This is a genomic window from Bradyrhizobium hipponense (genome assembly GCF_008123965.1).
Taxonomy (GTDB): Bacteria; Pseudomonadota; Alphaproteobacteria; order Rhizobiales; family Xanthobacteraceae; genus Bradyrhizobium; species Bradyrhizobium hipponense.
Window position 1 is genome coordinate 1 of record NZ_VSTH01000015.1, and the last position, 57,671, is coordinate 57,671.

47 protein-coding genes and 3 pseudogenes (1 of these 50 running past the window's edge) are annotated in these 57,671 nt (G+C 64.5%); 37 read left to right on the forward strand and 13 right to left on the reverse strand.

Annotated features, from left to right (window positions below):
* A pseudogene (locus tag FXV83_RS04490) lies at positions 1–642 on the reverse strand (O-antigen ligase family protein); the annotation flags it as partial.
* Positions 643–969: 327 nt separating this feature from the next.
* Between FXV83_RS04490 and FXV83_RS04495 the strand changes: the two are divergent.
* Entirely contained in the window at positions 970–2,106 is a 1,137-nt protein-coding gene (locus FXV83_RS04495; RefSeq protein ID WP_148738001.1) for a GNAT family N-acetyltransferase, read from the forward strand.
* Positions 2,107–2,134: 28 nt separating this feature from the next.
* Here FXV83_RS04495 and FXV83_RS04500 read toward each other — a convergent pair whose 3' ends face one another.
* A complete protein-coding gene (locus FXV83_RS04500) occupies positions 2,135–3,358 on the reverse strand; it encodes an FAD-dependent oxidoreductase (protein ID WP_148738002.1) in 1,224 nt (407 codons plus the stop codon).
* A gap of 464 nt (positions 3,359–3,822) precedes the next feature.
* Here FXV83_RS04500 and FXV83_RS04505 point away from each other — a divergent pair, with 464 nt between their 5' ends.
* Entirely contained in the window at positions 3,823–5,169 is a 1,347-nt protein-coding gene (locus FXV83_RS04505; protein WP_148738003.1) for a lipopolysaccharide biosynthesis protein, read from the forward strand.
* A 57-nt stretch (positions 5,170–5,226) separates the two neighbouring features.
* Here the strand turns inward: FXV83_RS04505 and FXV83_RS04510 are convergent, their stop codons facing one another.
* Positions 5,227–7,323 carry a GumC family protein gene (locus FXV83_RS04510; RefSeq protein ID WP_148738004.1) on the reverse strand — a complete coding sequence of 699 codons (2,097 nt, stop codon included), beginning with the start codon at positions 7,321–7,323 and terminating at the stop codon, positions 5,227–5,229.
* Between the two features lie 284 nt (positions 7,324–7,607).
* On the opposite strand from FXV83_RS04510, the gene FXV83_RS04515 reads away from it, so the two are divergent.
* The 22 genes and pseudogenes from FXV83_RS04515 to FXV83_RS04620 all read left to right on the forward strand — a co-directional run bounded on the left by FXV83_RS04515 (position 7,608) and on the right by FXV83_RS04620 (position 32,805).
* Complete coding sequence (locus FXV83_RS04515; RefSeq protein WP_148738005.1) at positions 7,608–8,798, forward strand: glycosyltransferase family 4 protein; 1,191 nt, start codon at positions 7,608–7,610, stop codon at positions 8,796–8,798.
* 29 nt (positions 8,799–8,827) lie between these two features.
* Entirely contained in the window at positions 8,828–10,363 is a 1,536-nt protein-coding gene (locus FXV83_RS04520) for a glucosamine inositolphosphorylceramide transferase family protein (protein ID WP_148738006.1), read from the forward strand.
* A gap of 321 nt (positions 10,364–10,684) precedes the next feature.
* Complete coding sequence (locus FXV83_RS04525) at positions 10,685–11,935, forward strand: ABC transporter substrate-binding protein (RefSeq protein ID WP_148738007.1); 1,251 nt, start codon at positions 10,685–10,687, stop codon at positions 11,933–11,935.
* Positions 11,936–12,058: 123 nt separating this feature from the next.
* Entirely contained in the window at positions 12,059–12,886 is an 828-nt protein-coding gene (locus tag FXV83_RS04530; protein WP_148738008.1) for a helix-turn-helix domain-containing protein, read from the forward strand.
* 235 nt (positions 12,887–13,121) lie between these two features.
* A complete protein-coding gene (locus FXV83_RS04535) occupies positions 13,122–14,132 on the forward strand; it encodes a branched-chain amino acid ABC transporter permease (protein ID WP_148738009.1) in 1,011 nt (336 codons plus the stop codon).
* A 1-nt stretch (position 14,133) separates the two neighbouring features.
* Positions 14,134–15,219: a branched-chain amino acid ABC transporter permease gene (locus tag FXV83_RS04540; RefSeq protein ID WP_148738010.1), complete on the forward strand. Its 1,086-nt coding sequence runs from the start codon at positions 14,134–14,136 to the stop codon at positions 15,217–15,219.
* Positions 15,212–15,994, forward strand: coding sequence for an ABC transporter ATP-binding protein (locus FXV83_RS04545; protein WP_148738011.1), 783 nt, complete (start codon positions 15,212–15,214; stop codon positions 15,992–15,994). The genes FXV83_RS04540 and FXV83_RS04545 overlap by 8 nt, the downstream gene beginning before the upstream one ends.
* A complete protein-coding gene (locus FXV83_RS04550; RefSeq protein ID WP_148738012.1) occupies positions 15,987–18,203 on the forward strand; it encodes an ABC transporter permease in 2,217 nt (738 codons plus the stop codon). Before FXV83_RS04545 ends, FXV83_RS04550 begins: the two co-directional genes overlap by 8 nt.
* Before the next feature lie 3 nt (positions 18,204–18,206).
* Positions 18,207–19,040 carry a phosphoenolpyruvate hydrolase family protein gene (locus FXV83_RS04555; RefSeq protein WP_148738013.1) on the forward strand — a complete coding sequence of 278 codons (834 nt, stop codon included), beginning with the start codon at positions 18,207–18,209 and terminating at the stop codon, positions 19,038–19,040.
* 25 nt (positions 19,041–19,065) lie between these two features.
* Positions 19,066–21,978, forward strand: coding sequence for a flotillin family protein (locus tag FXV83_RS04560; protein ID WP_148738014.1), 2,913 nt, complete (start codon positions 19,066–19,068; stop codon positions 21,976–21,978).
* Between the two features lie 11 nt (positions 21,979–21,989).
* Entirely contained in the window at positions 21,990–22,427 is a 438-nt protein-coding gene (locus FXV83_RS04565; protein ID WP_148738015.1) for an SRPBCC family protein, read from the forward strand.
* Between the two features lie 5 nt (positions 22,428–22,432).
* Positions 22,433–22,876 (forward strand): SRPBCC family protein, encoded by a 444-nt coding sequence (locus FXV83_RS04570; RefSeq protein ID WP_148738016.1) that lies wholly within the window; start codon positions 22,433–22,435, stop codon positions 22,874–22,876.
* A gap of 2 nt (positions 22,877–22,878) precedes the next feature.
* Complete coding sequence (locus FXV83_RS04575; RefSeq protein ID WP_148738017.1) at positions 22,879–23,697, forward strand: FAD binding domain-containing protein; 819 nt, start codon at positions 22,879–22,881, stop codon at positions 23,695–23,697.
* A gap of 17 nt (positions 23,698–23,714) precedes the next feature.
* Positions 23,715–24,191: a (2Fe-2S)-binding protein gene (locus tag FXV83_RS04580; RefSeq protein WP_148738018.1), complete on the forward strand. Its 477-nt coding sequence runs from the start codon at positions 23,715–23,717 to the stop codon at positions 24,189–24,191.
* Between the two features lie 11 nt (positions 24,192–24,202).
* The gene (locus FXV83_RS04585; RefSeq protein WP_148738019.1) at positions 24,203–25,792 is read left to right on the forward strand and encodes a xanthine dehydrogenase family protein molybdopterin-binding subunit; all 1,590 of its coding nucleotides are present in this window, start codon (positions 24,203–24,205) and stop codon (positions 25,790–25,792) included.
* Positions 25,793–26,815 carry a xanthine dehydrogenase family protein molybdopterin-binding subunit gene (locus tag FXV83_RS04590; RefSeq protein WP_148738020.1) on the forward strand — a complete coding sequence of 341 codons (1,023 nt, stop codon included), beginning with the start codon at positions 25,793–25,795 and terminating at the stop codon, positions 26,813–26,815.
* 9 nt (positions 26,816–26,824) lie between these two features.
* Positions 26,825–27,706 carry an AAA family ATPase gene (locus tag FXV83_RS04595; RefSeq protein WP_148738021.1) on the forward strand — a complete coding sequence of 294 codons (882 nt, stop codon included), beginning with the start codon at positions 26,825–26,827 and terminating at the stop codon, positions 27,704–27,706.
* On the forward strand, positions 27,703–28,824 hold the full coding sequence (locus tag FXV83_RS04600; RefSeq protein WP_148738022.1) for a vWA domain-containing protein: 1,122 nt from the start codon (positions 27,703–27,705) through the stop codon (positions 28,822–28,824). The genes FXV83_RS04595 and FXV83_RS04600 overlap by 4 nt, the downstream gene beginning before the upstream one ends.
* On the forward strand, positions 28,821–29,705 hold the full coding sequence (locus FXV83_RS04605) for an amidohydrolase family protein (protein WP_148738023.1): 885 nt from the start codon (positions 28,821–28,823) through the stop codon (positions 29,703–29,705). Before FXV83_RS04600 ends, FXV83_RS04605 begins: the two co-directional genes overlap by 4 nt.
* A gap of 30 nt (positions 29,706–29,735) precedes the next feature.
* A complete protein-coding gene (locus tag FXV83_RS04610) occupies positions 29,736–30,584 on the forward strand; it encodes an MBL fold metallo-hydrolase (RefSeq protein ID WP_148738024.1) in 849 nt (282 codons plus the stop codon).
* A 20-nt stretch (positions 30,585–30,604) separates the two neighbouring features.
* Positions 30,605–32,176 (forward strand): isochorismatase family protein, encoded by a 1,572-nt coding sequence (locus tag FXV83_RS04615; RefSeq protein ID WP_148738025.1) that lies wholly within the window; start codon positions 30,605–30,607, stop codon positions 32,174–32,176.
* 3 nt (positions 32,177–32,179) lie between these two features.
* Positions 32,180–32,805, forward strand: a pseudogene (locus tag FXV83_RS04620) (FMN-dependent NADH-azoreductase).
* Positions 32,806–32,845: 40 nt separating this feature from the next.
* Here the strand turns inward: FXV83_RS04620 and FXV83_RS04625 are convergent.
* Positions 32,846–33,769, reverse strand: a complete 924-nt coding sequence (locus tag FXV83_RS04625) for a LysR family transcriptional regulator (RefSeq protein WP_148738026.1) — start codon at positions 33,767–33,769, stop codon at positions 32,846–32,848.
* A gap of 107 nt (positions 33,770–33,876) precedes the next feature.
* On the opposite strand from FXV83_RS04625, the gene FXV83_RS04630 reads away from it, so the two are divergent.
* The 12 genes from FXV83_RS04630 to FXV83_RS04690 all read left to right on the forward strand — a co-directional run bounded on the left by FXV83_RS04630 (position 33,877) and on the right by FXV83_RS04690 (position 46,498).
* Positions 33,877–34,200 (forward strand): Dabb family protein, encoded by a 324-nt coding sequence (locus FXV83_RS04630; RefSeq protein ID WP_148738027.1) that lies wholly within the window; start codon positions 33,877–33,879, stop codon positions 34,198–34,200.
* On the forward strand, positions 34,197–35,276 hold the full coding sequence (locus FXV83_RS04635; protein ID WP_148738028.1) for a maleylacetate reductase: 1,080 nt from the start codon (positions 34,197–34,199) through the stop codon (positions 35,274–35,276). The genes FXV83_RS04630 and FXV83_RS04635 overlap by 4 nt, the downstream gene beginning before the upstream one ends.
* 4 nt (positions 35,277–35,280) lie before the next feature.
* Complete coding sequence (locus FXV83_RS04640; protein WP_148738029.1) at positions 35,281–36,654, forward strand: amidohydrolase family protein; 1,374 nt, start codon at positions 35,281–35,283, stop codon at positions 36,652–36,654.
* Between the two features lie 21 nt (positions 36,655–36,675).
* The gene (locus FXV83_RS04645; RefSeq protein WP_148738030.1) at positions 36,676–37,578 is read left to right on the forward strand and encodes an NAD(P)-dependent oxidoreductase; all 903 of its coding nucleotides are present in this window, start codon (positions 36,676–36,678) and stop codon (positions 37,576–37,578) included.
* A gap of 15 nt (positions 37,579–37,593) precedes the next feature.
* The gene (locus FXV83_RS04650) at positions 37,594–38,478 is read left to right on the forward strand and encodes an intradiol ring-cleavage dioxygenase (RefSeq protein WP_148738031.1); all 885 of its coding nucleotides are present in this window, start codon (positions 37,594–37,596) and stop codon (positions 38,476–38,478) included.
* Positions 38,479–38,551: 73 nt separating this feature from the next.
* The gene (locus FXV83_RS04655) at positions 38,552–39,946 is read left to right on the forward strand and encodes an FAD-linked oxidase C-terminal domain-containing protein (RefSeq protein WP_148738032.1); all 1,395 of its coding nucleotides are present in this window, start codon (positions 38,552–38,554) and stop codon (positions 39,944–39,946) included.
* The gene (locus FXV83_RS04660; RefSeq protein ID WP_148738033.1) at positions 39,943–41,469 is read left to right on the forward strand and encodes a sugar ABC transporter ATP-binding protein; all 1,527 of its coding nucleotides are present in this window, start codon (positions 39,943–39,945) and stop codon (positions 41,467–41,469) included. The genes FXV83_RS04655 and FXV83_RS04660 overlap by 4 nt, the downstream gene beginning before the upstream one ends.
* Positions 41,462–42,412, forward strand: a complete 951-nt coding sequence (locus tag FXV83_RS04665; RefSeq protein WP_148738034.1) for an ABC transporter permease — start codon at positions 41,462–41,464, stop codon at positions 42,410–42,412. The genes FXV83_RS04660 and FXV83_RS04665 overlap by 8 nt, the downstream gene beginning before the upstream one ends.
* Positions 42,409–43,386, forward strand: coding sequence for an ABC transporter permease (locus tag FXV83_RS04670; protein ID WP_148738035.1), 978 nt, complete (start codon positions 42,409–42,411; stop codon positions 43,384–43,386). Before FXV83_RS04665 ends, FXV83_RS04670 begins: the two co-directional genes overlap by 4 nt.
* A gap of 43 nt (positions 43,387–43,429) precedes the next feature.
* Positions 43,430–44,398 (forward strand): sugar ABC transporter substrate-binding protein, encoded by a 969-nt coding sequence (locus tag FXV83_RS04675; RefSeq protein ID WP_148738036.1) that lies wholly within the window; start codon positions 43,430–43,432, stop codon positions 44,396–44,398.
* Positions 44,399–44,458: 60 nt separating this feature from the next.
* Positions 44,459–44,746 (forward strand): YciI family protein, encoded by a 288-nt coding sequence (locus FXV83_RS04680; protein ID WP_148738037.1) that lies wholly within the window; start codon positions 44,459–44,461, stop codon positions 44,744–44,746.
* A gap of 708 nt (positions 44,747–45,454) precedes the next feature.
* Positions 45,455–46,498 (forward strand): AraC family transcriptional regulator, encoded by a 1,044-nt coding sequence (locus tag FXV83_RS04690; protein WP_148738038.1) that lies wholly within the window; start codon positions 45,455–45,457, stop codon positions 46,496–46,498.
* 159 nt (positions 46,499–46,657) lie between these two features.
* On the opposite strand, the gene FXV83_RS04695 is transcribed toward FXV83_RS04690, so the two are convergent.
* The 6 genes and pseudogenes from FXV83_RS04695 to FXV83_RS04720 all read right to left on the reverse strand — a co-directional run bounded on the left by FXV83_RS04695 (position 46,658) and on the right by FXV83_RS04720 (position 53,922).
* Complete coding sequence (locus tag FXV83_RS04695; RefSeq protein ID WP_148738039.1) at positions 46,658–47,620, reverse strand: Bug family tripartite tricarboxylate transporter substrate binding protein; 963 nt, start codon at positions 47,618–47,620, stop codon at positions 46,658–46,660.
* A 210-nt stretch (positions 47,621–47,830) separates the two neighbouring features.
* Positions 47,831–49,433, reverse strand: a pseudogene (locus FXV83_RS04700) (ABC transporter ATP-binding protein).
* A complete protein-coding gene (locus FXV83_RS04705) occupies positions 49,430–50,242 on the reverse strand; it encodes an ABC transporter permease (protein ID WP_148738040.1) in 813 nt (270 codons plus the stop codon). Before FXV83_RS04705 ends, FXV83_RS04700 begins: the two are co-directional and overlap by 4 nt.
* On the reverse strand, positions 50,239–51,183 hold the full coding sequence (locus tag FXV83_RS04710; RefSeq protein WP_148738041.1) for an ABC transporter permease: 945 nt from the start codon (positions 51,181–51,183) through the stop codon (positions 50,239–50,241). The genes FXV83_RS04705 and FXV83_RS04710 overlap by 4 nt, the downstream gene beginning before the upstream one ends.
* A gap of 13 nt (positions 51,184–51,196) precedes the next feature.
* Positions 51,197–52,762 (reverse strand): ABC transporter substrate-binding protein, encoded by a 1,566-nt coding sequence (locus tag FXV83_RS04715; RefSeq protein ID WP_235939307.1) that lies wholly within the window; start codon positions 52,760–52,762, stop codon positions 51,197–51,199.
* A complete protein-coding gene (locus tag FXV83_RS04720; RefSeq protein WP_148738042.1) occupies positions 52,762–53,922 on the reverse strand; it encodes a C45 family autoproteolytic acyltransferase/hydrolase in 1,161 nt (386 codons plus the stop codon). Before FXV83_RS04720 ends, FXV83_RS04715 begins: the two co-directional genes overlap by 1 nt.
* Before the next feature lie 83 nt (positions 53,923–54,005).
* Here FXV83_RS04720 and FXV83_RS04725 point away from each other — a divergent pair, with 83 nt between their 5' ends.
* A complete protein-coding gene (locus tag FXV83_RS04725) occupies positions 54,006–54,902 on the forward strand; it encodes a GntR family transcriptional regulator (protein ID WP_235939308.1) in 897 nt (298 codons plus the stop codon).
* Positions 54,903–54,943: 41 nt separating this feature from the next.
* On the opposite strand, the gene FXV83_RS04730 is transcribed toward FXV83_RS04725, so the two are convergent.
* The 3 genes in view from FXV83_RS04730 to FXV83_RS04740 are tightly spaced (at most 19 nt apart) and all read right to left on the reverse strand, a layout consistent with a single transcriptional unit that may run on beyond the window.
* Complete coding sequence (locus tag FXV83_RS04730) at positions 54,944–55,927, reverse strand: ABC transporter ATP-binding protein (protein ID WP_148738044.1); 984 nt, start codon at positions 55,925–55,927, stop codon at positions 54,944–54,946.
* On the reverse strand, positions 55,924–56,913 hold the full coding sequence (locus FXV83_RS04735; RefSeq protein ID WP_187435656.1) for an ABC transporter ATP-binding protein: 990 nt from the start codon (positions 56,911–56,913) through the stop codon (positions 55,924–55,926). Before FXV83_RS04735 ends, FXV83_RS04730 begins: the two co-directional genes overlap by 4 nt.
* Before the next feature lie 19 nt (positions 56,914–56,932).
* Positions 56,933–57,671, reverse strand: partial view of an ABC transporter permease gene (locus FXV83_RS04740; protein WP_148738046.1) — the 3' portion only. It continues 185 nt past the right edge of the window; only the last 739 of its 924 coding nucleotides appear in the window; its start codon lies beyond the right edge, outside the window; it ends in the stop codon at positions 56,933–56,935.

A 57,671-nucleotide genomic window follows, 5' to 3' on the forward strand; every position in this document is an offset into this window, starting at 1 on the left:
CATTACGAGAAATCCCACCCACCCCTGCCCTGTCAGCTTCCGATAGCAGGCAAAAAACATCAGATACGCACTGATGAAGCCGAGCGTCTGCTTCGATTCATAGATTCCTTGCCACTGACCATTGTGCATCCAGCTCTGGTCTACCCCGATCTCGGGCACGAAGACCGCACAAAAAGCCGATGCGGCGACCAGGATGAAGAGACCGAGCGCCGTCGACCTCACGATCTCGTCGATGTCGACGCGCGTGATGAGGCAGAACGCACCGAAGGTCGTCACCATAAGCGCCGCGCTCTTCATGATCGCAGCGGCGCTGACGCTGCTCCAGAGCACGGAAATGGCGGCCAGAGCATAGAATGCCACCAGCACGATCAGGTCGGGATTGAACTGCAGCCACAGCCGTGGACGCACGAAGGCACTGGCGTAGATCAGGACGCCCCACATCAAGAGAGCGATCGCCTGTTGCAGATTGGTGAACTCCGCGGGCAGCAGCGCGGCGTTGAAAGTGCCCATCGATGCGACCACATTGACGGTGATCGAACCGCCGATGACGATCCTGGCAAGCTTTTCCACGCCGACGCCGCGCGTTGTCCAGATCGCGCTTTCGGGTACCCCGGAATTCACCTCGGTCTGCAGGCTGGCCATGATCTGACCTTCCTTAAGCACGGTTAATAAATTGCTATCGCGGATCGCGCGCCAGCTCCGCGCCCAAAAGGCTGCACGACATCAAGGATTAGGAATTCGTTAACGATACGTTTGCCATGCGATCGGGGGGCGAGACGCTTTCGGGCAGGCCGACGCCGGGTCTGGTTCAGCGCTGAAGGATCACAAAATGGGTCAAGCGACGGCGCGTAAGCCTGACTTATTAATAAAGATCGCGCCTCACTGGTGTCTGCGCCGGCACCGCCCTGCTATAAGAGCGCAGTTCAGGCCGATCGGCCTTCCCGAAATGTCTGGCGTTCCCGGTCACGTATGAACAAGGCTAGCGATACGTTCGATGTCAGCATCGATCACGAGTTCGACTTTTCGTCTCCGGAATACGTCGAGCTGTTCGACAACTCGGCCGCGACCGCGTTCCAGCATCCGCTCTGGCTGGATCGCCTCTATGCCAAGCTCGCCCTGCATGCGAGAGCGGAGCCACTGATCGTCGTTGTTCGCCGGCGCCTAACAGGCACGCTCGCGATGGTGCTGCCTTTGCTCCGGATTCGACGCGGCCCGATACGAACCGTCGAATTCGCCGACCTCCGCGTATCCGACTATTTGGCGCCGGTCTGCAGTCACGAACTGTTGTCGCAACTCCTCGAGGACGAGCATGCTTGCGCCGAGATCCGGCGCCTCATTCGGCCTTTCGATCTGCTCCGGATGACCAAGCTGCCCGATGGGCGGCTTCCGATCGAGAACCTCCTGGGGACGCCACGCCGGGTATCCATGGACACGAATGCCTATGCGACCGTTCTTCTCGCCCCGTTTGAGCACTGGCGGGCCAGCGCGATGGATCGCTCCTATCAAAAGGAGCTCGCAAAAAAGTGCCGCCAGCTTGAGAAGAAGGGCGCGCTAGTCTTCTCGTGCTGCGACGACAGCGCTTCTGCGCTCGCTACGATGGAGGTGATGAGGAAGCTTCGCGGTCCGCGGTTTCAGGCGCAGGGCGACGGAGATTTGCTACAGCGCCCCGAGTATTACGACTTCTATTCCGACGTGGCGCTCCGCGGTCTTGGCTGCTTTGTTCGACTCTACGCCATGAAGATGGACGGCAACGTGATCGCCGCCGTGCTTGGACTGTGCCATCGCGACAGCTTCCTCGTCATCATGAGCGCGTTTGACATCGCGGGATACAAGAGCCAGTCCCTTGGCGCTCTGATGTTCGAGCGTGTCGCAAGGGATTGCATCGAACGCGGCGACCGGATGCTCGATTTCACGATCGGTGACGAGCCCTACAAGAAATCGTTTGGCGGACAGCCTTCGCCGATTTGGGCGGTCACTCAGGCCGGCAGCACTGCAGGCACGATCGCCTTGTTCGCACTGAGGCAGGCGCCCTGGCTCAAAGTGGCGGCCAAGCGAATCTCGGAGTTCAGGCTGCCTGCGACCCGCACCTCGTCTCCGACGCGCTGACCAACTGAGGGATGCGGACGGGCCGCCTTCAGGCACGCAGCGCCGTACGGACGCGCCCGAGCCAGCCCGGCCGCGCCTGGTCGACCCGGTGGATGATCTTGCGCCGGAGGAAGTGCAGGCGCCGCCGCACATCCCAGCCGATGTCCCCGCGAGACGTCAGGGCCTGGCGGAAGCGCGCCATTCTCAGCGACTGCTGGTCCGCCGCAACCTTGGCCGGATCTGAATAGAACTGCGATATCTTCTCTTTGCTCATGCCCTCAGTCATGAGCCATCGCGGTGCATATTCGGTGCAAAGACGCTCGACGTCCACCAGCAGACGGGCAACGCCGGTGCCGGCAGCAGGACAGTTGGTCTGGAACGCATCGCCGATGAGCACAACGCCCGGCTGCAGGTGCCCCTCGACGATGGAAAGGTCCATCACCCAATTCTGCACTCGGTCTGTGACGAGAAAATCGCCGAGGTAACACCGCAGTCCCGGCAGCAGGCGCAGAACCGTCGCTGCCGTGTCGCGACGCAGCTCGCGCATGACCGGATCGGTTGGGTCGCGGAACATGAAGAGATTGGCCCGCATGCCGGCCGGTACCGGGAACAGGCTGAGATAGTCGATGCCGTCGGAGGCGCGCTCGCCGTAACAGGTCAGAGCGTTGAAATCGAATGGCGCGCCATCCCGGCGCGCGATGGTGAAGCCGAACGAGACCGAATGCTGCGCGGCCAACAAGCGCCGCCGGATTCCCAGTCTGTATCCGAGAACTCCCGCCATGCCCGTCGCCAGGACGACGAGGCGCGCCTGAAGGCGCCTTCCCGAGGCAAAGTCGAGATGCTGGACGTCATCGCTGCAGCTCACTGCGGTGACCTCATCAATGATCAGACTCGATGGATCGGGTATCTGACCGCGCGCCATCGCAACGAGATGGCTATAGGTGAACCCGTAAGCCTGGCCGACGCTGACGTCGACAACTTTGCCTTCCCGGATATTGAGCACGCGGTCGTATGGACAGGCCATGCTCTCGAGGCCGCGGATGAAGCCCAGCCTGCGGAACACATCGAGCTGCTGGCTGCCAATCTTTTCGACCCGGAACTCATCCGGATGCACGGCGCGCTTCTCGACCAAGGCAACGCGATGCCCTGCTCTTGCGAGGACGGCAGCCGCAAGCGATCCGGCAAGGCCTCCACCGACAATGGCGATATCCGCGACGATCATCGCAGCCCCGGTTGGCGCGATCGGCTCGGCCGCGCCGCTGTTCGCCGTCATGTCCAGCCTCCCACGGTTAACGACTGTTGCACGTGCAAGTCCCTCGCCTGATGTCGCACCATGGAGCCAAACGCGATCATTTCTCGACATCGAGGTTAATGAAGAACAGGCATGATCCAGCCTGACGAGATCTCGGCACGCACCTTGCTGGTATCGACCTTGCGAATCCGGTGTCCGGCCGCGCGGCGGTGCTTACTGGCGTGCCATTGCGCAGTTGAGCGGCCGATATCGCCTCCCGCCGGAAGCTGCGCGGCGCTGTGCCGTTGTTCGGTGAGGCGGGCCTTGCCCTATCTGGGACAACTGGAACGATGGTGTTCCACGATGATGCACCGGCGCACCGTCGCAGCGGTCACGGCCGGAAATATCCTGGAAGCCGTATATTAACACTCGCAGTCTTTTCGCGTGCTAGGCTGCCGCCGGTATCGTAACGTGTTTCCCTCGGGAAGCCGTCCCTCGTAACTTTCATGATCGAATCCATCATCCAATTCATGCGACGCGACGTGACGCGCGGTGTTGCCGGGACCATCCTCCTGAAGGTCGGCAGCGGCGCGCTTGCGTTCGCATTGTTCTCGCTGGCGGCACGAACAATGTCGCCGGATGGGTTCGGCATCTTTGCGACCTGGATTTCGCTCGCCCAGATCGCGTCGGTCGTAGGGCTGGTCGGCCAGGAATCGCTCCTTGTGCGTTTCCTGAACGAGTACCAGGTGGGCGATCGGCACGACCTCACGAAAGGTGTGCTCCTATCGAGCCTGAAGATTTCCTTCGTTGCGATGGTGATTGCAGTCGCCGCGATCGTACTGGCGGCGAACATCAGAGGCGATTGGTGGCTGCTGATACTGGCCGTGTCGGCCTATACTGCCGTGAACGCCGGGCTGATGCTCGGCAGCCAGATCGCGCGCTCGCTGGTCAGCATTCTCATGGGAGAAGGAAACAGGGAGCTCTTCTGGCGGATCGGCGTCGTCCTGTTTCTGCTTGCAGTGCTGTTCGGTCATCAACAACTCGAACCCGCCGAACTGATCGCCGTCATGACGATTGCCATGTCGGTGGGTGTGGTCGCGCAGATCATTGCGATTGCGCGAGCCCTGCCGAACCTGCGCGACACGCCGGCTCGCTCGGAGCCTTCGCGCTGGAGATCGAGTGCCCTGCATTTCTGGGTCGCATCCATCCTCGAGGTTGCAAACCAGTACTTCGACGTCATCCTGGTGTACTGGATGCTGGACCCGACGACCGCGGGAATTTATTTCGCCGCTTCGCGCCTCGCCAACATCTTCGCCATGCTGTCGGCCGCCTTGTATAGTTTCGGGGCGCGCCGGCTTCCCTCGCTATACTTCAGCAAGAACCACCAGGAATTCAAGCGGACGCTGCAGCTCATGGCGGAGGTGACCGCGCTTTGCGTGGTCAGCGGGCTCGTCATCATCTGGATTGGCGGCCCCTACCTCCTCAACCTGTTCGGGCCCCATTTCGCCGCGCAGCATTCGGTCCTGATCGTGCTCGCAATCGGCACTGCCATTCAGGCCGCTGGCGGTCCGTCCGCAGCCATCCTCCAGCTCACTGGCCATGAGCGGAAATACGTCCCGGTTGTTGCGGCGAATGTGGCGGTGCGGCTGGTTGGATTTCTTGTCCTCATTCCCTGGCTCGGGGTGCTGGGCGCAGCGATTTCAGCGACCGTGTCGCTGGCGTTCGCGACCATCGTCCTGAATTTGCTGTGCCGCCGGCTAGCCGGAGTCGATCCTTCAATTCTGGTGCTCTCGCGCGTCCCGTTCTTCAAGCGCAACGCGTACTCTGTCCGTGTAGCCGATACGACCGATTAAGGGCGCGGCTCGCGTTTGATAGCCAAGGCGCCCTGGCATCACGTTGCCGAACGAGGATCAACCAACCAGGCCCAAGGCCTCGCCCCGACGATAAGAGGCCGCCGCACTGGGAGATGCGCGATTGACCACGAGTCCGGTCGGCACGCCAACAAATCTCGATATCGCAGCCGTCGCTCTGCGCATGGCTGGTGAATCGACAGCACCTTCACGGACCACCAGGAGAACCAGATCGGCGTAAGCCGCCAGAGCCGCCGCCTCGGGTTGGAAAGCAAGAGACGTCACATGGACGACGATCAGGTCGAACTCCGAACGAATATCGTCCTCAGACAACGGCTCTGGCCTCCTGCCCGCGCCGAGAAGCATATCGACGCTGCGAAAGCCCGCGATGGTGGCGCCGTCGCCGTGCCCGTTGGCTCCGGTGGTGCCGGCACCGCCGAGATCCGGCTGCACATGGATCAGGACGCTCAGTTTTCCCGTGCTCAAAGCCCACCGGTTCAGCGAACGCGCGACGGTGTTGCCGCCGGCCATCTTCCCGACTGACATCACAAGAACGACCTTGCCCTGAGGTCCTGGCAATTTTTCCAACCTCTCGACGAGCGGACGCAGATGAGGACTGAGATCAAGTTCGGCTCCCGCGGATAGCCCGCCCTGCCAGACGTTTTTGGCGACCTCTCCAGGTGCCAGATCGGGAATACGGGCCCACACGGGAGGGCGCGGCCATAGCTCGGGCTGGCGGGGAGCCGGTTCCGGTCCGCGGATTTCCCGAACGGAGTCGCTGGATCTCCATCCCGTAGCCGCCACGGCCGCCGTCGCGGTCAGAAGCGAGCCAATCGCCAGAGCGGCGAGCAGCAAGGGCAGCGGCGGAAGGGTGGAGCGAAGCGGCGGAATGGCGGCCGAAGCAACCTTGGTCTGCGAGCTCTGCAGAAGGCGCTGCTCGTTCGTGGTCTTGGACCTCGAAAGAAACTGTTCGTAGATGTTTCGGTTGGCCTCGGCGTCGCGCTGCAGCTCCTGCAGCCGCACCAGAGCCTGACCATCGACGAGGAGCTGCGATTCAGCCGCCTTCATCTGGTTCTCCAGGGCCCTCTGCTGGTCTCGCTGTGCCTCGTATTCCGACCTTGCAGTTTCGATGCCTTTCGTCCGCTCTACCTCGATCTGTCTGTTGAGATCATTCAACTGGCTGTACGACATGACGAGATCGGGATGGCGATCGCCCAACACCGCGCGCTTTTGCGCAATTTGGTCGTTAAGCGCGGATCGCTGCGCCCGCAGGGCACTCAGGAGATCCTGCTTGGCGGGTCCTTCGACATTCGCCTTCACATCGCGCTGCGCCTGCTCGTAACGGGCTTTCGCCTCTTCAGTGCGGGCGCGCGCAGCAGCAACTTGCTGCGACAGTTCGGTCACGCGCAATTGCTGAGTCGTGGCGTCCTTGCCGGCATTGACGATCCTGTGCTCGATCTTGAATGCAGCAACGGCATCCTCGGAGGTTCGCAGGCGGTCGTTCAATGTCTTCAGCCGGCCGCCGAGCCAATCGGCGGCCTCGTCGGTCGCGTCGGTGCGCATGCGCCCCTGGCGGGCGACGAACGCCTCAGCAATGGCATTGGCATAATAGGCAGCCCGTTCCGGCCGGTTCGAGGTGAACCGGATGGCGATGACATAGGTCAGCCCGCGCCGGGAAATGTCGAGACGGTTGCGGAATCTCTCGAGCAGGCGCGCGGGGTCGGTGTGCCCCCCGGAAATGTCCGCGTCATCCCGAACCTTGAGCTGCTCGATCAGCGGCTCGAGAAAGCCGTCGGACTTGGCGACTTCAACCAGGCTTTGCAGCGCGGCACTATCCTGCCCTATGCCCGGCAGAACGTCCTGCTCCGTGGTCACGCGTTGCTCTCGGGGATCGACAACGACCAGAGCGGTCGCCGCAAATCGTACCGGAATCACCAGTAGAACGACGACGCCGAGGGCGAAGATCGCCAGAGCCAGCGTCAGGATGCGGCGGGCGTTGTCCCGAAGAAAGGAGAACGCGCCTGCGACTGTGAGCGCACCGCCATCGCGTGCGGCGGTACCACCGGCTTCACCGTTCGACCCATTTCGAGTCTGCCACGACGCGGCGATTGCGGCCGATCCGGAACTTGTCGGGTCTGCGGGGCGACCGAACGTCATGGATTCTACTCGGATTCAACTGGCGAACACTGTTCAGCGGCCTGCTCCACCGTAAATATCTATGGTTAATCAGCGGTTACCCGCCTTCTGCATGGCCATGACCAATTGGTTAACGGGATCGCTGCATTCCCGCCGAAATCGACGAATTTCCGTTGTGAAAGAGACCTGTTCGCCCAGGCTGCGCATTAACTCCGTTGCGCGCTTGTCGATGTCCACTTGAGCTTGGCGTGATAGCTATGGCTACTAGAAGGTCAACAATCCATTCCCTCATCGGGTAGGAATCCGTGCTCCGCTATCAGCCAAACGCCGAATTGGGCGAGGCAACGATGCGATCGTCGACCGCACCGTCCGTCGCGCGACCAGATAACAGCAGGCAGAAGCCGCGCGTTCTTCTCGTGCAGACCCAGGCCGAGAACGCTGGAGCCCAGGAGATATCCAGATTGCTTGGTGTCGGCCTGACTGCACGCGGCTATCAGGTCTCAAACCTCTTCTTCTTCCGCAAATCGGACTCCTTCGACGAGCCGCCGAATACGTTCTATTGCGCGTCCAGCCGCCCCGGAGATCCGCTCGCGCTGCTGCGAATGCTCTGGAGACTCGGTCGCAATATCAGGGCCATCAGGCCCGACGCTGTACTGACCTTCCAGCATTTCGGCAACGTCATCGGCGGAGGGATCTCGCGTCTCGTCAGCCGCGCCCCTGTTGTCGCCAATCAGGTTTCGTCAGCATTGTCGATGAGCTGGCCGGTCCGCGCAGCCGACATCGTGATGGGCAGCCTCGGCTTCTTCGACCACATAACGCTCAACTCGCTGGACATGCAGCGCGAGTACTCGCGCTACCCGTCGGCCTACCGGTCCCGCATGACGCATGTGGCGCACGGCTTCGACGACAAATCGATCGCGCTGCCGAAGGAAACTGCGCGACGACAATTCGATCTGCCGCAGGACAGCATACTGCTCGGCTGCGCCGCGAGGCTTCACCCGCACAAGCGGCTTGATCTGGCGATACGTCTCTTGCCCGATGAACCATCCTGGCACCTTGCACTGGCCGGCCAGGGAACCGACGAGGCACGACTGAGGCAGCTCGCGGAAGAGCTAAAAGTGTCCGACAGATTGCATTTGGTCGGCGAGATTCCGCCGCGCCGGATGGCGGACTTTCTGGCCTGCCTGGATGTGTTTGTGTTTCCCACCCAGGCCGAGACCTTCGGCCTGGCTGCGGTTGAAGCTGCTAGCGCCGGGGTTCCTTCCGTCGTCACCGATCTTCCCGTTCTGCGCGAGGTTCTGTCTTTCGAAGGAAGACCCACAGCTCTCTTCGTCGATGCCTCCGATCACGCGAAGCTGTCGGCGGCGGTATCCACGATTCTGGCAGACCAAAACCTGAGCGACGAACTGCGACAGAACGCCAAAAGCCTGAAGCTGCGCTATTCGGTAGATGCCATGGTGGAGGAATACGTCCAAATCCTCGACCAGATCATTTGATCGCGGGCGCCGGAGTAGATTATCTCGACATGATCATCGAGTTTCGCTGCGAACGTGAGCATGCGCGGCGGTGGATGTGCCGCGATGCGTTGTCGATCGACGGCCGGGATGTTCCGGTTCAAATCGCGTGGACCGCAACGGCACAGGCAAGACCCGCCGGCCTGGACGCGCTGTTCGAACTCGAGCGCCTGGTTTTGCATCGGGGCAAGCGCTGCGGCGCCGACAAGCTGAAAATCGTTCCGGACCACACGCGGCCGCCCACCGCCCCGGCTGACGTGATCGTCAACTTCACCCGTGCCCCAAGCGATCCAAACACTTCTGCCCGGCTCCTTCTCCGTCCGTTGTTCAACGGAGCCGCCGGCGAGGACGCTGCATTGTCGGCCATTCTCGCCGGCGATCTGCCGGTCATCGAAATCATCAACGAGCGCGATGGCTCGATTCTCGACCGCGGCCATCCTTCCGGAGAGATCGCGGCCGGCTTGAGCGGCGGTCTCGACACGGTCATGGCACGAACCCTGAGCATGGTAACGGCGATCCTGTCAGGAAGGCCGCGGATTTTGCCGGAACTGGCGCGCTGCGCCGGGCAAAGCATCCGCCGGCACCCCGCCGGCTACGTCGTGCGCGGATTGGCAGCATCGATCGCCAGGGAGATCTATCGCCTCTGCTGCTATGCTCCGCATTGGCACGTCGGATGGCGCTTCAATCAGGGCGCGGGCGTCTGGAATACCGGCGATCTGTCCGGGCCCGGCTGGAACGTCCTTGCAGATCCAGGGCATCGCTTCTACGCCGATCCCTTTCCGGTCAGGTGGCGCGGCAGGACGTTCGTCTTCTTCGAGGATCTCGATCACCGGGTCGGAAAAGGGATCATCTCGGCGATCGAGTTCGATGAAATGGGCCCCATCGGAGAGGTCGTACCCGTGCTGGAGGAGCTTTGGCACCTGTCCTATCCGTTCCTGATCGAGGACGACGGCGAGTTATGGATGATCCCGGAGAGCTCCACAAATCGGGACGTGGCCCTCTACAAATGCGTACGGTTTCCGGACAAGTGGGAGCGACACGCGACGCTCCTTTCAGGCATTGAGCTATCCGACGTCACGATCACGCGGCACAACGGAATGAACTATCTGTTTGCCGCCTGGCGCGACGGAACCGCCGGGTATTCGGATTCGCTGGCAATTTTCTACGCAAAGAGCCTGTTAGGCCCCTGGCTGCCGCATGCCAGCAACCCTGTCCTGATCGACCGCGCAAGCGCGCGGCCGGCAGGCAATTTCGTCACCGTCAATGAAACATTGTGGCGGCCTGTCCAGGATTGTGCAGGCGGCTACGGCGCTGCGCTCGGTCTGGCCGAGATAGTCGAACTGTCGCCGACGACATTCAAACAGATTGTTCGCCACACCCTTGGACCGGGGCCGGCGTGGCCCGGCAGGAAGTTGCACACCTTGAACCGCTGTGGCCAACTCGAAGTGATAGACGGATCGCGCGTTCAACCCAGGATCCGAGCCTTCGCAAGCAAGTTTCCATCGGCCGTTTGGTCCCCGCGAGCCAGTCCGTCGACCGTCCGCTGAAGCTCGAACCGCCGAAGGCGCATCCGGCTGATCGCATCGCTCGGCATGGGTCTTGAAGTCGACCGCCTCGTTGCCTCTTGACGCTTCCAAGACTTGTTGGGTCGGCGGCTCGGAATGTACTCCGCACGGCCATCTGCTGCACCGCGAAGCAAATTGCGCCGCAACATTCAAAATGAGACTGCCCGTCAAACCCGACGCGGCGCCCACGCGTGCGCCGCATCCGACTTCGGTTAGCCTTCTCTCAAGAAGCCGGGCGCCTTCGCGATCCACGGGCGGTTCGCCCGTTCGCATCGGCGACCCAGGGACACAGGGAGGAGTGCAATGTCAAAATGCAGTGTGGGACTGATCGCGTTAAGCAGCCTGCTTCTTTCAGGCGCGGCAATCGCGCAGGAAAAAATCAGGGTGGGTGTCACCGCGACCCTCGAAGGCACCTATACGGTGCTCGGCGAGGATGGCATGCGCGGTCATCAGACCGCGCTCAACGTGCTCGGCAAGAAGGTCGGCGACAAGGAGCTTGAATTCATCGTCGCCTCCACCGACGCGACACCGGACTCCGCGGTGCGCGCCGTGCGCAAGCTGATCGAGCAGGACAAGGTGCAGATCCTGTTGTCGCCGCTCTCCGGCGACGAGGGCATCGCGGTGAAGAACTTTGCCAAAACCCACCCCGAGCTGACCTTCGTCAATGCGGCCTCCGGCGCCCAGGAAGCCACCTATGTCGACCCCGCCCCGAACTTCTTCCGCTACAACATGGACGGCGCGCAGTGGCAGGTGGGGCTTGGCAAGTATGCCTACGAGACCAAGGGCTATCGCAAGATCGCTACCGTCGGCGAGGACTACTCCTTCATCTACACCCAGGTGTTCGGTCTGGTGCTCGAGTTCTGCGGCGCCGGCGGACAGGTCACCAACCGGCAATGGGTGCCGCTTGGCACCAAGGATTTTGCTTCCGTCATCGCGGCCCTGCCCGACGATGTCGATGCGATCTATCTGGGGCTCGGCGGTGCCGACGCAGTCAACTTCCTCAATCAGTACCAACAGGCCGGCGGCAAGGCGCATCTGATGGGCGGTTCCATCATGATCGACCAGACCATCCTGTCATCCAAAGGCAACGCCAAGAACGCCTTGATCGGCACCATCGCAGCGAGCGGCCAAGCCGACACCTGGGAGGATCCGGGCTGGCAGAAATTCGTCAAGGCGTATCAAGACGCCTTCCCGCCCAACAAGCGCTTCCCCAGCCCGTCGCTGCTCGCGACCAATTACTATGACTCGACCATGGCACTCATCCTGGCACTGCGCGAGGTTAATGGCGACCTCTCCAGCAACCAGGCCAAGTTCAAAGCGGCGCTGGCGAAGATCGAGATCGACGCTCCCAACGGCAAGATTAAGCTCGATGCCAACCGCCAGGCGATCGGCACCAACTTCGTCACCGAAGTCGTCGATGACGGCAAAGGCGCGCTGTTCAGCAAGGTCGTGAAGGTGATCCCGAACGTGAACCAGACGCTCGGCTACGATCCGGCGGTGTTCGCCAAGATCGGACTGCCGAGCCGCAGCGTCCCGGAATGTAAGAAATACTGACGCTTCCCTTCTGTCTCTCGCAACCGGGAAGCGACTTGCGGACGCGGCCGTTCTGCGCTTGCAATCTCTTCCCGGTTGTTGAACGCTCACTGAAAAGACCTGAAACATTCGGGAGGGAAAGGCATGAGCCGGGCGCTCGCCGTCTTTCACGGCCGGTTCGGTCGGGCGACGGTCTATCAGTTGAACCGCCCCTTCAACGTGCACGCACACCGCGAAGGTCATCTGATCTTCCATGTCGGCGGCCTGTCGGCATGCATCGATGTCTCCGACGGGCACTATGATCTGACTGAAAGCTCCGTCGTCGCCGTCAATCCCTGGGAGCCGCACAACTTCCTGCCGTCCGATCTCGACGGCGGCGCGATCTTCTTCGTGCTCTACGTCAATGCCGAATGGTTCGCACCCGATGCACCCGGGGCCGACCGGCTACGATTCGGCCGCACTGAGTTCAAGCGCACGGTCGCACTCGACAAGCATATCCGGCGAACCGCGGCGCTCGTGTGCGGCGCACCGTCGCTCTCAAGCCTCGACGGCGAACTGCGGCGGCTGATCGACATCTGCTACGATGAAAGTTGGCAACAGGCCGGAATCGCACGCGAGGCGCGCGCCAGCGGCGCCGTGACCGACTTCCGCGTGCGCAAATGCATCAAGCTGATGTCGGAAAGTCCGGGCGCCGAGATGGAACTCGACTCGATCGCGCGGGAATCCGGCCTGTCGCGGCCGCATTTCTACCGGCTGTTCCGCACCCAGACCGGCGTCACGCCGCATCTCTATCTCAACACGCTGATCATGGAACAGGCGCTCGAGGCTCTCGTCGCCAGCGAAGCCCCCATCGCCGACATCGGCTTCGATCTCGGGTTCTCCTCGCAGAGCGGCTTCACCCGCTTCTTCACCGCCAATGTCGGGATGGCGCCTACCGATTATCGCCGCGCCGCCAAGGTTTTACGTGCCTGACCGCGCGAAAAGATACTGACGGTCAAATGCACCAACCTCGCTCTCGCTAGGATGTGTGGAAGGCGGTGCCGAAAGAGCATCGTCAGATTCTGGGAGAATGCACGTCCATGGCGAGGCACGCAGCCTGCAAAGGCTTGTCCGAGCTCCATTCGAAGCGTGACGTCGATCAAGGTCGCTGGCGCCTGATCCATCCCTGCTCCCACTTGCGCGGCGAGGCGAGCATGGAGCAGCTATCGTGACGCGCTTCGTCGAACGCCATCCGGCCTGGGCGCTCATCGTGATCATCGCCATCGCGCTTGCGCTTTGGCTCATCTTCGCGGTGTGGCCGCCCGGCCTTGAAGACGCGATCGGCCGCAAGCGCGTGTTCCTCAATGCCGTGTTCAACGGCATCACGCTCGGCGGGCTCTACTTCCTGGTTGCGAGCGGATTCACGCTGATCTTCGGATTGATGCGCAACGTCAACCTCGCGCACGGATCGCTCTATCTGTTCGGGGGCTATGTCGGCTATGCCATCAGCGCCTCGACCGGATCGTGGATCCTCAGCTTCATCATCGCCTTCATCCTGACCGCGCTGGTCGGTGTCCTGCTTCAGGTCATCGTGTTCCGCCGCATGGAAGGCCAGGACCTGCGCCAAACCATGGTCACGATCGGGCTGTCGATCGTGTTTGCCGATCTGATGCTGTGGGCTTGCGGCGGCGACTTCTATCAGATCCAGACCCCGAACTGGCTGATCGGCCCGATCGAGCTGCCGCTGATCACCGCTATCAAATCCTCCGGCGAACCAGTCTATCTGCGCTATCCCCTGGTGCGGCTCGTGATCTTCGCCGCCTCCGTGGTGATCGGTGTCGCGATGTGGCTCGCGCTCAACCGAACGCGCATGGGCATGATCATCCGCGCCGGCGTCGATGACCGCGACATCCTTGCTGCGACCGGTGTACGCATCCAGGTCGTGTTCGTCCTCGTCTTTGCACTCGGCGCCGGGCTGGCCGGCATCGCCGGAGTGGTCGGCGGAACCTTCCAGTCGCTGTCACCGGGCGAGGACATCCGCTTCCTGCTCGCGTCCCTCGTGGTCGTGATAGTCGGCGGCATGGGCTCGATCCCGGGCGCGGCACTCGGCGCGCTGATCATCGGCCTCGCCGAGCAACTCGGCTCTGTCTACATCCCGACCTACGCGATCGTCGTGACGTTCCTGATCATGGTGGTGGTGCTGGCGCTTCGGCCGCAGGGCCTGCTTGCGAGGCGCTGAGATGTCCGTCACCCACGATACCCGCGTCCAGGTCCGGCCCGCAACAGCGCAGCGCCCGGCTCTGCGCGGATGGCCGGAGATCAACAATCCAGCGGCCTGGATCGTGGCGTCCATCCTCCTGATCATGCCGCTGATCGCCAACGGCTTCTTCCTGATCGAGATCTTTGCGACGACCTTGATCCTCGGCACCATGGCGCTGAGCCTGATGCTGCTGGCCGGCTATGCCGGCATGGTCAGCCTGATGCAGCTCACTATCGCGGGCTTTGCGGCCTACATGGTCGCGGTGTTCGGTGTAAGCGGCAATGCCAATATCAGCCTCGGCTGGCCGTGGTGGCTTGCCGTGCCGATGGCGCTCGCGCTTGCGACCATCTTCGGCACGCTCGGCGGCGCGCTCGCCGTGCGCACTGAGGGCATCTACACCATCATGATCACGCTCGCGATCGGCGCGGCCTTTTATTACTTCACCAACCAGAACTGGGCAATCTTCAACGGCCACACCGGAATCAACACCGTCGCTACGCCGCATTTCTGGGGCGTCGACTGGCGCGCCGATATTCCGTTCTATTATATCGTGCTTGCCGTCGCCGCGCTCTGCTACTTCGCCGTCGAATACGTCTCCCGCGCGCCGTTCGGCCTAACACTCCAGGGCGTCCGTGACAATCCGCGCCGCATGGCGGCGCTCGGCTTCAACGTCAACGCACACCGCGTCGCGGCCTATGCGGTCGCCTCCTTCATCGCGGCCCTCGCCGGCGTGCTCCAGGTCTGGAACTACCGCCAGATCTCGCCGGGCTCAGTCAGCGTCGGCGCCTGCATCGATGTTCTCATCATTGCCGTCGTCGGCGGCATCACGCGGCCTATTGGCCCTTACATCGGCGCACTGATCTTCGTCCTGCTGCGGACCTTCGCGCTCGATTTCCTGGTCAAGATAGGACTCGACGGCAACCGCTTCCGGCTGCTGATCGGTCTCGGCTTCCTTGCCATCGTGTTCTGGTCGTCGGACGGCGTTATCGGCCTGTGGCAACGGTGGCGCCAGAGCCAGCGACCTGCTGCGAACCGCGCGGGCGGAGGAGGACGCGGCCATGGATAGCGTCGCGCAACGCCTCTCGGCGGTCGGCGCCGGTGCCGCGCTGGAATTGCGCGGCGTGACGCGGCTGTTCGGCGCGCTCGCGGCGCTCACCGACGTCACCATCACCGTGCGTCCCGGCGAGCGGCGTGCGGTGCTCGGCTCCAACGGTGCAGGCAAGACCACGCTGTTCAATTGCATCACTGGCGACTTTCCCCCCTCCTCCGGTACCATCCGATTCTTCGGCGAAGACGTCACCCACTTCCCACCCTATGAACGCATCCGCCGCGGCCTCAGGCGGACCTATCAGATCTCCGCCCTGTTTCCCGGCCTCACCGTGCAGGACAATGTTTATCTCGCCTGCCGCGGCGTCTCGCGCGGGCGTTTTTCGTTCCTGCGTCCCGGGCAGAACGACGCGCTGATGCACGCGGCCGACAATCTCGTGCAGGCCGTCCATCTCGCGGGCGTGAAGGACCAGCCCGTCGCCGAGCTCGCCCACGGCCAGCAGCGCCAGCTCGAGATCGCGCTGGCGCTCGCCGGTGCGCCGCGCTTCGTGCTGTTCGACGAGCCGGCCGCAGGCCTTTCGCCGACCGAACGGCAGGAGCTGGTCGAGATCCTGACCTCGCTCCCGGCGCATATCGGATACATCATCATCGAGCACGACATGGACGTGGCGCTGCGCGTGGTCGAGAGCGTCACGATGATGCACAACGGCCGCATCTTCAAGGAAGGGCTGCCGCAGGAGATCGAGTCCGATCCCGAGGTGCAGGAGCTATATCTCGGAGGCGGCCATGAATGAGGTCCGCCGCGCCGCGGCCGCGCTCGAGATCCGGGGCCTCGACGTCTATTACGGCCATTCACATGCGCTGCAAGGCGTCGACCTTTCGCTCGACACCGGTGTATTCTCCGTCGTCGGCCGCAACGGCATGGGCAAGACCACGCTGTGCAAGGCGATCATGGGCCTGGTGCCGGTGAGTGGTGGCTCGATCCGCGTCCGCGGCGAGGACATCACGCGGCGGCCGCCAGCCCATATCGCGCGCCTCGGCGTCGGCTACGTGCCGCAAGGACGCCGGCTCTGGCGCTCGCTCAGTGTCGACGAACATCTGCGGCTTGCCGGCGGGATGCGGCAGGGCCCCTGGACCGTCGAGCGCATCTACGAGACGTTCCCGCGGCTCGCGGAGCGGAAGGACCACGGCGGCGGCCAGCTCTCCGGCGGCGAGCAGCAGATGCTCGCCATCTCGCGTGCGCTCCTGACCAACCCGCATCTGCTGATCATGGATGAGCCGACCGAGGGGCTTGCACCCGTCATCGTCGCCCAGGTCGAAGAGATGTTGCTGCGACTCGGTGAGGACGGCGACATGGCCGTGCTCGTGATCGAGCAGAACATCGGCGTGGCGACGACGGTCTCGCGCAATGTCGCGATCATGGTCAACGGACGCATCAACCGCATCATCGACTCGATGCGGCTTGCCGCCGACCGCGAGTTGCAGCAGCGCCTGCTGGGCGTCGGGCTCCATGCCGAGCTTACGCCTGATCTCGACGTGCCAGCTGCGAGTACCGAGACAAAATCAGCGCCGCAGCCCGCGCGGCCGAGCGGCCCAATCCGGATCTACATCTCCAACCCGACACCGCCGACACGCTGGTCCCAACCCGCCCCGATTGCCCGGATCGAAGCGGCAGCCCGCACGCTCTCGACGCAGGTCGCGCGCCTCGACGACAGCGCGCGTCGCAGGCGCGAGCCGGCGACGTCACAGCCGTCCGGGCCGCCGGTCGTGCTGGTCGTCGGCACACTCGACACCAAGGGTACCGAGCTCCGCTTCATACGCGACATCATTGCCGGCAGCGGCCTGCGCACGCGCCTCGTCGACGTCTCCACCAGCGGCAAGCAAGCCACCTGCGACGTCTCCGCGCAGGAAATCGCCCTCAATCACGGGCGCGGCGGCTCGGCCGTGTTCGGTCCCGACCGCGGCGCCGCCGTCACCGCGATGGCGGACGCGTTTGCCAACTGGCTGCGGCGCCAGGGCAATGTCGCCGCGATCATCTCGGCGGGCGGCTCGGGCGCGGCGTCGCTTGTCGCACCCGGCATGCGTATCCTGCCCGTCGGGGTGCCCAAGCTGATCGTCTCCTCTGTCGCCTCCGGCGACGTCGGCCCCTATGTCGGCCCTGCCGACATCGCCATGATGTATTCGGTCACGGACGTGCAGGGGCTCAACTCGATCTCGCGTGCGGTGCTGTCGAACGCTGCCAACGCGATCGCGGGCATGGCCAAGGCGCGCCTCGATCAGCGCGAAGCCAGGGACCGGTCTGCGGCCACCGCCCTGCCGGCGATCGGCATCACCATGTTCGGCGTGACGACGGCCGCCGTGCAGAGGATCGCGGCCGACCTGCGCGAGGAATTCGAATGCCTTGTCTTCCACGCCACCGGCGTCGGCGGCCGTTCGATGGAAAAGCTCGTCGACTCCGGCCAGATCGCGGGCGTCGTCGATCTCACCACGACCGAAATTTGCGACCTCCTGATGGGCGGCGTGTTTCCGGCAACTGAAGACCGGTTCGGCGCCATCATCCGCACCCGCGCGCCCTATGTCGGATCGGTCGGTGCGCTCGACATGGTCAATTTCGGGCCGCCCGACACCATCCCAGAGCGCTACCGCGGCCGCAAATTCCACGTCCACAATCCGCAGGTCACGTTGATGCGGACCACGGCGGAGGAGAACGAGCGCATGGGCCGCTGGATCGGCGAGCGCCTCAACCAGATGGACGGGCCGGTCCGTTTCTTCCTGCCTGAGGGCGGCGTCTCCGCACTCGATGCACCGCGCCAGCCGTTCTGGGACCCGGAGGCCGACGCCGCCCTGTTCCGCGCGCTGGACCGCACGGTGCGACAGACCGGCAGCCGCCAGCTCATCCGCGTCAAACAGAACATCAACGATCCCGAGTTCGCCTCCACCATTGTCGGCGCGTTCCGAGCCCTGTTCGGCCGCGCCGGGGCGCGCCGGCGACTAGTGAGGTGACCGATGGCCAGGTTTGAGCGCGCAGCACTCCTGAGGCGGTTCCGCGACATGGCGAAGCGCGGCGAGGCGATCGTCGGCGGCGGCGCCGGCACAGGTCTGTCCGCCAAATGCGAGGAGGCCGGCGGAGTCGATCTCATCGTCATCTACAATTCCGGCCGCTACCGCATGGCCGGGCGCGGCTCGCTCGCCGGCCTGATGCCCTATGGCGACGCCAATGCCATCGTGCTGGAGATGGCCGGCGAAGTCCTGCCCGTCGTCGCCAAGACGCCGGTGCTCGCGGGCGTCAACGGCACCGATCCATTCCGCGACATGGACGTCTTTCTCGACCAGCTCAAGGCGCTCGGCTTTGCCGGCGTGCAGAACTTCCCGACCGTCGGCCTGATCGATGGCGTCTTCCGCGCCAATCTTGAGGAGACCGGCATGTCCTATGCCCTCGAGATCGACATGATCGCCAAGGCGCGCGAGAAGGATCTGCTGACGACGCCTTACGTCTTCAGCGAGAAGGAAGCCGCCGCGATGGCGATCGCCGGCGCCGATATCATCGTCTGCCATCTCGGTCTCACCACCGGCGGCACGATTGGTGCACAGACGGCGCCCAGACTGAACGACTGCCCGGCCCAGATCGACACCTGGGCCGCCGCCGCGCTCAGCGTCAATCCGGACATTCTGGTGCTCGCCCATGGCGGCCCGATCGCCGATCCGGACGATGCCGATTTCATCATGAAAAGCACCCGTCACTGCCACGGCTTTTATGGCGCCTCCTCGATGGAGCGCCTGCCGGTCGAACGGGCGCTGACGGAGCAGGTGCGCAAGTTCAAGGCGATCGGCGCGCGATAACGCCGGAAGGTTGAAGGAGGGAAACATGTCCGGGATTCTGGTCGGTGAATTGATCCTCTGGGTGATCGTCGCGATCGTCGTGATCGTGGTCGGCGTGTACATCGTGAACTGGCTCTATCACCGCTCGTCCAAGGAGACGTCCTTCGTCCGGACCGGCTTCCTCGGTGAACGCGTCGTGATCAATGGCGGCGCCTTCGTCCTGCCGTTCATCCACGACTACACGCCCGTCAACATGAACGTGCTGCCGATGGGCGTCGTGCGCTCCAGACAGGACGCAGTGATCACCCGCGACCGCATGCGCGTCGATATCGAGGCCGATTTCTATGTCCGCGTCCAGGCGACCCGCGAAGCGGTGTCCATCGCCGCCGCCACGCTCGGCCGCCGCACCATGGAGCCGGAGCAACTTCACGCGCTCCTCGCCGGCAAATTCATCTCCGCGATCCGTTCAGTCGCCTCGGAGATGACCCTGGAGCAGATGCACGAGCAGCGCGGCGAGTATGTCGCGCGCCTCAAGGCGAACGCTGCGGAGGCCCTCGCCCAGAACGGGCTCGAGCTGGAATCGGTCGCGATCACGGACCTCGACCAGACCGATCTCGAATTCTTCAACCCCTCGAATCGCTTCGACGCCGAAGGTCTGACCCGGCTGATGGAGGACATCGAGGCCAAGCGCAAGCTGCGCAACGACATCGAGCAGGATTCGATGATCAAGATCCGCTCCCGCAACCTGGAGGCCGAGCGGCAAGCCCTCGAGATCGAACGCGAAAGCGAGACCGCGCGCCTCGAGCAGGAGCGCGACATCGAGATGCGCCGCGCCTTGCAACGCACCGAAGTCGCCCGCGAGCGGGCGCTGCGCGAGACCGAGGCCGAGCAGGCGCAAATTTCCGCCCGCGAGACCATCGAGAAGGCGCGCATCGCCAATGACCAGGCGATCGCGGAGGCCCGCATCGCCTCTGAGCGTGAGACCCGCCAGCGGGAGATAGAGCGCACCCGCATCATCGAGGAGAAAGAACTACTGGCGCGCGAGGAGATCGAGACGTCCCGGATCGCAAACCAGCGCTCGATCGACACCAGCCGTATCGCCTCGGAGCGCGAGGTGCGCCAGCGCGAGATCGAGCGGATGCGCACTGTCGAGGAAGCCGAGATCGCCGCCCGCGAGGCGATCGAGAAGGCCCGCATCCAGCAGGATCGCGCCGTGACCGACGCCCGCATCGCCAACGAGGAAGAGACACGGCGGCGCGAAATCGAGCGGACACGCGCCGTCGAGGAAGCCGAGATCGCCGCCCGCGAAGCCACCGAAAAGGCGCGCATCGCCCAAACAATGATCGTAAATGTCGAGCGCATCTCCTCCGACGAGCGCACGCGTGCTCTGGAGATCCAGCAGGTCCGCACCATCCAGGAAGCCGAGATCGAGGCGCAACGTGCCGTAGAGGCCGCCCGCATCGCCCGCGAGCGTACTCTCGCTGCCGAGCGCATCGCGGCCGAGCAGAATACGCGGCAGCTGGAAATCGAGCGCAACCAGATGCTGGAGGTCGCCGGCATCGCCGCGCGGGAGACCACCGAGGCCTCGCGTATCGCCCAGGAAGAGCGCGTCCGCTCGCTCGAAATCGCGCGCAACCGCGCTGTCGAGGAAGCCGATATTGCGGCGCGCGAAGCGATCGAGGCCGCCCGCATCGCGCAGGAGAAGGCGGTCGCGGCCGAGCGCATCCAGGCCGAGCGCGACACGCGTGCGCTCGAAATCGAGCGGACCGGCGCCTTGGAGGCGGCCGAGTTGAAGCGGCGCGACGCCATTGAGCGCCAGCGGATCGGAGTCGACCTCGCGCTCGAGGCCGAGCGGATCAACTCCTCCAAGAAGCGCGAAGTCCTCAATATCGAGCAGAAGAAGGCGATCGAGATCGCGGACGAGGACCGCGTCATCGCGCTCTCCACCAAACGTTCCGAGCGCATCGACGCCGATCGTCAGGTCAAGCAGGCCGAGATCGTTGCCCGCAAGGAAGTTGAAACCACCGACGTCTCGCGTGAGCAGGCGCTGGAGGCGGCGCGGATCGAACGCCGCCGCTCGATCGAGCAGCTCGAGGTCGCTCGCGTCCAGTCGCTTCAGGAAGCCGAGATTGCCGCACGCGAGGAGGTCGAGCGTGCCCGCATCTCCTCCGACCGCGGCCTCGACGAGGCCCGCATCGGCCGCGAGCGCGAGCTGCGCAAGCTCGAGGTCAATCGCGAGAAGGAGGTCGAGACCGCGCTGATGGAGAAGGCGATTGCGATCCACACCAAATCGCTGGAGGAATCCGCGGCCAAAGCCTCGGCCGAGGAAGCGCGGATGCGCGCCACGGAAGCCACCGAGCGCGTTATCACCGCGCGCGAGAACGAAATCGCCAAGCGCCGCAAGAGCGTCGAGATCCTCATCGCCGAGAAGCAGGCCGAGGAGACGCGGATTACGGCGGAGGCCGAGCGCGTGCGCGCGGCCGTGGAGGCGGAGGCGCAGCGGCTGCTCAATGAAGCCGAGAATGTGCTGACCGATCAGGCGCGCTACTCGCTGTTCCGCAGGAAGCTCTTGGACCGCATCGAGGGCATCGTGCGCGAGAGCGTCAAGCCGATGGAGAAGATCGAGGGCATCCGCATCCTCCAGGTCGACGGCCTCAACGGCAACGGCCATGGCGGCAATGGCGGCCGCAGCGCCACCGACGAGGTGATCGATTCGGCGCTGCGCTACCGCGTGCAGGCGCCGCTGATCGACTCCCTCCTGGCGGATATCGGCGTCGAAGGCGGCAGTCTTGCCAAAATGCCGGGCCTGATCCGCGAGGCCCGCGACATGCAGGGCATCAAGGAGTCCGCACGCAAAAGCGGCAGTGGCGGCGGCGAAAAGCCAGCCGCCTCGCCCACGCCGTCGGCAGCAGAGGGCGGCGAACCGCCGGCCGAGCGCGGTCCGCGAAAGAAGAGCTGAGGTTTAGGACTATGCCCCGCGTCTACGTCTCCACCGTCGTCAATGCGCGCAACGACCGCGTCTGGGCGCGGGTGCGCGACTTCAACGGTCTGCCGAACTGGCATCCCGCGATCGCCGAAAGCCGAATCGAGGGCGGCGAACCCTCCGACAAGATCGGTTGTGTGCGGGATTTTCGCCTGCGCAACGGCGACCGCATCCGCGAAAAACTCCTGGGTCTCTCCGATTACGACATGTTCTGCACCTACTCGATCCTGGAATCCCCGATGGGGGTGGAGAACTACGTCGCTACGCTGCGGCTCACACCGGTCACCGACGGCGACCAGACCTTTATGGAATGGACCGCCGAGTTCGACTGCGCGCCGGAGCGCGAAACGGAGCTGGTGAGCAGTATCGGCGGCGGCGTGTTCCAGGGCGGCTTTGACGCCCTCAAGCGCGTGTTCGGAGGCTGACGACCGTGCCGCATATCGTCAAAAGCACCATCCTGGACGCGCCGACCGATGCGGCATGGTCGGTGCTGCGCGATTTCAATGGCCATGATCGCTGGCATCCGGCGGTTGCGACCTCCTCGATCGAACGCGCGCAACCTTCCGACAAGATCGGCTGTGTCAGACGATTCATACTGAAGGATGGCGCCGAACTTCGCGAACAATTGCTGGCGCTGTCCGACCTCGAGCAGAGCTTCAGCTATTGCCTGCTCGATACCCCGATCCCGATGTTCAACTACGTCGCCCATGTCCGCTTGCTGCCAGTCACCGACGGCGACCGTACCTTCTGGCACTGGGAGTCGCGTTTCACCACGAAGCCCCAGGATCGGGACCGCATCATCCACATGGTCGCGGAAGATATCTACCAGGCCGGATTCGAGGCGATCCGCCGGCATCTGAAGGAGGCTGCATAGTCATGGCCGTGACCGTCAAAACTTTTGCCAGCGCCGGCGAAGCGGCCGGTGCCCTCTCTTCGGACCGAAGCGCGCGCTATCTCGGCGGCGGCACGCTGGTGATGCGCGCGCTGAACGAGGGCGACGTCTCGATCTCGACCGTGGTCCGCGCCAGCGACCGGGCGCTGACCCGGATCGACCCATCGGGCCCGCGCATCACGCTGGGCGCCGGCGTGACCTTCGCACGCATCCTCGCCGAACGTGACCTTGCCTTCCTGCACGCCGCGGCGCGCTCGATCGGAGGCCCCGCAGTGCGCAACATGGGCACGGTGGGCGGTAATCTCTTTGCTCCAAACCCCTACGGCGATTTCACCGTCGCGCTGCTCGCGCTCGATGCAACCGTCGCGGTGCAAGGCAGCTTTGGCGCACGCGATATTCCGATCGAGGAGTTCCTGCAATCGCGCGAGCGGCAGGCCGGGACACTGGTGCTGTCAGTGTCCTGCACGCGGCCGGCGAGCAATGAGGCGTTCCGTTATCGCAAGATTGCCCGCATCAAGCCGAAGGGCGGCTCCGTCATTACGATAGCCGCGCATCTGCCGATCTCGGGCGGCCGCATCGCCGGCGCGCGCATCGCACTCGGCTCGATGGCGCCGACGCAAATCCGGGCTCGCGCCGCCGAGCGCGCGCTGGAAGGGCGCTCGCTGGATGCCGCGACGATCAGCGCGGCGGCTTCGGCGGCTGCTGAAGGAACATCGCCGTCCGACAACGCGCTTGGCAGCGCCTGGTATCGCCGCGAGATCGTTGGCGTGCATCTGCGTCGCCTGCTGTCCGGCCAGGAATAAACAGGGAATAGACCGTCATGTCCAAGATACCCCTGCAATTTCGTCACAATGGCCGCGATGTCGCGATCTTCGTCGACGGCGGCACCAATCTCCTGGTCGCGCTGCGCGAGCTGATCGGCGACATGACGCCCAAATTTGGTTGCGGCCAGGGCGGCTGCGGCACCTGCAGCGTGCTGATCGATGGTGAGCTTCACCTGTCCTGCCTGACACTGGCCGAAACTGTCGCTGGCCGCTCGATCGAAACGCTCGACGGCATGAAGCAGGGCCCGAACCTGCATCCGCTACAGCGCGCCTTCGCCGACAACTTTGCCGCCCAATGCGGCTATTGCACCCCGGGCATGCTGATGGCCGCGAAAGCGTTGCTCGACCGCAACCCCTCCCCAAGCCGCGAGGAGGTCGTCGAGGCGATCTCCGGCAACATCTGCCGCTGCACCGGCTACGAGCCAATCGTCAACGCCATCCTCGCCGCCGCGGGCGGCCGGGCCAGCGCCTAAGGATGTAAACCATGCTGGAACTGCGCAAGGACATTTTCGCCGACGAGCGCGACGATAACTTAAAGGAGATCGGCAAGGGCACGCAGCGTCAGGATATGCTCGGCCACGTCACGGGCACGTCGAGCTATTTCAACGACCACAAGCTCCAGGGCATGCTGCACCTGAAGGTGGTCCGCTCGACGCAGGCGCATGCCAGGATTCGCCGCATCGATATCACGGAGGCCGAGCGTTCGTCCGGCGTGCGCCGGATCATCCGCGGCGCCGACGTGCCGCGCAACCTCAACACGCTTCTGAGCCTGATCAATTTCGGCAAGGACGACGAGCCCTCGCTGGCGGTCGACAAGGTCCGCTACAAAGGCGAGCCGATCGTCGCCATCGTCGCCGACAGCGAGCGCGAAGCCTTTGAGGCCATAGCCAAGGTCAAGGTCGACTACGAGCCACTGCCAGCCGTGTTCGACGTCGAGGATGCGCTGAAGCCCGGCGCGCCCGTGGTCAACGAGACCTATCCCAAGAACACCTTCACCTATCACGAGACTTATGATCACCAGAAGCTTCGCTTCGGCGATGCCGACGCCGCACTTGCAACGGCCGATCACGTGCTGGAGCAGCGCTACCAGATGTCGCCGATCGAGCATGCGCCGACCGAAACCAACGGCGCGATCGCGGCCCCCGACACCAATGGCCGCTATGTCGTCTACACCTCGACGCAGGCGCTGTTCTTCTCGGTCGACACCTGCGCCAAGATCCTGGACGTTCCCTCCAACACCTTCCACTTCATCGGCGGCACCGTCGGTGGCGGTTTTGGCGGCAAGGTGGATACACTGACGGAGCCGCTCGCGATTCTCGGCGCGATGCTGACCGGCCGACCCGTGCGCTACGTGTTCGGCCGCGAGGAGGAAATGCAATACGGTCCGCCCCGCGGCGCCGAACGCATCTACATCAAGGACGGCGTGATGCGCGACGGCCGCGTAATCGCGCGAAAGATCCGCGCCTATTTCGACAGCGGCGCCTATACCCGTCTGTCGAGCTACGCCGCCGTGAAATGCGCCGCGCACCTGCCGGGGCCCTACACCATCCCGAACGTCTATGGCGACGTCTACTGCGTCTTCACCAACCGCACGCCGGCAACCGCGATGCGCGGCTTCGGCGTCACTGCGATGGATTTTGCGATCGAGTGCCAGATGGACAAGCTCGCGAACCTCGTTGGCATGGACCCGATGGAATTTCGCATCCTCAATGCCTACCGCGACGGCGACATGAAGGCGCACCGTCGCGAGGCCAAGAACACCGCGCTGATCGAGTGCGTCCAGGTCGCCGCCGAAAAGGCAAAATGGCCGATCCGCGACGAGTTCAAGCGCGCCTCATCGCGCAAGGACGGCGGTGGCAGCCGCGCAATCATCCCGCCGACGCCGGCCGATAGCCGTGCGCGACCGACCGCGCCCGTGCAGCAGCGCACGACCTACGATCGCGCGCCAGCTGCCACCTCCCGCGAACCGCCGCGAGAGCCGCCACCGCCGGCGCCACCACCTCCACCGCGGCCGTCTGCGCCCTCGCATGGCGCGACCCGCTTCTCCTCCGTCTTCGGCACCAGGAGGCGCTAGATGACCCGGCATCGCGGACGCGGCATGGCGTCGATCAACTATCCCATCGGCATGAATCTCGGCGGCGACCCGAGCCAGGCGCTGGTGCACTCCAACCCCAGCGGCAAGTTCACGGTGGCACTGTCGTCGATCGATCTCGGCCAGGGCATGAAGTCGGTGACCCGGCAGATCTGCGCGGAAACGCTAGGCGTGCCCGTGGAGGACGTCTATGTCGACACCGCAGATTCCGACACCGGCCCGCACTGCATGGGCTCGTTCGCCTCGCGCGGCACCCATCGCGTTGGCAATGCCGTGATGGCGGCGGCGCGCGAGGCGCGCGGCGTGATGATGGAGGCAGCCGCCGAGGAACTCGAGGTCAACGCCTCCGATCTCGATACCGACGGGCGCGGCAACATCCACGTCAAGGGCGCGCCGCATCGCTCGATTTCGACCAAGGACGTCGCGATTGCCGCACAGTTCAAGCAGGGCAAGACCATTTCGGGTCGCGGCATCTTCCTGGTGCCGCTGTCGAATGTCGATCCCGAAACCGGCGAGATGTCGCCTGCAACCTGCTACGCCCATGCCTGCCTCGTTGCCGAGGTCGACGTCGACGACGAGACCGGCGAGGTGGCGATGGTCCGCATGGATTCTGCCTATGAGCTCGGTCGCGCGCTCAATCCGCGTCTGGTCGAGCAGCAGCTGGTCGGCGGTGCCTGGATGGGGATCAGCCATGCGCTGTATGAGACACCGGAGCCATATTATCCCGATCCCGTTCACGGTCCCCGCGACTTCGTCGAATATCTGATGCCGGGCCCCGGCGACATCTGCCCGCACGACATCGCCGTGCTGGAGCGCCCCGCTCCCGACGGCCCGTTCGGCGCCAAGGGCCCAGGCGAAATGTGCGCCAATCCGGTGCTGCCGGCCGTCGCCAACGCGATCTTCAACGCCGTCGGCGTGCGGATCGACGACTTGCCGATCACACCCGAAAAGGTGCTGCGCGCGATCAAGGCCCAGGGCGGCGCGCGGCCGCAGTCGCGCCGCTGAGGATTTGCGATGGCGATCCGCAGCAACATCGTCGGCATCGACAGCCCGGAGGCGTTGGAGAAGGCGCTGCGGGCGGCCTATTACCTCGCCGACGAGGGGCTGGCGACCGCAGCCTATCTTGGGCTGGCGCTCGGCAAGCCCCTGCTGCTCGAAGGCGCGCCCGGCGTCGGCAAGACCGAGGCCGCGAAGGCCATTGCCGCCGTGCTCGGCCGCCGGTTGATCCGCCTGCAATGCTATGAGGGCATCGACGCCTCCGCCGCACTCTACGAATGGAATTATCCGCGTCAGATGCTTGCGATCCGCCAGGCCGGCGACGACAGCATCGACATCTATGGCGAGACGTTTCTGATCGAGCGCCCGATGCTGGCCGCGCTGCGCGCGCCCGATTCCACCGTCCTGCTGATCGATGAGATCGACCGTTCCGACCAGGAATTCGAGGCCTTCCTGCTCGAGTTCCTCTCCGACTTCCAGATCTCCATCCCAGAGCGCGGCACGGTGCGCGCCGTCGAGCGACCGGTCGTGGTGCTCACCTCGAACCGGACGCGCGACCTGCACGAGGCCTTGCGCCGGCGCTGCGTGTACCACTGGATCGACTATCCCACGGAAGAGCGCGAGGCGCGCATCGTGATGCTGCGGGCCTCGAGCGTCGCCGAGGCAACCGCGCGGGCCGTCGTCGCCGCCGTCGGGAAATTGCGGCGCGAACCGCTCACCAAGGCGCCGGGCATCGCCGAAGCCGTTGACTGGGCCGAGGCGGCGACCCTGCTGCACAAGGGTGGCGCGCGCTGGCCGGACGCGTTCAAGCGCTCGATCGGCGTGGCGCTCAAGGACGAGGAGGATCTGCATTTCATCTCGCCGCGGCTCGACGCAATGCTCGCGGAGGCGACCGCATGAGCACCGAGTCAGAGCTCCCGCGCGCCGCCCGTATCTTCGTCTCCTTCGTCGCGCTGCTGCGCGCCAACGGCTTTGCGATCGCGCCGGAGCAGACCACCGCCTATCTCGCCGCGATCGAGCTGCTCGGCCCGCGCGACCTCAACGACATCCGGCAGTCGGCGCTGGCGACCCTCGCCCCGCCACCTGAGCGTCGCACCACCTTCGACCGGCTGTTCGATCTGCATTTCCGCGGCAGCGAGGCGATCGAGCATGCCGATGACGGCGAAGACGACGAGACCATCCGTCTCCAGGAGGAGGGCCGCGGCGACGAGGAGCCCCTGCTCTCCGACGAGGCCAACGAGTCAGGGCTGGCCGCGAGCCGAAGCGAGGCACTGGTCGGGCGTCGTTTCGCCCAGCCCTCCGCGACCGATGCGCTTCGGCGCTTCACGCGCGAGGCCCCAAGGCGCCTGCCGAAGCGGCGCGGCCACCGGCGCATGCGCGCCCGTCGCGGACCGTTTGCCGATCTCCGCCGTACCTTGCGCGACTCCGTCCGCAGCGACGGCGAGATCCTGCGGCTCGGACATCTGAAGCGCAGGCAACGCCCGCGAAAAATCCTGCTGCTGATCGACGTCTCGGGCTCGATGAAGAGCCGCACCGAGGAGAACATGAAGTTCGCACATGCGCTGGTGCAGTCCGCGCCAGGTGTCGAGGTCTTCACCTTCGGCACGCGGCTCACCCGCGTCACCCGCCCGCTGCGGCTGAAACGGCGGGAGCAGGCGCTGAATGCAGCCGCACACCTCGTCAGCGACTGGGACGGCGGCACCCGCATCGGCGACGCACTGCAAGCCTTCCTCGCGGTGCCGCGGTTCGGTGCCTATGCACGTGGGGCGGCCGTGGTCGTCATCTCGGACGGCCTCGAGCGCGGCGATTGCGATGCCTTGCGCGATGCCGTGGCCAAATTGTCGCGGCGCGCCTGGCGCGTCAGCTGGCTGACACCGCTCGCGAGGGGTCCGGGCTTCCGCCCGCAAACCGAGGCGCTGGTCGCGATCGAGCGGTTCGTCGATGATCTCGTGGACGGCGGAACGAGCGCGTTGATCGTCACGCATGTCCTGTCACTCGGACGAAGGAGAGTTGCGTGATCGATATCGTCGATGGCCACCATCATATCTGGCGGCAGACCGACCTGCCCTGGCTGACCGGCCCGATGCAGCCCCGCATCTTCGGACCCTATGAGCCGATTCGGCGCGACTATCCGATCCAGGAATATCTCGGCGACCTGAAAGATACTGGCGTCACACGATCGGTCTACGTCCAAACCAACTGGGCCAATGACCGTTTCGAGGACGAAGCCGCCTGGGTGCAGCGGACGGCCGACGAGCACGGCTGGCCGCATGCAATCGTCGCCTACGCCAACTTCGCAGTCGACGACGTCCGTTCGCAGCTTGATCGCCTGAAGCGCTACCCGCTGGTGCGCGGCGTGCGCATGCAGCTGCACTGGCACGAAAATCCGCTCTACCGCTTTGCCGCCCGGCCTGACCTCTGCGTCGATCCCATGGTCCGCCGCAACGTCGCGCGCCTTGCCGACTATGGCTGGAGTTTCGATCTGCAGGTGTTCACGCCGCAAATGCCGGATGCCGCACAGTTGGCCGAGGCGTGTCCCGCGGTGACGTTCGTCCTCCAGCATGCCGGCATGCTGGAGGATCTCTCGCCTGCGGGGCGCGCCGCCTGGCGCGCTGGGATGGCCCGGCTTGCGGCATGCCCGAACGTGGTCTCCAAACTCTCCGGTCTCGGCACCTTCATCCATCGCAACGATGCGGCACATATCGCCGCCGTTCTGACCGACACCGTCGCGATCTTCGGCGCCGAGCGCTGCCTGTTCGGCTCCAATTTCCCGATCGAGAAATTGTGGACCAGCTATCGCGACCTCGTCGATGCGTTTCGTGCGGCTGCCGCGCCGCTGACCACCCAGCAGCAGGACGCAATCTTCAGGACGACGGCGACACGCGTCTATCGGCTTTGACAGACAAGGACAGAACAGGGAGCGAAAGGAATGGCGCTGGAGATCAAGATCCTGGACTATGGCGATATCGAGCTGGAATCGAGTTTTCTGGTTCTCGGCCGTGATTGCGGCCGAACTCGCCGCGTCCTCACCCTCGGCTTTCTGATTATCGGCGGCAAATACCCGGTCGTGGTCGATACCGGCTATCGCTCCAACCAGATCATGGAGACGCTGGGCATGCGTGGGCTTCAGTACCATGAGCACATGATCGAGAACCAGCTTGCCCATCACGGCGTACGCATGGGCGACGTCCGCTTCGTCTGCCACACCCATCTGCACATCGACCATGCCGGCAAGGACGATCTGTTCCCGATGAACACCACCGTCGTCCTCAACCGCAAGGAGCTCGAATATTCCGTCTCCGGCCTGATGCACCCGCAATACCCGGCACCCGACATCAAGCATTTGATCGACCGTCTGCACACCAAGAGCGCGCTGCGTTTCCTGGACCTCGAGATTACCGGCCCGATTGAGCTGATGCCTGGCGTGTACTGCGATGCCGCCAATGCGCATACCGAAGGCTCGATGAACATCATCGTCGAGACCGCGGACGGCATCGCTACCATTTGCGGCGACGTCATCTACGACATCAACGACCAGATCGTCACGCCCTTCAATGAGATTCACGATTGGGAGCCGCGCACCACCGGCAACCACGGTACCACCAAACGAGCGGAGAAGGCCGCGATCAAGAAGCTGCTCAGCAATTCGCGCTATTTACTGCCGGTGCACGACCGCCCGGCCAAGATCGAAGGCGGTAACGTCATCGGACGACTGCACGACCAGGTCCCCGGACCGATCGTGCAGTCACTACCCGAGCGCAACTGGTTCCCGGCCTGAGGTTAGCCAAGGATCGACCGATGACGCACGTCACCTTGCGAAGCGAATTCGAGACACTGATTGATCCCTACGCGCCGGTCGCGCAGGTCGGCACCGGTTTCGACTTCACGGAAGGTCCGATCTGGCATCCGGTCGACCATTATCTCCTGTTCTCGGACATGCCGGCCGACGTGCGCCGGCGCTGGGATGCGCGGCGCGGCGTCGTCGAGGTCAAACGTCCGTCGAACAAATGCAACGGCATGACCTACGACGCCGAGCTCAACCTGATCGTCTGCGAGCACGCGACATCGTCGCTGGTTCGCGAGCGGCCGGACGGGCGGCGCGAGGTGCTCGCCTCGCATTTCCAGGGCCAGGAGCTCAATAGTCCGAACGACGTCTGCGTGCACTCCTCCGGCGCGATCTATTTCTCGGATCCCTGGTATGGCCGCATGCCGGTCTATGGCGTCGAGCGGCCGCGCCAGCTCGGCTTCCAGGGCGTCTATCGCATCATGCCGGGCGGCGAGCCGAAGCTCGTTGTCGACCGCAACCTGTTTGATCAGCCGAACGGTCTGTGCTTCTCGCCGGACGAGAAACTGCTCTATGTCAACGACACCGTGCAGGCGCTGATCCGCGTGTTCGACGTCGATGGTGACGGCTCACTGTCGAATGCGCGGGTGTTCGCCAGTGGCATCCGCTCCGAGCTGGAGCCCGGCGTGCCCGACGGCATGAAATGCGACCAGCACGGCAATGTTTGGGTCACTGCGCCTGGCGGCGTCTGGGTCTATTCGCCACGCGGCGAGCTGCTCGGCAAGCTGCGCGTGCCGGAGTTGGTCGCCAATCTTTCTTGGGGCGGTCCCGATTTTCGCGCGCTGTACCTGACCTCGACGCATTCGGTGTATGCGATTCCGACCAAGGTCGGCCCGCGCCATGAGCCATATATGAGCAGCGGCCGGCGCGGCGCCGCGACTGCAAGCTCTTCGCCCGCAGCACCTATCCTCGCCGATGGCGAGATGCGGCTCGATCCGCAGCGCTGCGCCATGATCATACAGGATCTCCAGAACGACGTGATCATGGATGGCGGCGCCTTCGCCGAATCCGGCGCGCCGGGTCACGCAAAACAGCAGCATGTCGTCGAGAACGTCCGTCGCCTCGCGGAGGCCGCACGAGCCCGGGGCGTCGCTATCATCCATGTCTGGTTCGTCGTCGAGCCGGGCGCACCCGGGGTCACGCTGAACGCGCCGCTGTTCGAGGGGCTGGTCGACAGCAAGGCGATGGTTCGCGGAAGCTGGGGCGCGGCACCGGTGTCCGGCCTCGAGCCAAGACCTGGCGATTTCGTCGTCGAGAAGATGCGGATGAGCGCCTGGGAAGGCACCCGGCTCGAGACGATCCTGAAGGCAACGGGGCGCGACATGATCATCAACACCGGCGCATGGACCAATATGTCGGTCGAGCACACGGCCCGGACCGGCGCCGACAAGGGTTACTTCATGATCGTCCCCGAAGATTGCTGCTCGACCATGAACGCCGACTGGCACAACGCCTCGATCAATTTCGCCATGCAGAACGTCGCGGTCGTCACGAGGGCAGATGTCGTCATCAGAGCGCTGGGATAAGGAGTGGCAAAGCTCCTGCACCTGTCCTGCTCGCCCCGCGCCGATTCCCAATCGAGTGCGGCGCGCGCGTCTTCCTTGACGGCTTTCGCCAGGCCCGGCCGGACTGGGATGTCGATGTCATGGACATCTGGCGGGAACGGATGCCGGAATTCTCCGGTCCGATCGTCGAGGCCAAGTACGCGCGCATGAACGCGCAAGCCTTCAACGACGCGCAACGCGACAGCTTTGCCGAAGCCGAGCGAATGGCGCTGCGCTTCTCACTTGCCGACCGGGTGCTGATCTCGACGCCGATGTGGAACTTCAGCATTCCCTACAAGCTCAAGCAGTGGTTCGACATCATCGTCCAGCCCGGGCTCACCTTTACGTTCGATCCTTCGCAGGGTTATCTGCCGCTGCTGAACGACCGGCCGACGCTGGTGATCCTCGCCAGCGGCAGCGATTTCGCCACAGGAATGAACCGCGGCCGCATCGACATGGCGACGCCTTACTTGCGAGAAATCCTGCGCTTCGTCGGCATCAGAAATGTCCGCTTCGTGCCGATTGGGCCAACCACCGGACCGCAGCAGCCGATCGTGGCTGCGCGTGAGAGGTCCGAGCAACGCCTCGCCGCAATGGCTATGAGCTTCTGACGCAGCCGCGACGCCTGACGCGTGCATCGGCTTTCGCAAATTATTTCGTTGCGTCTATCCAGATCCCCGGCTCCGAATGCTCGCGAATGTAGGTCACCAGGAAATCGGAGAAGACCCTGATCTTGGCGGGCAGTCCCGCGCGATTTTGATAGGCGACGTTCATGGTGAGCAGAGGCAGCTCCCAATCCATCAGGATCGGCATGAGGTGGCCCGCCGCGATGTCGCTCTGAACGATGTAGAGCGGCTGGATGAGAATGCCGAGACCTGCGAGCGCCGCTCCACGGATGACCTGACCGTCATTGCTATCTAGTGTCGGCGTGAGGCGGATCGTCTGCGTTCCATTGCCCTTGCGCAGGCGCAGGGAATACGGGTCGTTCGCAAGGTTGTAGACCAGCATGTTGTGACGCGCGAGATCGGCGGGCTGCTCTGGCAGGTCGTGGCTCGCGAGATATGACGGCGCGGCCGCCAGCACGCGGCGCATCTGGCCAATGCGGCGAACGATGATGTTTGAATCCGGTTCCTGCTCGCGCGTTCGGATCGCCACGTCGATACCTGCCTCGATGAAATCGGGGTAACGGTTGGCGGTGGTGATCTGCATGTTGAGCTTCGGATAACGCGCGCGGAAGGCTGGCAGCATCGGTGCCAGATAGATCACCGCAAAGGAAAGCGAGCTCGTGACACGTAGCGTGCCCTGAGGCGACAAGGCGCGATCGCTGACGATGTCCTCGGCCTCCGCCAACTCGCTCAGAACCGGGCCGCAGCGCTCGAGCAGTTCCTGCCCTGCCTCCGTCAGCCACAAGCGACGCGTGTTGCGCTCGATCAGCCGGACGGCGAGACGTTCCTCGAGTGCACTGAGGTGGCGGCTGGCAGCCGCATTCGACATGCGCAGCGCCTCGGCCGCCTTGGAAAGGCTGCCAAGCTCGGCGGTCTTGGAGAACACCTCCAATTGCAGCAAGCGGTCCATTTTTTCGCTTTTAGAAAAAGAGACTTACAATTATTGGCCTTTATTTCCGTATCCCGCAAGGCAAAATGGCCCGAAGACAAGCAAGATAAAGGCGAGGAAACAGGGAAATGTCGGGCCCGATCAGGCACATCGTGATGTGGCGGCTGCGCGGGGAGACCCCCGAGGAGCGCTCCGCCGCCCGCATGAAGGTCAAGACCCTGTTCGAAGGCCTTAAGGGCCGGATCGACGGTCTCACCCATATCGAAGTCGGCCTCGACGTCAGCGACGTCGATTACGCCTGCGACGTGGTGCTGTTCACCGAATTTACCGACCAAGCTGCGCTCGCCGCCTATGCCACCCATCCGGAACATCTGCGCGTGCGCGAGGCCCTGGGCGACTTGCGAACCGGGCGCTTCCAGGTCGATTATCCCATCAAAGAGACCGGCGCATGATCGGTTCGTTCACCTTTGAAAACCTGCCTTGCCGCGTCGTATTCGGCAGCGGAACGCTTGCGACCGCCAAGGCCGAGATCGAGCGGCTCGGCGGCAAGCGCGCGCTGGTGCTGACGACGCCGCAGCAGGAGGCGCAGGGCAAAAGCTTGGGAGCGGCCCTCGGCCCGCTCTATGCCGGGCTTTTTCCGGGCGCCACCATGCATACGCCGGTCGACGTCACGGCGCGTGCGCTCACGGCGATGAAGACGTGCGATGCCGACTGCGTGGTGTCGCTCGGCGGCGGATCCACCACCGGACTTGGCAAGGCGCTGGCGTTGCGCACCGGCGTCAACCAGCTCTGCATTCCCACCACTTATGCCGGTTCCGAGATGACACCGATCGTCGGCCAGACCGAGAACGGCCTGAAGACCACGGTGCGCGACATGGCGGTGCTGCCAGAGACCGTGATCTACGATGTCGATCTCACCTTGACGCTGCCCGCGAGCCTGGCTGCGACCTCCGGCATCAATGCGATTGCGCATGCGGTGGAAGCGCTCTACGCGCGCGACGCCAATCCCGTCACCTCGCTGATGGCGGAAGAGGGCATTCGCGCATTGGCCCGCGCCCTGCCCGCTATCGCCGCCAGCAGCGACGACCGCGAGGCCCGCACCGAGGCGCTCTATGGCGCCTGGTTGTGTGGAGTTTGCCTCGGGACCGTGGGCATGGCGCTGCATCACAAGCTCTGCCACACGCTCGGCGGCACCTTCGATCTGCCGCACGCCGAGACTCACACTATCGTGCTGCCGCATGCGCTAGCCTATAACGCACCCGCAGTGCCGGACGCGATGACGCGCATCTCGCGCGCGATCGGTGCTGCTGAGGCCTCGCAGGGGCTTTACGACCTCGCGAAGCGGCTGGGTACAAAGCTTGCGCTGCGCGATGTCGGGATGCCCGAGGACGGCATCGACAAGGCGGCCGACCTCGCCGTCACCAATGCCTATTGGAATCCGCGCCCGCTCGAACGCAACGCCATCCGTGACCTGATCGCGCGCGCTTGGGCCGGCGAGCCGTCGGGCGCAACCAAAACGGCGGCGTGAAGCGATGCGGCGCACGCTGATCAAATCCACCACCGTCATCAGCATGGATGACAGGATTGGCGACCTTCGCACCGGCGACGTGCTGGTCGAAGGCAATCGCATCGTTGAGGTGAGCCCGTCCATCGATCTCGGCAGCGGCGCGGCCGAAACCGAGATCGTGGGGGGCACGGGACGGATCGTCATACCCGGCCTGATCAACGCGCATATGCACACCTGGCAGACCGCGCTGCGCGGCTATGCCGCGAACTGGACGCTGCTCGAATATTTCCGCCGTATGCATGCCGGCCTTGCCACCGTGTTCCGCCCTGAGGACATCTACATCGCGACGCTGGTCGGCGCGCTGAACCAGATCAACTGCGGCACCACCACCCTGGTCGACTGGTGCCATAACAATCCGACACCTGATCATACCGACGCCGCCGTACGCGGTCTGATCGAAAGCGGCATTCGCGCCGCGTTCTTCCACGGCTCACCGAAGCCTGAGCCTAAGCCGGGCGAGCCCCACTTCTCGGAAGTGCCGCATCCGCGCCGCGAAATCGAGCGGCTGCTGGCCGGCCCCCTCGCCGACCGCGACGGCCTCGTCACGCTCGGGCTTGCCATTCTCGGTCCGCATTATTCGACCCTCGACGTCGCCATGCATGATTTCCGCACGGCGCAGGAGCTGAAGCTGATCGCCTCGATGCATCAGGGCGGCGGCCCGGCGAAGACGCCGGGCGGCTGGGAGAAGCTGATCGAGACCGGCCTCGTCGGCGTCGGCGTCAACATCGTTCACGGCAACGATCTGCCTGACGATCTGCTCGATCGCCTGGTCGATCTCGGCGTGTCCTTCTCGGTGACGCCGGAGAACGAGATGATCCAGGGCCACGGCTTCCCGATCACGGGGCGGCTCCTGAAGCGGGGCGTGCGCCCGTCCATCGGCATCGACCTGGAATCCGTGCTGGCCGGCGATCTCTTCTCCGCCGCGCGGGTCGCGCTCTCGATGCAGCGGGCGCTGGACAATGCGGAGGCGCGCAAGGCCAGCGGCGCCATTCCAGCGACGACAACAATTCCCGCGCGCGAGGCACTGCGCTGGATCACGACCGAAGGCGCGCGGATGCTCGGCCGCGACCACCAGATCGGCTCGCTGACGCCGGGCAAACTCGCCGACCTCGTCATCATCAATGCTGGCGATCTCAACCTCATCCCGGTGCATGATCCCGTTTCCACCGTCGTGATGCAGACCAGCCCTGCCAATATCGAAGGCGTCATGATCGGTGGCATCTGGAAGAAGCGGAATGGTCGGCTACTCGCTGAGGGCCTGGAGTCGAAGAAGGAGTTGCTGGCGCAATCCGGCCAGCGGCTGGTGCAGGACATCGAACGACAGGGACGCGCTGCGTAAAGGCGCAAACGGACAACAACAATGACAGACGCTTCGAAGGATATCGCCTTCATCGGGATCGGCAAAATGGGCCTGCCGATGTCGGTGCTCGTCGCCAAGGCCGGTTACGCCGTCACCGCGTTCGATCAGAACGCGGCGCGGCTCAACGAGGCGCGCGCGCAAGGCATCGGCATCGCCTCCTCGCCGGCCGAAGCGGTTGCCGGACGCGCCGCGATCGTCACGTCGCTGCCGGATGACACGGCCTTGCGCGCGGCGGTGCTCGGCCCCACCGGTCTCATCGGCACGATGGCCCCTGGAGCCGTCCTGATCGAGACCAGCACCGTGAGCCCCGAGGCCTCTGCCGAAGTCGACGCCGCGGCGCAAGCGCGCGGCATTTCCTATCTACGCGCCCCTGTCTCCGGCAATGCCAGCATCGTTCACACGGGCGCACTGAGTTGCTTCGTCTCGGGCCCTAAGGACGTGTTCGAAAGCGTAAAGCCGCTGTTCACCGCCTTCACCCGTGCCCAGACCTATCTCGGCGCCGGCGAGGAAGCCCGCTACGCCAAGCTTTCCGTCAACCTGATGATCGCAGTCTCCGCCGCGATGATGGCCGAGAGCCTTGCGCTGGCACGCAAGGGCGGCATCGCCTGGCAGGACATTCTGAAGGTGCTCGACGACAGTGCGGTGGCCTCGCCCATGGTGAAGTACAAGACCGCGCCGCTCCGGGCGCGCGATTTCGACTCCACCTTCTCCTGCAAGCAGATGGCCAAGGATCTCGATCTCATCCTCGGTGCCGGCCATTCCGTCGGCGTACCCTTGCAGCTCGCCGCGCAGGTCCGCGAGACCTACGGCTCGCTGGTCGCGCAAGGCGATGGCGACACCGACTTCATCGCGACCGTCAAGCATCTCGAGCGGCTTTCCGGCCTCGGTGAGCCCAAACTCTGATCAGCGGAGGCGCATATGCGAAACTTCAACGAGAACACGATCACGGACGCGGTGCTTAAGCGGATCGCGGGCGCGACCGATCCCCGGATCAAGCAGGTCAGCGAAGCGTTGGTTCGCCACCTTCATGCTTTCATCCGCGAAGTGCGCCCGAGCCAGAAGGAGTGGGAATACGGCATCGATTTCCTGACCCGCACCGGTCACATGTGCGACGACAAGCGCCAGGAGTTCATCCTGCTGTCCGACACGCTCGGCGCCTCCATGCTGGTCGACGCGATCAACCATCCGGTGCCGGAAGGGGCGACTGAGACCACGGTGCTGGGACCGTTCTTCGTTCAGGCCTCACCTGAGAGGAACAGCGGCGACGACATCTCCGGCCCGATGGAGGGCGACCCGATGCTGGTCACCGGCTCGGTCTCGACCGTCGACGGACGACCCCTTGCCGGCGCTGTCGTAGACGTCTGGCATTCCGACGATGACGGCTACTACGACGTGCAGCAACTCGACAAGATCGGCGACCTCGCGATGCGCGCGCGCTTCCACACCGACCAGAACGGCCGCTTCCATTTCTGGTCGATCAAGCCTGCCGCCTATCCCATTCCGCACGACGGCCCCGTCGGCGAGATGCTCGAGGTGCAGGGCCGCCATCCATGGCGGCCGGCGCATGTGCATTTCATGATTTCCGCACCGGGCTTCGAGCAACTGGTGACGCATGTGTTCGTCGCCGGCGACCAGTATCTCGACAGTGACGTGGTGTTCGGCGTCAAGGACAGCCTGATCCGCGAATTTGTGCGCTGCCCGCCCGGCCGTGCGCCGGATGGTCGCATGGTGGACGCGACCTATTTCCACCTCAACTATGATTTCGGTCTGAAGCAGGTTGCGAGCACCGCGCAAGCGGCCTAAGCCGGACACAAACCAAACGGGCCGGCAGGAGTCCGCAATAAGAGTCTGCAAGAGGACAAGACGGGGAGAAATGATGGGACCGCGAGTCAGCATTGCCGCATTGGCCGATCGCCTGTCGGGCATGATCGGTCCGCGTGCCAGCGTTGCGCGCGGCGTGCTGGATCAGCACGGCCAAAGCGAATCCCACTACCGCAACCTGCCGCCCGACATCGTCGTCTTGCCGGAGACGACGATGGAGGTGGTGGAGATCGTCAAGCTGTGCGCCGGCGCGAACATGCCCATCGTTCCGTTCGGCGCCGGTACCTCGCTCGAGGGCAATGCGGCATCGGTTGCGGGCGGCGTCTGCTTCGACTTCGCGCGTATGAATAGGATGCTGACGGTGCACGAGAGCGACATGGATGTCGTCGTGCAGCCAGGTATTACCCGAAAGCAGCTTAATGCGGAGCTGCGCGGCACCGGCCTTTTCTTTCCAATCGATCCCGGCGCCGATGCCTCGATCGGCGGCATGACATCGACCAGGGCCTCCGGCACCATGGCGGTGCGCTACGGCACCATGAAGGACAATGTCATGGCGCTCGAGGTGGTGCTGGCCGACGGCCGCGTGATCCGCACGTCACAGCGCGCACGGAAGTCAGCGGCCGGCTACGATCTGACGCGGCTGTTCGTCGGTGCGGAAGGCACGCTTGGAATCATCACTGAGATCACGCTGAAGGTTCATCCCGTACCGCAAGCAATATCGGCCGCCGTTTGCAGCTTCGACAGCCTGCACGGCGCCGTCGACACCGCGATTTCCGTGATCCAGTCCGCGATTCCCGTGGCGCGCATCGAGCTGCTCGACGACGTCATGATGCGCGGCATCAATGCCTACGCAAAGCTGGGCTATCGCGAAACCCCGACCCTGTTCTTCGAATTCCATGGCTCCGAGACCTCCGTTGCCGAGCAGGCCGAAGCCGCGGAGGCAATTGCCGCCGAGCATGACGGTCATGGCTTTGCATGGGCAAAGGCGCCTGAGGATCGCAGCCGGCTCTGGCACGCGCGCGATAACACTCTCTATGCTGGGCTGGGCCTGCGGCCCGGCGCGCGCGCCGTGATCACGGATGTCTGCGTGCCGATCTCGCGGCTTGCGGAGTGCCTGACCCAGACGCGGCGGGACGCGGACGAGCACGGTTTTATCGCCCCGATCGTGGGCCATGTCGGCGACGGCAATTTCCACATGCTGATCCTCGTCGACCCCGCAAAGCCGGAGGAGATCGAAGGCGCCAAGGCGCTTCAAGCGCGCATGGTCGCCCGCGCCATTGCCATGGACGGCACCTGCACCGGCGAGCACGGTATCGGGCTCGGCAAGATCGAATATCTCACGGACGAGCTCGGCGAGGCCGTCGACGTGATGCGATCGATCAAGCGGGCACTCGATCCAAACGGACTGATGAATCCCGGAAAGATCTTCGCCAACGGAGCACGCGCATGAGCACCGCGGCATCGGCCATCGAGCCTGCCTCGCCTGTCCCGCTGCTGGAGCTGCGCGGCATCAGCAAGGAGTTTCCCGGCGTCAAGGCGCTGGACGACGTGTGCTTTGCCGTGTTTCCCGGCGAGGTCCACATGCTGTTAGGGGAGAACGGCGCAGGCAAGTCGAGCCTGATGAAGGTGCTGTTCGGCGCTTACCGCGCCGATGCCGGCGAGTTCTACTATAAGGGCGAGAAGGTCTCGATCACCTCGACCGCGGATGCGCAGAAACTCGGCATTGCCGTGATCTTCCAGGAATTCTCGCTCGTCCCCCATCTCGATATCGCACAGAACATCTTCTTCGGCCGCGAGCCGATGGGACGCATTCCCGGCACGATCGACCGCCGCAAGATCCTGGCCGACGCGAGGCGCGTGCTCGACATGATCGGCTTCGACATCGATCCGTCCACCACCGTCGACAAGCTCGGCGTCGCCCAGCAGCAGATGGTGGAGATCGCAAAAGCGATCAGCCAGAACGCGCGCATCCTGGTGATGGACGAGCCGACGGCCGCACTGTCCGACCGCGAGACCGAGCTGCTGTTCGCGCTGATCGCGCGGCTGAAGGCCGACGGCGTTTCCATCGTCTATATCTCGCACCGCATGGCGGAAGTATTCGCGCTCGGCGACCGCATCACCGTGCTGCGCGACGGCCGCCGCATCGACGGCGTCCGTCCCGCCGACGTCACCCCGGACCAGCTCGTCCGCATGATGGTCGGGCGCAACGTCGACATGACCTATCCGCGCAATTTTGCCGACAAGCCCGGAGAGATGCTGCTCGAGGTCAAGGGGCTGGCCTCGTCCACCGGCATTTCGGATATCAACATCGAGGTGCGCCGAGGCGAAATCGTCGGCCTGTGCGGGCTGGTCGGCTCGGGACGCAGCGAGGTCGCGCGCGCCATTTTCGGCGCCGATGCCATAACCTCCGGCGAGATCGTTTTCGATGGAAAGCCCATCATCGGGGAGCCCGACGTCGCGGCGCGCCGGGGTATCGCGCTGATCCCGGAGAGCCGCAAGAGCGAGGGGCTCGCGTTGTTGCGCTCGGTCGGCGACAATCTCGTGGTCTCGGCATTGCGAAAGCTGTTCCCGCGCGGCCTGTTCGACCAACGCAGCGCGCAGCGCACCTCCGACGGCCTGATCCGGCAGCTTAGGATCGCCACTCCGAGCGCGCGGCAGACCGTCGGTCTGCTCTCGGGCGGCAACCAGCAGAAGGTCGTGATCGGCAAGTGGCTGGCGGCCGGTTCAAAGCTCTTCATCTTCGATGAGCCCACACGGGGCATCGACATCGGCGCCAAGTCAGAGATTTTTGCGCTGATCGACCGCCTAGTGGCGGAAGGCGCCGCCGCCCTGATGATCTCGTCCGAGCAGGTCGAGATCTGCCATGTCTGTGACCGCGCCTATGTGATGCGCGAGGGACGCATCGCCGGCCACCTGACGCGCAGCGAGCTCACCGAGGAAAACATCGTGCGACTGGGGATGCATCATGCGTGAGACCGCCGTCGTTTCACAGCCCAATCCGCTGCAACGCATTCCCGGCGTCGCGATTGTGCTTGTGCTCCTGATCGCGCTGTTCGGCGCGATCGCACCGGGCTTCCTGTCGGTCGCCAACCTCTCCAACGTGCTGGTGCAGTCGACCATCCTGACCATGCTCGCGCTGCCGATGACGCTGATCATCATGACCGAGGGACTGGACCTGTCGATGGGCGCGGTGCTGACGCTGACCTCGCTCTGCGTCGCCATCGTATCGCTCGCGACGCAGTCGATGCTGCTGGGTCTCGGCGCCGGCCTGCTGGTCGGCGCGGCCTTCGGCACCGTCAACGGCTGGCTGGTCGCGATCCTCGGCATCCCGCCTTTTGTCGCGACGCTCGGCACGCTCGGCATGGCGCAGGGCCTGTCCCTGATCGTCAGCGACGGCCAGAGCGTGGTCGGCATCCCTCACAGCGTGCGCGACATCTACTCGGCCACGCTGCTGGGCGTGCCTGTCCCGATCGTGATGGCGCTCGTGACCTACGCGGGGTTTCACACGCTGCTCTATCATACCCGCTTCGGCACCTACATCTTCGCGCTCGGCGGCAACCGCGAGGCACTGCGCTATGCCGGGCTTTCGCCGAACCGGCTCCTGATCGCGGTCTATGCGATCGGCGGGGCCATGGCCGGCATCGCCGGCCTGCTGATGACCGCGCGAATGAATTCCGGCCATCCGACCGCGGGCCTCGGTCTCGAATTCGACGCGATCGCGGCCGTGGCGGTCGGCGGCACCTCGTTCGAGCGCGGCAATGGCTGGCTGCTCGGCACCCTGCTCGGCGTGATCTCCGTCGGCGTGCTGCGCAACGGACTCAATCTGATCTCGCTGCCGTCCTCGGTGCAGGTCGCAAGCGTCGGCGTCCTCGTCATCGTCGCACTGTTCCTCGACGGCCTTCGGAGCCGCGCATGACCGACATTACCAAAGGCGCCATCGCGCCGACCCGCTCCTTCCTGTCGCAGGACGCGATCCAGGTGTTCTATCGCCTGCTCGCCGCACTCCTGATCTGCGCGGTGCTGGCCGTGCTGAGCGATTCCTTCCTCAGCCTCGGCAACGTCCTCAACGTGCTGCGGCAGGCAAGCCTGACGTTCTTCATCGCCTCGGGCTTGACCCTCGTGGTCTTGACCGCGGGCCTCGATCTCTCGGTCGGCGCCAATGTCGCGCTGTCGGCCTGTATCGCCGGGACCGTGATCCACAAGACCGGCTCGCCTGCGCTCGGCATCCTCACCGGGCTTGCTTGCGGCGGCATCGTCGGGCTGCTCAACGGCGTGATGGTCACCGCGCTGCGCATCCCCTCCTTCATCGCCACCTACGGCATGCTCTGGGTGCTGAACGGCCTGACCTACTGGTACATGGCGGGCGAGACCCTTCACGGCTTTCCGGCAGGATTCCGCCAGATCGGCAGCGGCTATCTGTTTGGCCTCCCCATTCCGGTCTATCTGCTGCTGGTGTTCCTCGGGATCGGAACGCTGCTTGCTCAGCGGACGATCTGGGGCCAGGAGATCTATGCGATCGGCGCCAATCCGGTCGCGGCGCGGCTCTCGGGCATTCCCGTCGCGCGCCGCCTGCTGCTGGTCTACGCCGTCTCCGGCACGATGGCGGGACTCGCGTCGATCATCTTCCTGTCGCGGCTCAATTCGGCGGAGGCCGACATCGGTGAAAGCCTGACGCTGCCGGCGATCGCCGCCGTGCTGATCGGCGGCACCTCGCTGTTCGGCGGTGTCGGCACCGTGTTCGGCACCTTCATCGGCGCATTGATCCTGACCCTGGTGCTGAACGGCATGAACCTTTTGGCGGTCAGTGCAAACTGGCAGCCGCTCGTGACCGGCATCATCGTCATTCTCGCGGTCTGGCTCGACATGAAGACCCGGCGCCGCGCGCAATGAGTTTCTTGAAAGTTCAACAAGCAAAACGAGGGATGGAGGCAACATGAGACTGGGTTACCTGGCACTGCCGCTGCTGATGGCCGCGGCATTCACAACACAAGCGCGTGCGGATGGCGAGACCATCGCCGTCTTCACCAAGAACCAGACCAACCCGTTCTTCCAGACGGTGCGGGTCGGCGCCGACAACATGGCAAAGACGCTGAACGCCAAGACGCTGCAATACATCCCGACCAAGCCGGATTCGATCCCCGAGCAGCTCAGCCAGATCGAGGACGTCGTGGTGAAGAAGCCGAGCGCCATCGTCTTCACGCCGGTCGATTACAAGGCGATGGTGCCGGGCGTCGAAAAGGTCAACGAGGCGAAGATCCCCGTCGTCAACATCACCGACCGCTCCGCCGGCGGCAAGTTCATCTCCTTCGTCGGGGCCGACGATTACAGCCTGGGGCTGGAGACCGCGCGCTTCCTGCTCAAGACACTGGGCGGCAAGGGCAACATCGTCATCATCGAGGGTGTCAAGGGTTCGCTGACCAATGTCGACCGCGTCCGCGGCTTCAACGACGCGCTGAAGGAGAACAGCGGCGCAAAACTCCTGGCCTCGCAGCCCGGCAACTATCAGCGGCTCCAGGCGCTGCAGGTGATGGAGAATTTGATGCAGTCGAATGCGCAGATCGACGGCGTGCTCGCCGCCAACGACGCCATGGCGGTCGGCGCAATCGAGGCGCTCGACGGTGCCAACCGCAAGGCTCAGGTGATCGGCATCAACGGCACCAAGGAGGCGATCGACGCGATCAAGTCGGGCAAGCTGCTCGCAAGCGGCGACTACAACGGATTTGCGCAAGGGTGCCTCGGCACCATGATGGCGATCCGTACCTTGCGCAACCAGCCGGTCATCAACGAGATCGTGCTGAAGCCGACTGTGATCACCAAGGACAATTACCAGCCGTTCGACGTTCCGCTGGAGCAGCGGACCTGCCCGACCTTCGAGGACGCCGGCAAGCTCGGCGGCAAATAGGTCTATCAAAGCCAAATCCGGACGGCCGCCCTTGCGGCCGTCCCAAGAAACGGAGACATCATGCTGTTTGCAGTTCACGCCCTCGACCGCGCCGGCGCGCTTCCGACCCGGCTTGCCAATTACGACGCCCACAAGGCCTTCCTGAGCGACACCTCACGCTTTGGCATCAAGATCGTGATGTCGGGCCCACTCGTCTCGGACGACGGCGCGACAATGATTGGCAGCCTGTTCCTGATCGAGTCCCCTGGCCGCGCGGAGGTCGAAGCCTTCAACCGTGCAGATCCCTTTGCCGCAGCAGGGATCTGGGAAAAGGTCGCGATCACGGGCTTTCTGCGCCGCCAGGGTTGAAGGCAGCGCAGCACGCTCATGCGCCAACCCCAACGCCGTTGATGTTCAATTCGCACAGGATTTCGTGACGCTGCCCGCCGGTTGCTGGATTAAAAGACGCGAAAACAACCCCATGCACAGTAGGGATACCCTTGTTTCTAAAGCCAAATCCACACCGCTTCTCAAGCCAAATCCACGTCGCGCGTGGCTTTGACTGGTCGGGCAAAACAGCAGCACAATGCCATCATCAGCCCGACTGTCCCGCCCCCGCATCAACCCAGACCTCGTCTCCCGTGGCCCCGACCGGATAGAGCCGTAACGGCGGACTTGGCCAGCCGAAGAGATGCATCCGTCGCGCAAGTCGAACGATGCTGCGTGATGGGGACAAAACAGCCGGCCCGCCACCGCGTGCCCCAGACCGAGGTCCGCCTGTTCGTGCGGGTACGCGCGTTCGCCGGCGGCACCATGCCTCCCGTCTTGTTCGCATCGTGTCGTCACTAACAGCCGACCGAGCCGGACCTCGACCTGCAAGCTATTGATCTCTTTGGCGCAATTGACGGCTTTGCGACATGCGGTCGCACTACGCGCGCTTGCAAGTTCTAACAACCCTTAAGCATCTCTAACGAGCTTCGGGACAGGATCAGCCATATCGTTTGAGCATCGAAGTGCTGCATTCGGCAGCCCGGCAACCGCGCCGGCTGCCAGGGCACTCAGGAAACGGAACGAACGATGCTCACCGATATGCAAGCGGCCGGCGCCTGGTTCAGCCATGAAGCCTGCCAATCCGAAACCGACTTGCCCCAGCCGACGCGCGGCTTTCCTCACGAGCGAAAGTGGCGGGAGCCGGAGCAAACCGGGATCGCCGCCGAGGACATCACGATCTCGCGCTGGACTTGCGCGCGACCTGCCGCAAGGCGCGAAGAGGCGACGACGCCACCCGACCGGTACTTCATATCCATCGCATTGAAGACGACCCGTCTCAAGCTGACCAGGGGCACTCAGAGGATTTTCGACGGCATCATGCCGGCGGGCTCGCTCTATGTCGGCGGCCCCTCGCAGCACCTCAGCGCGCAGTTCGATGCCCCCTGCGATTTCCTGCACTTCCACATTCGGGTCGGTTGCCTTCCATCCGTCCAGTCCGGAACGGAGGCTTCGACCCCCGAAGGCCTCAACGACCTCGTGCTGTTGCGCGACCCGTTCGCCGCGCAGCTCGCAAAGGCGCTGACCGAACGGGGCAACTCGACCGACCAGGAATTCGCGCGCTGCATCGGCCAGACGCTGGCGCTGCACGTTGCCCGGCGTGAACCGCCACGTGCGAAGATCAATGCCTTGCCGAAATGGCGGCTGCGGCGCGTCGAGGAGTATGTCCGGACGCACTACGGCGAATGCATCAGCCTGTCCGATCTTGCCCGGGTCGCGGGGCTGTCGCGCATGCACTTTGCGGCACAGTTTCGTGCGGCGACGGGATACCGGCCGCGTGAGTACCTCCTGCACCAGCGCATCGAACACGCGAAATCAATCTTATCGAATTCCAGGACGCCCCTGGCCGAGATCGCGCTGGCCGTCGGCTTCTGCACGCAGGCGCATTTTTCGACCGTCTTCAAGCGCATCACGGGCGATACACCAGCACGCTGGCGATGTGCGAGGCGGAACGAACCATCTTCGATCACGGCGTTCGGCGGTAATCCCGCCCCCATGCGCACCTATTTGTCTCGTACCGCCGCAATGGGCCGGCGTGAATCATGCGAAATGAGAAACTTCCTAGGTTCGTGAAATATTTTGTCCGCCTGATCGGCGATGCTGCAAGTGTGAGTGACTGAGACCCCCACCAGTCACGGCTCGAGCCTCTCCTCCCAGGCCTGCGAGCCTCAGGGCCGTCCTTCCCCAAAGGACGGCCCTTTTTTGCCGCTGCACGGCCGGCATCGCTGGTCTTCAATCCCGCTTCAGCCCGATCGACTTGATGATGGGAGCCAGGCGCCTCAGTTCGTCCTCCACCAATCGCTGAAATTTGTCCGGGCTGGAATCGGCATCCGGCTCCATGCCTTGCGAACGGTAGGTTTCCTGTAGCGAAGGATCGGCCATCGCGCTGCGGGTCGCCGCGGATATGCGGTTCACGATCTCATCCGGGGTTGCCTTCGGCGCAAACAAGCCGAACCATCCGGCATAGCTGAGGTCCGGCATGCCGGCTTCTATGACCGTCGGAATTTCCGGCGCGCCGCTCAAGCGATTGCGGCTCGTCACGGCCAGCATGTGCAGCTTGCCGGCGCGGTGCAATTGCACGAGGTTGCTCGATACGACGGCGATCATCGCGGGGATCTCACCGCTGACGAGGTCGTTGGTTGCGGCCGCTATGCCGCGGTAGGGAATGTGGACGATATCGGCCTCGGTGCCCGATTGCCGCCTGAACATCTCGCCGACCAGATGATTGCCGGTGCCGACGCCTGGCGTGCCATAGGAAACCTTGCCGGGATTGTTCTTCACGTAAGCCGCCAGCTCTTGCATATCCCTGACCGGAAGCGAGGGATTCACGACGAAGGCAAGCGTACTGGTGATCAGGCGATAGATAGCCCGGAAATCACGGATCGGATCGTAGGCAGTGCGCGCCGAGGACAACGGTATCATGACCTGCGTGCTGCCATTGCCGAGCAGCAGCGAATAGCCGTCGGGCGCACTCTGTGCCACTACGGCAGAGCCGACCGCCCCGCCGGCGCCGCCCAGGTTCTCGACATAAATCGGCCCGAGCAGCGAGGCCGCCCTGTCGGCCCAAGGCCGGCCGATCTGATCACCCGCAGCACCCGCCGCATACGGGATCACCAGCCGGATCGGGCGAGAAGGATAATCGTTCGCGCATGCACAGCCGTGCCATGCGGCCAGCGCGGCAACAGACGCGGCCATTTCGAGGACTTCTCGCCGTGAAGGCTTCATAGTGCGCAAGTCAGAGATCTCCACCGTCGTTTTTACAACAGCGGAGCACGAGGAGATACCGCACGAAGAGGTGAGCTGCCATCTCGATATTGCTTCAAGGCCGCAACGCGCTCAACGTCCTCGCGTCAAATCTTCATGACACGATCGTGCGTCCGGCGCTCGCCGCAGAGCGTCCGTCGATCAGGATTTCCCCGCCGCTGCTCCGGCGAAATCCAGCACAGGCGCGGCCGCGAGCAGCGCCCTGGTGTAGTCATGCTGCGGGCGATCGAAGACGTCGTCACGCGAGCCCTGCTCGACGATCCGGCCGCCCTGCATCACCACGACCCGGTCGGCGACCTGCTCGACGGCGGCAAGATCATGGCTGATGAACAGGCAGGCGAAGCCATATTGCGCCTGGAGCCGCCCGAACAGCTTCAGCACCTGGGCCTGGATGGTCATGTCGAGCGCGGACACCGGCTCGTCCGCGACGACGAAGGCCGGCTGGCGCACGATGGCGCGCGCAATCGCGATCCGCTGCCGCTGACCTCCTGACAATTCGTGGGGCCAGCGCCTGGCGAGGCCGGCAAGTCCCACCTCCTCCAGCATCGCCTCTACGCGCCCGTCGCGCTCACCGGACGTCAATTGCGCCACGTGACGCAGCGGTTCGGCGACGATCTCGCCGAGGCGCATGCGCGGATCGAGCGAGGAATAGGGATCCTGGAACACCAGCTGCGAGGCGAGGCGAAAGTCGCGATCGGCCGTCGCCATGACGTCCTTGCCGCGGAATCTGATCTGACCGCCCGAGGCCGGGATCAGCCGCAGCATGGCGCGGCCGAGCCGTGGTCTTGCCCGAGCCGCTGCCGCCGACGACGGCGACCGTTTCGCCTGCGTCGATGTCCAGATCGACGCCATCGACAGCCGATACGCCGGCATCGCGGCGGAACAGCCGCTGCCGCCCGGCGAAGGCGACCTTGAGGCCGCGGACGCTGACGAGAGGCTCGCCGCCTTGCCGTTGTTTCGCGACAGTGCCGCGGCGCGGCAGGGCCTCGACCAGCCGCTTGGTATAAGCATCGTGCGGCGAAAACAGGATTTGCCGCGTCGTGCCGGTCTCGACCATCCGGCCCTGGCGCAATACCAGCGCGCGCTGCGCATAGCGCGACACGAGGCCAAGGTTGTGGGTGATCAGCAACACCGACGTGCCATGATCGCGGGCGAGCCCGACCATCAGGTCGAGCACCTCGCGCTGGGTCAGCGTGTCCAGCGCGGTGGTCGGCTCGTCCGCGATCAGGAGCTTTGGCTTCAACAGCATCACCGAGGCAAGCATGATGCGCTGGCGCATTCCGCCGGAGAATTCGTGCGGATAGGCGTCATAGGTCCGCTCGGGATCGCGGATCTGGACGCGCGCCAGCATGTCGAGGCAGCGACGTCCGATCTCGCGCTTTCCGATCCGCTCGTGCAGGCCGAGCCCCTCCGCCATCTGCGCCCCGACGCTGATGGCGGGATTGAGCGAGACCATCGGCTCCTGGAACACCATGCCCATGGCAGGCCCGCGCAGCGCGCGCATATGGCGCGCCGAGGCAGTCGCAAGCTCGACGCCGTCGAGCACGATCCGGCCGCCGGCCTTGCGAAGGCCGGGCGGCAACAGGCCGAGCACCGCGCGCGCCGCTGCCGTCTTGCCGCTGCCGGACTCGCCGACGAGGGCCAGAAACTCGCCGCGCTCGACGGTGAAGGAGATGTCGTCGACGACCGCAACCTTGCTGGCGGACGCCTCGATACGCAGATTCTCTACCGTGAGCAGTGTCATCCGTGCGCCATCCTGGGGTCGAGGCGATCGCGCAAGGAATCGCCGAGCAGGTTGATGCCGAGCAGCGTGAGCGCGATGCAGAGGCCCGGTGCGATCGAGAGCCAGGCGGCCGTCTCCATGAACGGACGGCTCGCCGCCAGCATGTTGCCCCAGGTCGGCGCCGGCGGCGGCACGCCGAGGCCGAGAAAGCTCAACGCGCTCTCGGCCAGCAGCACCCAGCCGAACATGCTGGTCGCGAGCACCGCGACCGGCGCAATCGCATTCGGCATCACGTGGCGGATCATCGAATAGACTTCCGAATTGCCGATGACGCGCGAGGCCTCGACATATTCCTTCTCACGGATCGACAGTACGGTGGCGCGCACCACGCGAACGACCGAGGGGATGTAGGCGAGGCCGAGCGCCAGAATGAGCCCGAGCTTGTTGGCGCCGACCACGATCATCACGGCCAGCGCCAGCAGGATGCCGGGGAACGCGAGCAGCGCGTCGTTGACGGCCATGATGACGCGGTCGGCCCAGCCGCGAATGTAACCGGCCGCGCAGCCGATCACCATGCCGGCCCCGATCGCCAGCAGCACCGTGACCAGAGCAATGACGACGCTGGCGCCTGCGCCGACCATGATGCGGCTCAGCACATCGCGGCCGAATTCGTCCGTGCCGAGCCAGTGCACAGGCGACGGCGCCTGCAGCCGCGCACGCAGATTGATGCGGAGCGGATCGAACGGCGTCCAGAAGGCTCCGGTGAGTGCCGCGCCGAGCAGGAGCGCCATGAGGGCGCCGCCGATCGCGGTGTTGGCACGTATCCTCATGCGACCGTCACCCTGGGATCGAACAGCGGATAGCAGAGGTCGACGATCAGGTTCACCACGACGTAGATCACGGCCGTAAACAACAGGCAGCCCTGCACCACCGGATAGTCGCGCGCGAAGATCGAATCGACCAGCAACCGTCCGAGGCCGGGCAGCGTGAACACGGTCTCGATGACGGCGATGCCGCCGAGGAGATGGCCGAGCACGAGCCCGATCAGTGTCCAAGTCGGCGCGAATGCGTTGGGCAGGACGTGCCGGGCAAGCACGCGCCATTCCGGCACGCCCTTGGCGCGCGCATGCGTGACATATTCGAGCCTGAGCACCTCGATCGAGGCGGCGCGCGCCATGCGCGTGAGCACGCCGATCTCCACCATCGTCAGCGTCGCGATCGGCAGCACGATGAAGCTCGACGCCTGCCAGAAGTCTTCCGCGAACGGCACATAGCCGATCACCGGCAGCCATTTCAGCTTGAGCCCGAACAGGAGCAGCAGCAGGAGACCGAGCCAGAAGCTCGGGATCGACAGCAGCAGCGTGGCGCCGCCGACGACGGACAGATCGAGCAGGCTGTTCTGCTTCCAGGCCGCGACGAGGCCGGCCGGAACCGCGATGCAGGCCGCCGCGGCAACCGCCACCAGCACGATGACCGCGCTGACCTGGAAGCGATCGAGGATCAGCGGCAGTACCGCGAGATTGTTGGTGATGGAGTGCCCGAAATCGCCGGCAGCAAGCTTTGCGATCCAATGCATGAACTGGACCGGGATCGGCTGATCGAGACCGAGCTGGGCGCGGAGCTGCGCCGCCTGCGCCGGATCGGCGGCATCGCCGAGCATGACCTGCACGGGATCGCCCGGAATGAGCCGGACCAGCGCAAACACGGCGATCGCGACCAGCAGCAGCGTCGGGATCGTCATGGCCAGCCGTCGTGCGAGGTAACCCAACATGGTGCGCCCTTGTCTACTGAACCGTGACGCCCCAGAACCGCGGCTGCGGATAGAGCCAGCCGGCATAGCCCTTGATGCCCTTGCGCAACGCAGTCAGCTCGGCACCGTTGAACAGCACGATCATCGGCACATCCGCGATGAAGCGCTTGTGCATCTCGTCGAACAGCGCCTGCCGCTTGGCCGTATCGTCGATCATCATGGACTGGCGCAGCATCTCCTGCGCCTCCGGATTGTCCCAGATCTTGCGCGGCTGTGCTGCTTTCGGCCCGGTCAGCATCTCGAAACTCAGGGAGGGATCGAGCCGCGCCGAATAGACGAAGGCCATCGACTGGTAGTCGCCGCGGTTGTAGCGGTCGAGCTGCGCCGCCCAGTCCATCACCTCGAGCTCGATATTGATCCCGACGGTCTGCGCCATTGCCTGCACCAGCACGGAGGAATCGAACACGAAGCTGTAGCGCTTGTTGGTGATCATCTTGATCGGCTGGCCGCGATAACCGGCCTCCAGCAGCAGCTTCTTGGCCTCGGCGATGTTCTGCACGTAGCCGTGCGACTGCGCCTCGCTGTAGAACGGGCTACCGAGCGGCAGCGCGGAATTGTTCGGCCGCGCCGTGCCCATCATCACGGCATCGACGATCTGCACGGTGTCGATCGACAGCGCAATGGCGCGGCGGATCCGCACGTCTTTCAGCAGTGGGTCTTTGGTCTGGAACAGGATGCCGGTGAGGCCGAGCGCGGGCGTGATGCTGAGCTGCACTTCGGGCCGCGATTTGAGCTCTTCGAGATCGGGGATCGACAGGCTCATGATCACGTCGAGCGAGCCGCTGAGCAACCCCGCCTTCGCCGCCGAGCTGTCCGGGATCACGTTGAAGCGCACGCGATCGACCTTGACGTCCTTGGCGCCGGTGTAACCGGTGCGCGGCTCGCTACGCGAGACATAGCCGTCGAAGCGGACGATATCGACATATTGCCCCCGCTTCCACTCCGCCAGCTTGAACGGGCCGGTGCCGATCGGAGCGATCCACTTGCCGTCTACGCCGACGGAGTCACGGTGAATGACAGCGGTCTGGCCGCAATCGGGCCGCGCCAGAGTCGAAAGGAACAAGGCCGTCGGCTGATCGAGCGTAATGGTCACGGTCTGCGGATCAGGCGCCTCGACCTTCTCGATCCGCGCGATGCCGGTGGCACCGAATTCGGACAGACAACGCCATTGCGTCGCCGGGTCGAGCCAGCGCTTCAGCGACCAGACCACGTCGTCCGCGGTCATGGTCGCGCCGTTGTGGAACTTGACGTCTTGCCGGAGGCGGAACGTGTAGGTTTTGCCTTCATTCGAGACGGCCCAGCTCTCGGCCAGCATCGGACCGACCGAGGTATCGTCACGGAAGGCGACCAGCCCCTCCACCACATGCGCGATCACGCCGTCGGTGTTAGCGTCGCGATTGGTGCCGGGATCGGTCGAGCGGATGTCGGCGTTGAGCCGCGTCCGCAACAATGTTTCGGCGCCGGCCTTCCCCAGCATCGCCAGCAGGGCCAGTGCGGCCAGACCGAGCGCCCATGTCGGCGACGGCCGCCGCCGGCGCATCACGCCGCCCCCGCCGCGGCCGACCGCTCGAACGCGGCCCGCCCGATCTCGTCGATCTCGAGCCGGTAGGTCGTGAACTCGCGATTGAGTGCCGGCAGCGGCGTCGCCTGCATCACTCCGCTCGCCGGCTCCATCAGGATCATCGCCACAGTGGCGCTGAGATTGTTGTTGAGATTGCGGCGCGGCGGACGGCACACCGACCAGGGATAGGCGAACTCGTCGAACAGCGCATTCTTGACGGTGTCGAAGCTGATGCTGCCGATGTGCGGCTGGAGCAGATCGCGGACGCGGATGTCGCGGTAGAGACTATCCGGCGTGTTGAAGATGCCGGTATCCTTCAACTTGCTGAGCGCGACGGGGCTGAGGAAGTTGTTGGCGTGGACCAGAAGGCCGTTCTGCGGATGCACCTGGAACGTCTCGTCGGGGGCACATTCGAAGTCGATCGCGACGCCCTCGCGGTGGCTGACGATCATGTTGTTGGCCGCCGACTTCTTGGTGCAATAGACCGCGCGCATTGCGAGCGCGAGATGCTCGTTCTCCAGCACCTTGCGACGGATCAGCGCCAAGGGCACGCCAACCTGGCGATAGTCGCGGTCGCTTTCGAGATAGTTCGCGGTGATCGCGATGCCGACGGAATTGAAGCCGCAGCGGCCGAGCGCGCCGGCCTCGGTGAATGTCATCAGATCAGGACCGTCGTCGCGCCGCACCTTCAGCACCACCGCGGTCTCAGCGCATTCGCGCTTCCAGTCCCAGTTCTGGGCGTGGATGAGACGGCCATTGGCGGATGCTTGCGGCAGCACGACGACGCCGGTGCAGCCATCCGGATCTTCCGGCGTTTTCAGGCGCGCACGGATCGCCGGATTGGCAAGCTTGATGATCTCGGTGCGGGCATTGAGCAGGACGACATCCTCGAACGGAACGTCGGCACCCTCGGCGATGCCGCGCATCTCCTCGATGTAGCTCGGCTCGAATTCCTCGATAACAGGCAGATAGTCCCGCACCAGCTCGGCCACGCCCTTCGCATCGAGCGAGAGCTCCTTCAACTGCGCGAAGTAATGCGACGTCCCCTTGCGAATGCGGTCCGCCGCCTTGTGCCCGTATTGACGTCCGCGCTCGCGAGGCGGACCAGAAATTTCGATCAGGGGAAAGGGTTCGACCATGGGGCGCCAGGTTCCTTTTTGAACTTCCTTTGCTTTCCGAAAAGCCTATTGTATTTTGTAACGACATGACACAAAAAAATTCAGTGACGGAAAAGGCGCGTCCAAGCCGTCTCCAGCGCGAACTGTCCGCGGCGATCATGGAGCTGATCCGGAGCGAGCGGCTTGCGCCCGGCACGCGGCTCGCCGAGGTCGCGCTCGCCGAGCGCCTGCAGGTGTCGCGAACGCCGGTGCGCGCCGCATTGAAGCTTCTGGCGAGCCGCAAGCTCGTGCGCGCCGGCGCGCGGCGCGGCTATTTCGTCGCCGACACGGCCCCCGTCCCGCACAAGGCACCGCCAAGATTGAGCCCCGACGATACCGACCGGCTGTTCCTCGCGATCGCGCGCGATCGCCGCGCCGGGCGGCTGGCGGACGAGGTGTCCGAACGCGACCTGATGCAGCGCTACGATGCGACACGGCCCGTCGTGCAGCGTGTCCTCACCAGGCTTGCCGAAGTTGCCGCCGTCCAGCGCAAGCCCGGACATGGCTGGCGTTTTCAGCCGATCATCGCCGATGCGCAGGCTCGCGACGAAAGTTATCGCTACCGCATACTGATCGAACCGGCCGGGCTGCTCGAGCCCGGCTTTCGGCTCGACCCGGCATGGACCGCCGACATGCGCCGTCGTCATCAGGAGATGCTGGCGATGCCGTGGAGCGACACCGCCAGCATCGCGCTCTACGAGATGAACGCAGCCTTTCACGAAGGCTTGGCCGCGGCATCAGGCAACCGCTATTTGCTGGTCGCGGTTCAGCAGCAGAACCGGCTGCGGCGCTTTGGCAATTACGACTGGACGTTCGGTCATCAGCGCGTGATCGTGAACTGCCGCGAGCATCTCGCCATCCTCGACCAGCTCGAAGCGGGCCAGCACGAGGCCGCAGCCGCGCTCTTGCGCCGGCATCTCGAAGGTGCCGCAAAGCTCAAGCGCAGATCAAAAGCCACCTGACGAGATCTCGCGCATTCATAGTCCACAAGGACGATGACAGTCTAACCCTGCGGCAGTGCGTCGAGATGGCACGCCACCCACTGCTCGCTGCCGCTCGAACGAAGTTGCGGCTCCTCTGTCCGGCAGCGGTCGAAGACGTAAGGACAACGGGTGTGGAAACGGCATCCGCTCGGCGGGTTGATCGGACTTGGCACGTCACCGCCAAGGATAATGGGATTGCGCTCGGCACCAGGCTCGGGCACCGGCACCGCGGAGAGCAGCGCCTTGGTATAGGGATGTCTCGGCGCGGCAAAGATTTCCCGGCGCGGCGCCACCTCGACGATCTTGCCGAGATACATCACCGCGACGCGATGGGTCATGTGCTCGACGATCGCAAGGTCATGGCTGATGAACAGCAGCGCCAGACCGAACTTGTTCTGGAGATCCTGCAACAAATTGACGATCTGCGCCTTGACCGAGACGTCGAGCGCCGAGACCGCCTCGTCGCAGACGATCAGTTCGGGCTCGGCGGCAAGCGCCCGTGCGATGCCGATGCGCTGACGTTGGCCGCCCGAGAACTCGTGCGGCCTGCGGCTCAGCGCCTCGCGCGGCAGGCGCACAATGTCCATCAGATCCGTGACACGCATCTCGAGATCGGCTGCGGACTTGGCGAGGCCGAAATTGCGGATCGGCTCGGCCAGGATGTCGCGCACGCGCATCCGCGGATTGAGGCTCGAGAACGGGTCCTGGAACACGACCTGCACCCGGCGTCGCATCTGGCGCATCGTGCTCGGCGCGGCGTCGTCAATACGCTGGCCATCGAGGATCACCTGGCCCGAGGTGATGTCGAACAGCCGCAGGATGGCACGGCCGACCGTCGACTTGCCGCAGCCGGATTCTCCGACCAGCGACAGTGTCTCGCCGCGCGCGATCTCAAAGGACACGCCGTCCACCGCATAGACCCATTCGGACCTGCGCCCGAACAGGCCAGTCTTGACCGGAAAATGCTTCTTGAGGTCGTTGACCTGGAGCAGCGGGGGTCTCATGCCGCGGCGGCTCCCTTGATGGCGTAGTGGCAGGCGGCAACGTGGCGAGGCCCTTTTTCCTCAAGCCCCGGCGCATATTGGCGGCACAGATCAGTCGCGAGCGAACAACGCCCGGCAAAGACGCAGCCGGTTATCGGCTTTCTGAGATCGGGCACCTGCCCGGGAATCTCGGCCAGGCGCCGCGCGGTGCCAGTCAGGGAGGAGCCGAGCCTCGGCACCGCGCCGAGCAAGCCCTGCGTATAGGGATGGCGCGGCGAGCGAAACAAATCTGCGACCGGCGCCTCCTCGACCTTGCGGCCTGCATACATCACCATGACGCGTTCGGCGATCTCGGCGACGACGCCGAGATCGTGGGTGATCAGGATGATCGCGGCACCGACCCGGCGCTTGAGGTCCAGCATCAGCTTGAGGATCTGCGCCTGGATGGTCACGTCGAGCGCGGTGGTCGGCTCATCCGCGATCAGCAGTTTTGGGTTGCAGGCAAGCGCAATCGCGATCATCACGCGCTGGCGCATGCCGCCGGAAAGCTGATGCGGATATTCGCGCACGCGCCGCTTCGGCTCGGGAATGCCAACCAGAATCAGGATCTCAATGGCGCGTGCCTCTGCGGCCTGCTTGTCCAGGCCTTGATGGATCATCAGCGTCTCACGGATCTGACGGCCGACGGTCAGGACCGGATTGAGGCTGGTCATCGGCTCCTGGAAGATCATCGAAATGTCGTTGCCGCGGATGGCGCGCATCTCGTGTTCGGACAGTTGCAGCAAGTCCCTGCCCAAAAAGCGGACGGCGCCTGCGATCTTGCCGGGCGGCTCGGGGATCAGCCGCATCAGCGACATCGAGGTCACCGACTTGCCGCAGCCGGACTCACCGACGATCGCCAGCGTCTCGCCCTCGTTGACATGGAAGGACACACCGTCGACCGCCCGGTTGATGCCCCCGGGCGTACGAAAGTGGGTTTGCAGATTGTCGACTTCGAGCAGTGCCATCGCGATCAGCCCCTCGGCACTAGAGACTCTTGGCCATGCGCGGATCGAGCGCATCGCGAAGACCATCGCCGAGCAAATTCACGGCGAGCACGGTGACCGACAGGAAGGCTGCCGGGAAGAACACGATGTAGGGCTTGACCTGCCACAGCGCGCGGCCCTCGGCCATGATGTTGCCCCAAGACGGGATGGTCGGCGGCGTGCCGGCACCGATGAAGGACAAGATCGCCTCAGTGATCATGGCGCTGGCGCAGATGTAGGTCGCCTGGACCAGCATGGGCGCGACCGTGTTGGGCAGGATGTGGCGCAGGATGATCATCGGCGTGCGCGTGCCGCAGGCCACCGCCGCGTCCACGTAGGGCTGCTCGCGCAGCGACAGCACCACGCTGCGCACGAGGCGCGAGACGCGCGGGATTTCCGCTATCGTAATCGCCAGGACGACGTTGCCGACGCTGCCGCGCGTCAATGCCATCAGCGCGATCGCCAGCAGGATCGGCGGTATCGACATCAAGCCGTCCATGAAGCGCATCAGAATGCCGTCGGCCCAGCGGATGAAGCCGGAGACGATGCCGATGGCAAGACCGGCCGCCGACGCGAATATCGCGACCGACAGGCCGACCGTGAGCGAGACCCGCGCGCCGAAGAGCACGCGTGAATAGATGTCGCGGCCGAGCACGTCGGAGCCGAACCAGAAATTGGCCGACGGCGCGCGGGTGCGCTTGGCGGGCGCGAGCGCGGTCGGATCGACCGTCCCGAGATAG

Bases quoted from the DNA above. Each gene is read 5' to 3' on its own strand.
- FXV83_RS04650 (WP_148738031.1), top strand. From the start codon at position 37,594: ATGCGAAACTTCAACGAGAACACGATCACGGACGCGGTGCTTAAGCGG.
- FXV83_RS04675 (WP_148738036.1), top strand. From the start codon at position 43,430: ATGAGACTGGGTTACCTGGCACTGCCGCTGCTGATGGCCGCGGCATTC.
- FXV83_RS04640 (WP_148738029.1), top strand. From the start codon at position 35,281: ATGCGGCGCACGCTGATCAAATCCACCACCGTCATCAGCATGGATGAC.
- FXV83_RS04540 (WP_148738010.1), top strand. From the start codon at position 14,134: ATGTCCGTCACCCACGATACCCGCGTCCAGGTCCGGCCCGCAACAGCG.
- FXV83_RS04580 (WP_148738018.1), top strand. From the start codon at position 23,715: ATGTCCAAGATACCCCTGCAATTTCGTCACAATGGCCGCGATGTCGCG.
- FXV83_RS04630 (WP_148738027.1), top strand. From the start codon at position 33,877: ATGTCGGGCCCGATCAGGCACATCGTGATGTGGCGGCTGCGCGGGGAG.
- FXV83_RS04500 (WP_148738002.1), bottom strand. From the start codon at position 3,358: ATGACGGCGAACAGCGGCGCGGCCGAGCCGATCGCGCCAACCGGGGCT.
- FXV83_RS04495 (WP_148738001.1), top strand. From the start codon at position 970: ATGAACAAGGCTAGCGATACGTTCGATGTCAGCATCGATCACGAGTTC.
- FXV83_RS04510 (WP_148738004.1), bottom strand. From the start codon at position 7,323: ATGACGTTCGGTCGCCCCGCAGACCCGACAAGTTCCGGATCGGCCGCA.
- FXV83_RS04575 (WP_148738017.1), top strand. From the start codon at position 22,879: ATGGCCGTGACCGTCAAAACTTTTGCCAGCGCCGGCGAAGCGGCCGGT.
- FXV83_RS04590 (WP_148738020.1), top strand. From the start codon at position 25,793: ATGACCCGGCATCGCGGACGCGGCATGGCGTCGATCAACTATCCCATC.
- FXV83_RS04735 (WP_187435656.1), bottom strand. From the start codon at position 56,913: ATGGCACTGCTCGAAGTCGACAATCTGCAAACCCACTTTCGTACGCCC.
- FXV83_RS04615 (WP_148738025.1), top strand. From the start codon at position 30,605: ATGACGCACGTCACCTTGCGAAGCGAATTCGAGACACTGATTGATCCC.
- FXV83_RS04600 (WP_148738022.1), top strand. From the start codon at position 27,703: ATGAGCACCGAGTCAGAGCTCCCGCGCGCCGCCCGTATCTTCGTCTCC.
- FXV83_RS04690 (WP_148738038.1), top strand. From the start codon at position 45,455: ATGCTCACCGATATGCAAGCGGCCGGCGCCTGGTTCAGCCATGAAGCC.
- FXV83_RS04635 (WP_148738028.1), top strand. From the start codon at position 34,197: ATGATCGGTTCGTTCACCTTTGAAAACCTGCCTTGCCGCGTCGTATTC.
- FXV83_RS04730 (WP_148738044.1), bottom strand. From the start codon at position 55,927: ATGAGACCCCCGCTGCTCCAGGTCAACGACCTCAAGAAGCATTTTCCG.
- FXV83_RS04645 (WP_148738030.1), top strand. From the start codon at position 36,676: ATGACAGACGCTTCGAAGGATATCGCCTTCATCGGGATCGGCAAAATG.
- FXV83_RS04530 (WP_148738008.1), top strand. From the start codon at position 12,059: ATGAGCCGGGCGCTCGCCGTCTTTCACGGCCGGTTCGGTCGGGCGACG.
- FXV83_RS04520 (WP_148738006.1), top strand. From the start codon at position 8,828: ATGATCATCGAGTTTCGCTGCGAACGTGAGCATGCGCGGCGGTGGATG.
- FXV83_RS04670 (WP_148738035.1), top strand. From the start codon at position 42,409: ATGACCGACATTACCAAAGGCGCCATCGCGCCGACCCGCTCCTTCCTG.
- FXV83_RS04610 (WP_148738024.1), top strand. From the start codon at position 29,736: ATGGCGCTGGAGATCAAGATCCTGGACTATGGCGATATCGAGCTGGAA.
- FXV83_RS04715 (WP_235939307.1), bottom strand. From the start codon at position 52,762: ATGCGCCGGCGGCGGCCGTCGCCGACATGGGCGCTCGGTCTGGCCGCA.
- FXV83_RS04720 (WP_148738042.1), bottom strand. From the start codon at position 53,922: ATGGTCGAACCCTTTCCCCTGATCGAAATTTCTGGTCCGCCTCGCGAG.
- FXV83_RS04710 (WP_148738041.1), bottom strand. From the start codon at position 51,183: ATGTTGGGTTACCTCGCACGACGGCTGGCCATGACGATCCCGACGCTG.
- FXV83_RS04680 (WP_148738037.1), top strand. From the start codon at position 44,459: ATGCTGTTTGCAGTTCACGCCCTCGACCGCGCCGGCGCGCTTCCGACC.
- FXV83_RS04705 (WP_148738040.1), bottom strand. From the start codon at position 50,242: ATGAGGATACGTGCCAACACCGCGATCGGCGGCGCCCTCATGGCGCTC.
- FXV83_RS04660 (WP_148738033.1), top strand. From the start codon at position 39,943: ATGAGCACCGCGGCATCGGCCATCGAGCCTGCCTCGCCTGTCCCGCTG.
- FXV83_RS04555 (WP_148738013.1), top strand. From the start codon at position 18,207: ATGGCCAGGTTTGAGCGCGCAGCACTCCTGAGGCGGTTCCGCGACATG.
- FXV83_RS04655 (WP_148738032.1), top strand. From the start codon at position 38,552: ATGGGACCGCGAGTCAGCATTGCCGCATTGGCCGATCGCCTGTCGGGC.
- FXV83_RS04595 (WP_148738021.1), top strand. From the start codon at position 26,825: ATGGCGATCCGCAGCAACATCGTCGGCATCGACAGCCCGGAGGCGTTG.
- FXV83_RS04585 (WP_148738019.1), top strand. From the start codon at position 24,203: ATGCTGGAACTGCGCAAGGACATTTTCGCCGACGAGCGCGACGATAAC.
- FXV83_RS04565 (WP_148738015.1), top strand. From the start codon at position 21,990: ATGCCCCGCGTCTACGTCTCCACCGTCGTCAATGCGCGCAACGACCGC.
- FXV83_RS04625 (WP_148738026.1), bottom strand. From the start codon at position 33,769: ATGGACCGCTTGCTGCAATTGGAGGTGTTCTCCAAGACCGCCGAGCTT.
- FXV83_RS04550 (WP_148738012.1), top strand. From the start codon at position 15,987: ATGAATGAGGTCCGCCGCGCCGCGGCCGCGCTCGAGATCCGGGGCCTC.
- FXV83_RS04560 (WP_148738014.1), top strand. From the start codon at position 19,066: ATGTCCGGGATTCTGGTCGGTGAATTGATCCTCTGGGTGATCGTCGCG.
- FXV83_RS04545 (WP_148738011.1), top strand. From the start codon at position 15,212: ATGGATAGCGTCGCGCAACGCCTCTCGGCGGTCGGCGCCGGTGCCGCG.
- FXV83_RS04505 (WP_148738003.1), top strand. From the start codon at position 3,823: ATGATCGAATCCATCATCCAATTCATGCGACGCGACGTGACGCGCGGT.
- FXV83_RS04695 (WP_148738039.1), bottom strand. From the start codon at position 47,620: ATGGCCGCGTCTGTTGCCGCGCTGGCCGCATGGCACGGCTGTGCATGC.
- FXV83_RS04665 (WP_148738034.1), top strand. From the start codon at position 41,462: ATGCGTGAGACCGCCGTCGTTTCACAGCCCAATCCGCTGCAACGCATT.
- FXV83_RS04525 (WP_148738007.1), top strand. From the start codon at position 10,685: ATGTCAAAATGCAGTGTGGGACTGATCGCGTTAAGCAGCCTGCTTCTT.